Annotated in this window: 53 protein-coding genes and 3 pseudogenes (2 of these 56 running past the window's edge); 13 read left to right on the forward strand and 43 right to left on the reverse strand. The window is 60.2% G+C overall.

Annotated elements, in window-relative coordinates:
- The 3 genes from MMS95_RS03780 to arsC form a co-directional block, all read left to right on the forward strand.
- On the forward strand, positions 1–112 hold the end of the coding sequence (locus tag MMS95_RS03780; protein WP_004935082.1) for a metalloregulator ArsR/SmtB family transcription factor. The gene continues 215 nt to the left of window position 1, outside the view; the window shows 112 of its 327 coding nt (coding positions 216–327); the start codon falls outside the window, past its left edge; it ends in the stop codon at positions 110–112.
- Between the two features lie 69 nt (positions 113–181).
- Positions 182–1,471: an arsenic transporter gene (locus MMS95_RS03785; protein ID WP_176325783.1), complete on the forward strand. Its 1,290-nt coding sequence runs from the start codon at positions 182–184 to the stop codon at positions 1,469–1,471.
- Positions 1,472–1,485: 14 nt separating this feature from the next.
- Positions 1,486–1,914: an arsenate reductase (glutaredoxin) gene (gene arsC, locus MMS95_RS03790; RefSeq protein ID WP_118891915.1), complete on the forward strand. Its 429-nt coding sequence runs from the start codon at positions 1,486–1,488 to the stop codon at positions 1,912–1,914.
- A gap of 16 nt (positions 1,915–1,930) precedes the next feature.
- Here the strand turns inward: arsC and benD are convergent, their stop codons facing one another.
- From benD to MMS95_RS03845, 11 genes are all read right to left on the reverse strand, one after another.
- A complete protein-coding gene (benD, locus tag MMS95_RS03795) occupies positions 1,931–2,713 on the reverse strand; it encodes a benzoate diol dehydrogenase BenD (protein ID WP_176325784.1) in 783 nt (260 codons plus the stop codon).
- Positions 2,714–2,715: 2 nt separating this feature from the next.
- Positions 2,716–3,741 carry a benzoate 1,2-dioxygenase electron transfer component BenC gene (gene benC / locus MMS95_RS03800; protein ID WP_031300652.1) on the reverse strand — a complete coding sequence of 342 codons (1,026 nt, stop codon included), beginning with the start codon at positions 3,739–3,741 and terminating at the stop codon, positions 2,716–2,718.
- Between the two features lie 15 nt (positions 3,742–3,756).
- A complete protein-coding gene (gene benB, locus MMS95_RS03805) occupies positions 3,757–4,254 on the reverse strand; it encodes a benzoate 1,2-dioxygenase small subunit (RefSeq protein WP_033632703.1) in 498 nt (165 codons plus the stop codon).
- Positions 4,251–5,615 carry a Rieske 2Fe-2S domain-containing protein gene (locus MMS95_RS03810; RefSeq protein WP_232733413.1) on the reverse strand — a complete coding sequence of 455 codons (1,365 nt, stop codon included), beginning with the start codon at positions 5,613–5,615 and terminating at the stop codon, positions 4,251–4,253. The genes benB and MMS95_RS03810 overlap by 4 nt, the downstream gene beginning before the upstream one ends.
- A gap of 107 nt (positions 5,616–5,722) precedes the next feature.
- Positions 5,723–6,652, reverse strand: a complete 930-nt coding sequence (gene catA / locus MMS95_RS03815) for a catechol 1,2-dioxygenase (protein ID WP_021505768.1) — start codon at positions 6,650–6,652, stop codon at positions 5,723–5,725.
- Between the two features lie 83 nt (positions 6,653–6,735).
- Positions 6,736–7,026, reverse strand: coding sequence for a muconolactone Delta-isomerase (catC, locus tag MMS95_RS03820; RefSeq protein WP_015378320.1), 291 nt, complete (start codon positions 7,024–7,026; stop codon positions 6,736–6,738).
- Positions 7,027–7,043: 17 nt separating this feature from the next.
- Positions 7,044–8,159, reverse strand: a complete 1,116-nt coding sequence (locus MMS95_RS03825; RefSeq protein WP_015378319.1) for a muconate cycloisomerase family protein — start codon at positions 8,157–8,159, stop codon at positions 7,044–7,046.
- A 3-nt stretch (positions 8,160–8,162) separates the two neighbouring features.
- The gene (gene pcaD, locus MMS95_RS03830; RefSeq protein WP_085336712.1) at positions 8,163–8,924 is read right to left on the reverse strand and encodes a 3-oxoadipate enol-lactonase; all 762 of its coding nucleotides are present in this window, start codon (positions 8,922–8,924) and stop codon (positions 8,163–8,165) included.
- Positions 8,925–8,932: 8 nt separating this feature from the next.
- The gene (gene pcaF / locus MMS95_RS03835) at positions 8,933–10,135 is read right to left on the reverse strand and encodes a 3-oxoadipyl-CoA thiolase (protein WP_085058739.1); all 1,203 of its coding nucleotides are present in this window, start codon (positions 10,133–10,135) and stop codon (positions 8,933–8,935) included.
- Positions 10,113–10,793 (reverse strand): 3-oxoacid CoA-transferase subunit B, encoded by a 681-nt coding sequence (locus MMS95_RS03840; protein WP_033632707.1) that lies wholly within the window; start codon positions 10,791–10,793, stop codon positions 10,113–10,115. Before MMS95_RS03840 ends, pcaF begins: the two co-directional genes overlap by 23 nt.
- Before the next feature lie 10 nt (positions 10,794–10,803).
- Complete coding sequence (locus tag MMS95_RS03845) at positions 10,804–11,490, reverse strand: 3-oxoacid CoA-transferase subunit A (protein WP_085058738.1); 687 nt, start codon at positions 11,488–11,490, stop codon at positions 10,804–10,806.
- Positions 11,491–11,733: 243 nt separating this feature from the next.
- Between MMS95_RS03845 and MMS95_RS03850 the strand changes: the two genes are divergently transcribed.
- Positions 11,734–12,567 (forward strand): IclR family transcriptional regulator C-terminal domain-containing protein, encoded by an 834-nt coding sequence (locus tag MMS95_RS03850; RefSeq protein WP_033632708.1) that lies wholly within the window; start codon positions 11,734–11,736, stop codon positions 12,565–12,567.
- A 10-nt stretch (positions 12,568–12,577) separates the two neighbouring features.
- Here MMS95_RS03850 and MMS95_RS03855 read toward each other — a convergent pair whose 3' ends face one another.
- From MMS95_RS03855 to fdhD, 3 genes and pseudogenes are all read right to left on the reverse strand, one after another.
- Positions 12,578–13,540: a Dyp-type peroxidase gene (locus tag MMS95_RS03855; RefSeq protein ID WP_033632709.1), complete on the reverse strand. Its 963-nt coding sequence runs from the start codon at positions 13,538–13,540 to the stop codon at positions 12,578–12,580.
- A gap of 34 nt (positions 13,541–13,574) precedes the next feature.
- On the reverse strand, positions 13,575–14,492 hold the full coding sequence (locus MMS95_RS03860; protein WP_242141398.1) for a bestrophin family ion channel: 918 nt from the start codon (positions 14,490–14,492) through the stop codon (positions 13,575–13,577).
- A gap of 58 nt (positions 14,493–14,550) precedes the next feature.
- Positions 14,551–15,321: pseudogene (fdhD, locus tag MMS95_RS03865) on the reverse strand (formate dehydrogenase accessory sulfurtransferase FdhD); the annotation flags it as partial.
- Positions 15,322–15,688: 367 nt separating this feature from the next.
- Between fdhD and MMS95_RS03870 the strand changes: the two are divergent.
- The 3 genes and pseudogenes from MMS95_RS03870 to MMS95_RS03880 all read left to right on the forward strand — a co-directional run.
- Positions 15,689–15,880, forward strand: a pseudogene (locus tag MMS95_RS03870) (DNA polymerase V); the annotation flags it as partial.
- Entirely contained in the window at positions 15,881–16,018 is a 138-nt protein-coding gene (locus MMS95_RS03875) for a helix-turn-helix domain-containing protein (protein ID WP_175606842.1), read from the forward strand.
- A gap of 75 nt (positions 16,019–16,093) precedes the next feature.
- Entirely contained in the window at positions 16,094–16,465 is a 372-nt protein-coding gene (locus MMS95_RS03880; protein WP_126171699.1) for a hypothetical protein, read from the forward strand.
- 58 nt (positions 16,466–16,523) lie between these two features.
- On the opposite strand, the pseudogene MMS95_RS03885 reads toward MMS95_RS03880, so the two are convergent.
- Positions 16,524–16,757, reverse strand: a pseudogene (locus tag MMS95_RS03885) (resolvase); the annotation flags it as partial.
- 389 nt (positions 16,758–17,146) lie between these two features.
- On the opposite strand from MMS95_RS03885, the gene umuD reads away from it, so the two are divergent.
- Positions 17,147–17,581 carry a translesion error-prone DNA polymerase V autoproteolytic subunit gene (gene umuD, locus MMS95_RS03890; protein ID WP_015378308.1) on the forward strand — a complete coding sequence of 145 codons (435 nt, stop codon included), beginning with the start codon at positions 17,147–17,149 and terminating at the stop codon, positions 17,579–17,581.
- 2 nt (positions 17,582–17,583) lie between these two features.
- Positions 17,584–18,900, forward strand: a complete 1,317-nt coding sequence (umuC, locus tag MMS95_RS03895) for a translesion error-prone DNA polymerase V subunit UmuC (protein WP_242141399.1) — start codon at positions 17,584–17,586, stop codon at positions 18,898–18,900.
- A 27-nt stretch (positions 18,901–18,927) separates the two neighbouring features.
- On the opposite strand, the gene aceE is transcribed toward umuC, so the two are convergent.
- Entirely contained in the window at positions 18,928–21,603 is a 2,676-nt protein-coding gene (gene aceE / locus MMS95_RS03900) for a pyruvate dehydrogenase (acetyl-transferring), homodimeric type (protein ID WP_021505758.1), read from the reverse strand.
- Between the two features lie 154 nt (positions 21,604–21,757).
- Between aceE and MMS95_RS03905 the strand changes: the two genes are divergently transcribed.
- Complete coding sequence (locus tag MMS95_RS03905; protein WP_015378305.1) at positions 21,758–22,195, forward strand: MarR family transcriptional regulator; 438 nt, start codon at positions 21,758–21,760, stop codon at positions 22,193–22,195.
- Here the strand turns inward: MMS95_RS03905 and MMS95_RS03910 are convergent, their stop codons facing one another.
- Positions 22,196–23,275, reverse strand: coding sequence for a hypothetical protein (locus tag MMS95_RS03910; protein ID WP_015378304.1), 1,080 nt, complete (start codon positions 23,273–23,275; stop codon positions 22,196–22,198).
- Between the two features lie 305 nt (positions 23,276–23,580).
- Here MMS95_RS03910 and MMS95_RS24220 point away from each other — a divergent pair, with 305 nt between their 5' ends.
- A complete protein-coding gene (locus MMS95_RS24220) occupies positions 23,581–24,930 on the forward strand; it encodes a colicin-like pore-forming protein (protein ID WP_118891927.1) in 1,350 nt (449 codons plus the stop codon).
- A 52-nt stretch (positions 24,931–24,982) separates the two neighbouring features.
- Here MMS95_RS24220 and MMS95_RS03925 read toward each other — a convergent pair whose 3' ends face one another.
- The 4 genes from MMS95_RS03925 to MMS95_RS03940 all read right to left on the reverse strand — a co-directional run bounded on the left by MMS95_RS03925 (position 24,983) and on the right by MMS95_RS03940 (position 28,778).
- Positions 24,983–25,399: an RbsD/FucU domain-containing protein gene (locus tag MMS95_RS03925; protein ID WP_076740719.1), complete on the reverse strand. Its 417-nt coding sequence runs from the start codon at positions 25,397–25,399 to the stop codon at positions 24,983–24,985.
- 49 nt (positions 25,400–25,448) lie between these two features.
- Positions 25,449–26,213 (reverse strand): SDR family NAD(P)-dependent oxidoreductase, encoded by a 765-nt coding sequence (locus MMS95_RS03930; protein WP_021505753.1) that lies wholly within the window; start codon positions 26,211–26,213, stop codon positions 25,449–25,451.
- 21 nt (positions 26,214–26,234) lie between these two features.
- Complete coding sequence (locus MMS95_RS03935) at positions 26,235–27,470, reverse strand: MFS transporter (protein WP_021505752.1); 1,236 nt, start codon at positions 27,468–27,470, stop codon at positions 26,235–26,237.
- A 270-nt stretch (positions 27,471–27,740) separates the two neighbouring features.
- On the reverse strand, positions 27,741–28,778 hold the full coding sequence (locus MMS95_RS03940) for a LacI family DNA-binding transcriptional regulator (RefSeq protein ID WP_075684524.1): 1,038 nt from the start codon (positions 28,776–28,778) through the stop codon (positions 27,741–27,743).
- Between the two features lie 296 nt (positions 28,779–29,074).
- Between MMS95_RS03940 and kynA the strand changes: the two genes are divergently transcribed.
- Both kynA and sbmC read left to right on the forward strand, forming a co-directional pair.
- Positions 29,075–29,917 carry a tryptophan 2,3-dioxygenase gene (gene kynA / locus MMS95_RS03945; RefSeq protein WP_004935005.1) on the forward strand — a complete coding sequence of 281 codons (843 nt, stop codon included), beginning with the start codon at positions 29,075–29,077 and terminating at the stop codon, positions 29,915–29,917.
- A 22-nt stretch (positions 29,918–29,939) separates the two neighbouring features.
- Complete coding sequence (gene sbmC, locus MMS95_RS03950) at positions 29,940–30,407, forward strand: DNA gyrase inhibitor SbmC (RefSeq protein ID WP_085336706.1); 468 nt, start codon at positions 29,940–29,942, stop codon at positions 30,405–30,407.
- A gap of 188 nt (positions 30,408–30,595) precedes the next feature.
- Here sbmC and tssI read toward each other — a convergent pair whose 3' ends face one another.
- The 22 genes from tssI to MMS95_RS04060 form a co-directional block, all read right to left on the reverse strand.
- Positions 30,596–32,524, reverse strand: a complete 1,929-nt coding sequence (tssI, locus tag MMS95_RS03955) for a type VI secretion system tip protein TssI/VgrG (protein ID WP_242141400.1) — start codon at positions 32,522–32,524, stop codon at positions 30,596–30,598.
- 142 nt (positions 32,525–32,666) lie between these two features.
- Positions 32,667–34,112, reverse strand: a complete 1,446-nt coding sequence (locus tag MMS95_RS03960; RefSeq protein WP_075684521.1) for a serine/threonine-protein kinase — start codon at positions 34,110–34,112, stop codon at positions 32,667–32,669.
- 49 nt (positions 34,113–34,161) lie between these two features.
- Positions 34,162–36,819 (reverse strand): type VI secretion system ATPase TssH, encoded by a 2,658-nt coding sequence (tssH, locus tag MMS95_RS03965; RefSeq protein WP_242141401.1) that lies wholly within the window; start codon positions 36,817–36,819, stop codon positions 34,162–34,164.
- 56 nt (positions 36,820–36,875) lie between these two features.
- Complete coding sequence (gene tssG, locus MMS95_RS03970; protein WP_076740722.1) at positions 36,876–37,946, reverse strand: type VI secretion system baseplate subunit TssG; 1,071 nt, start codon at positions 37,944–37,946, stop codon at positions 36,876–36,878.
- Positions 37,943–39,829 (reverse strand): type VI secretion system baseplate subunit TssF, encoded by a 1,887-nt coding sequence (gene tssF / locus MMS95_RS03975; protein ID WP_049188373.1) that lies wholly within the window; start codon positions 39,827–39,829, stop codon positions 37,943–37,945. Before tssF ends, tssG begins: the two co-directional genes overlap by 4 nt.
- Positions 39,830–39,833: 4 nt before the next feature.
- A complete protein-coding gene (locus MMS95_RS03980) occupies positions 39,834–40,409 on the reverse strand; it encodes a GPW/gp25 family protein (RefSeq protein WP_004934985.1) in 576 nt (191 codons plus the stop codon).
- Positions 40,410–40,411: 2 nt separating this feature from the next.
- The gene (locus MMS95_RS03985) at positions 40,412–41,233 is read right to left on the reverse strand and encodes a type VI secretion system accessory protein TagJ (RefSeq protein ID WP_322192905.1); all 822 of its coding nucleotides are present in this window, start codon (positions 41,231–41,233) and stop codon (positions 40,412–40,414) included.
- Between the two features lie 15 nt (positions 41,234–41,248).
- A complete protein-coding gene (locus MMS95_RS03990) occupies positions 41,249–42,235 on the reverse strand; it encodes a type VI secretion system-associated protein (protein ID WP_242141402.1) in 987 nt (328 codons plus the stop codon).
- 28 nt (positions 42,236–42,263) lie between these two features.
- The gene (locus tag MMS95_RS03995) at positions 42,264–43,037 is read right to left on the reverse strand and encodes a protein phosphatase 2C domain-containing protein (RefSeq protein WP_015378289.1); all 774 of its coding nucleotides are present in this window, start codon (positions 43,035–43,037) and stop codon (positions 42,264–42,266) included.
- Entirely contained in the window at positions 43,037–44,770 is a 1,734-nt protein-coding gene (gene tagH / locus MMS95_RS04000) for a type VI secretion system-associated FHA domain protein TagH (protein ID WP_242141403.1), read from the reverse strand. The genes MMS95_RS03995 and tagH overlap by 1 nt, the downstream gene beginning before the upstream one ends.
- Positions 44,771–45,299: 529 nt before the next feature.
- Positions 45,300–45,824: a DUF4225 domain-containing protein gene (locus tag MMS95_RS04005; protein WP_242141404.1), complete on the reverse strand. Its 525-nt coding sequence runs from the start codon at positions 45,822–45,824 to the stop codon at positions 45,300–45,302.
- 62 nt (positions 45,825–45,886) lie between these two features.
- Entirely contained in the window at positions 45,887–46,240 is a 354-nt protein-coding gene (locus MMS95_RS04010) for a T6SS amidase immunity protein Tai4 family protein (RefSeq protein ID WP_046896722.1), read from the reverse strand.
- A gap of 12 nt (positions 46,241–46,252) precedes the next feature.
- Positions 46,253–46,711 (reverse strand): T6SS amidase immunity protein Tai4 family protein, encoded by a 459-nt coding sequence (locus MMS95_RS04015; protein ID WP_031299756.1) that lies wholly within the window; start codon positions 46,709–46,711, stop codon positions 46,253–46,255.
- A 159-nt stretch (positions 46,712–46,870) separates the two neighbouring features.
- The gene (locus tag MMS95_RS04020) at positions 46,871–47,230 is read right to left on the reverse strand and encodes a T6SS amidase immunity protein Tai4 family protein (protein ID WP_033643555.1); all 360 of its coding nucleotides are present in this window, start codon (positions 47,228–47,230) and stop codon (positions 46,871–46,873) included.
- Positions 47,227–47,712 carry a type VI secretion system amidase effector protein Tae4 gene (locus MMS95_RS04025; protein WP_071796739.1) on the reverse strand — a complete coding sequence of 162 codons (486 nt, stop codon included), beginning with the start codon at positions 47,710–47,712 and terminating at the stop codon, positions 47,227–47,229. Before MMS95_RS04025 ends, MMS95_RS04020 begins: the two co-directional genes overlap by 4 nt.
- Before the next feature lie 58 nt (positions 47,713–47,770).
- Positions 47,771–48,253: a type VI secretion system tube protein Hcp gene (locus tag MMS95_RS04030; RefSeq protein ID WP_004934962.1), complete on the reverse strand. Its 483-nt coding sequence runs from the start codon at positions 48,251–48,253 to the stop codon at positions 47,771–47,773.
- A gap of 304 nt (positions 48,254–48,557) precedes the next feature.
- Positions 48,558–50,063 (reverse strand): type VI secretion system contractile sheath large subunit, encoded by a 1,506-nt coding sequence (gene tssC / locus MMS95_RS04035; RefSeq protein ID WP_004934958.1) that lies wholly within the window; start codon positions 50,061–50,063, stop codon positions 48,558–48,560.
- A 3-nt stretch (positions 50,064–50,066) separates the two neighbouring features.
- The gene (gene tssB, locus MMS95_RS04040) at positions 50,067–50,603 is read right to left on the reverse strand and encodes a type VI secretion system contractile sheath small subunit (RefSeq protein ID WP_015378282.1); all 537 of its coding nucleotides are present in this window, start codon (positions 50,601–50,603) and stop codon (positions 50,067–50,069) included.
- A 122-nt stretch (positions 50,604–50,725) separates the two neighbouring features.
- On the reverse strand, positions 50,726–51,757 hold the full coding sequence (gene tssA, locus MMS95_RS04045) for a type VI secretion system protein TssA (RefSeq protein WP_033632729.1): 1,032 nt from the start codon (positions 51,755–51,757) through the stop codon (positions 50,726–50,728).
- A 23-nt stretch (positions 51,758–51,780) separates the two neighbouring features.
- A complete protein-coding gene (gene tagF / locus MMS95_RS04050) occupies positions 51,781–52,500 on the reverse strand; it encodes a type VI secretion system-associated protein TagF (RefSeq protein WP_004934950.1) in 720 nt (239 codons plus the stop codon).
- A gap of 18 nt (positions 52,501–52,518) precedes the next feature.
- Complete coding sequence (gene tssM / locus MMS95_RS04055) at positions 52,519–56,154, reverse strand: type VI secretion system membrane subunit TssM (RefSeq protein WP_033632730.1); 3,636 nt, start codon at positions 56,152–56,154, stop codon at positions 52,519–52,521.
- Positions 56,154–56,508: the 3' portion of a DotU family type VI secretion system protein gene (locus MMS95_RS04060; RefSeq protein WP_004934945.1), read on the reverse strand. It continues 848 nt past the right edge of the window; only the last 355 of its 1,203 coding nucleotides appear in the window; its start codon lies beyond the right edge, outside the window; its stop codon occupies positions 56,154–56,156. Before MMS95_RS04060 ends, tssM begins: the two co-directional genes overlap by 1 nt.

Below are 56,508 nucleotides of genomic sequence, written 5' to 3' on the forward strand. Positions count from 1 at the left end.
CCTGTCGCCGCATATGCCGGCCTGGGCGGCGGCGATTATTGAGCAGGCTTATCAGTGCCGGCCAGAACAGATGACGGAGTTAGCGCAACGCGTGGCGAAAGGTTGCCCGTAACTGTAAAAAATTTACGCAAACACATATGAAAAATCGAATATGTAAACTTAAAGGGGCGGAAGGACAGCGATGATAGTGGCAGGGGCGATCTTTATTCTGACGTTGATCTTGGTCATCTGGCAACCGAAGGGGCTGGGTATTGGCTGGAGTGCGTCGATCGGGGCGGGATTGGCATTATTGAGCGGCGTGGTGCACGTCGGCGACATCCCCGTGGTATGGCAGATAGTCTGGAATGCGACTGCGACCTTTATCGCCGTCATCATCATCAGCCTGTTGCTGGATGAAAGCGGCTTTTTTGCCTGGGCCGCCTTGCACGTCGCGCGCTGGGGCAACGGCAAGGGCCGCTGGCTGTTTACCTATATGCTCCTGTTGGGCGCGGCGGTGGCGGCGCTGTTCGCCAATGACGGCGCCGCGTTAATCCTCACGCCGATCGTGATCGCCATGCTGTCGGCGCTCGGTTTTCGTCCTGCGGCGGTGCTGGCTTTCGTCATGGCGGCGGGCTTTATCGCCGATACCGCCAGCCTGCCGCTGGTGGTGTCCAACCTGGTGAATATCGTTTCGGCGGATTTCTTCCACTTGGGCTTTACGGAGTATGCGGCGGTGATGGTGCCGGTCAACCTCGTTGCCGTGGCGGCGACGCTGGTGATGTTGCATTTGTTCTTCCGCAAGGATATTCCGCCGGGCTACGCGTTGACGCGTTTACCGGTACCGCGGGAAGCGATCCGCGATCGCGCGACGTTTCGAGCCGGTTGGGCGGTATTGGCGCTGTTGCTGATCGGCTTTTTCGCCCTGGAACCGCTCGGCGTGCCGGTGAGTTTGGTCGCCGCCTGCGGCGCGCTGGTGCTGCTGGCGGTAGCGAAACGCGGGCGGGCGATCGATACCGGCAAAGTGCTGCGCGGGGCGCCCTGGCAGATCGTGATTTTCTCGCTGGGCATGTATCTGGTGGTCTATGGGCTGCGCAATGCCGGCTTGACCGATCTGCTGTCCGGCGTGCTGGATGCGCTGGCGCGGCAGGGGCTGTGGGCGGCGACGCTCGGCACCGGCTTCCTGAGCGCGTTTCTCTCTTCCGTCATGAATAACATGCCGACGGTGTTGGTAGGGGCGCTGTCGATCGACGGCAGCAGCGCGGAAGGCGTCATCAGGAAGGCGATGATTTACGCTAACGTCATCGGCAGCGATCTCGGCCCCAAAATCACCCCGATCGGCAGCCTGGCCACGTTGCTGTGGCTGCATGTGTTGGCAAGGAAAAACATCGTCATTACCTGGGGCTATTATTTCCGCGTGGGACTGGTGATGACGCTGCCAATTCTGTTCGTCACCCTGGCCGCGCTGGTGCTGCGGCTGTCCGTTTTGCCATAACCGGAGCAACTGACATGAGCGACATCAAAATTTATCACAACCCGGCCTGCGGCACGTCGCGCAATACGTTGGCGCTGATCCGCAACAGCGGCGCTGAGCCGGAGGTGATTCTGTATCTGGAAACGCCCCCCAGCCGCGAACGGTTGATTGCGTTGCTGGCCGACATGAACATGACGCCGCGCGCGTTGTTGCGTAAAAACGTCGAGCCTTATACCGAGCTGCGGCTGGATGAAGCCGGCTGGAGCGACGATCAACTGATCGACTTCATGGTGCAACAGCCGATCCTGATCAATCGCCCCATCGTGGTGACGCCGCTTGGCACGCGCCTGTGCCGTCCGTCGGAGGCGGTGTTGGAGATTCTGCCGGCTCCGCAGCGCGGCGCCTTCAGCAAAGAGGACGGGGAGCCGGTGATTGATGCGCAGGGCCGGCGGATCGTACGCTGATCCCCCGGCGCCTGTTTTACCCCAAATCGCCGCCGGCGACCGGCAGCACCGTTCCGTTAATGTAACTGGCTTCGGCGCTGGCGAGGAACAGAATAGCGGCGGCTTGTTCATCGACGCTGCCGTAGCGGTGCATCAGACTGCTGTCGAGCGTTTGCTCAACCACCTGCCGATACCAACGTTCCTCCTGCTGCGTCGGGGATTCGCGGTTGCGTGGCGTCAGCCGCGGCGGCGCTTCGGTGCCGCCCGGCGCCGTCGCGTTGATGCGAATGCCGGCTCCAGCGTATTCAAAGGCCAGTGACTGGGTCAGGGCATTGACGCCGCCTTTGGCTGCGGAGTAGGGAACGCGATTGACGCCGCGCGTGGCGACCGAAGAAACGTTGACGATCACTCCGCTCCCTTGCGCCAGCATATGCGGCAACACGGCGCGGCAACCCCATAGCGTCGGGAACAGCGAACGCCGAATCTCCGCCTCAATCTGTTGCGGCGCATAGTCGGCAAATGGTCGCGCCCAGATGGTGCCGCCCACATTGTTCACCATAATATCCACGCGCCCAAAGTGCTGTTGCACCTGATCCAGCGCCTCGCGTGCTTCTTCCCAGTGCTCCAAATCGGCCTGCAGGGCGATGATATCGGTGCCGCGCTCGCGTAAAACGGCTACGACCTCCTCCAGATAGGGGGAGCGATCGATCAGCGCCAAACTCGCCCCTTCCCGAGCCGCGCGTTCGGCCACCGCTTTGCCGATGCCTTGAGCGGCACCGGTTATCGCCATTACCTGGCCGCTGAAACGTGACTTATCCATGGTCAACTCCTCTGATCGGCCTGGCTGGGGGCGAACTTCTCATAATGGAAGCTATTCGGGATAAAGGCGCGTCGCTGGAAATCGCCAAGCACCGCTTCCACCATCGGCGGCGGCCCGCACAGGTACACGTCCAGGTCACCCTTATTGAGCAGGCTTTCGTCGAGATGCTGGGTGACATAGCCTTTATGCGGCGACAGCGACACCTCACTGGCTACACAGCTCAGATAGCTGAAATTCGGCAGGCGCCGGCGATATGTCTCCAGCTGTTCCAGCTTGACCAGATCGTGGTCATGGGTGACGCCGTAGATCAGATGCACCGGCTGTTTGCTGCCGCCGAGCGCCAGATGTTCCAGCATGGAAAGGAACGGCGCCAGCCCGGTGCCGCCGGCCAGAAATAACATTGGCCGCACCGGCGTGCGCAAATAGAAACTGCCCTGCGGGCCGCGCAGACGGATCGCGTCGCCGGGTCTCGCCTGTTCAGTCAGATAACGGCTCATTATGCCGCCGGGCACGTTACGCAGCAGAAAAGAGAGTTGCCGGCTGCCGGGCGGCGAACTGAACGAATAGGCGCGGCTGACCACGCTACCGGGAACGTCGATATTCACATATTGTCCCGGCAGGAACGCGATGCCCCGCTCATCATCCAGCGTCAGGCAGAACTCGATGGCGCTGTCCGACAGGGCGGTGGCGGAGGTGACGGTGGCGGTAAACATTTCGCTGGCGGTTTTACACATCGTCGAGGGCATCGGCACCTCAATGACGCAGTCCGAGAGCGGCACCATCTGACAGGTCAATACCCGCCGCTGTGCGGCTTCCTGCTCTGACAGCGCCTCTTCCAGGTAGTCATCGCCCAACTGATACTCTCCTTGCTCACAGTGGCATTTACAGGTGCCGCATACGCCGTCCGAGCAGTCCATCGGCAGGTTGATCTTTTGTCGGTAGGCGGCGTCGAGTACTCTTTCATTCGGATTGCATTGAATAAAGCGGCTGACACCGTCTTCAAAATTAAGGGCAACGGTAAAAGACATACCTCACCTCCTACATTAAAGATGATAAATATCAATAACATGATTGATATAGTCATTATCCAGACGAATTTTTTTGCGCTTAATTTGCAGCGCATCCCCGGTAAGATCTATCCACAAACGGGTTGAGCCGAAATAAGTGTCCGTGTGGTTGTAGCGGTGATAGAAGGTGGCCCAGTGGTAGTTCACCTCGGCCTGTTCCGCGCCGGAGGATAACAGCTCCACGTTGCTGATAAGATGCACCGTACGCGGCTCCGGCATGCTGCTGGCGGCTGAGCGTTCGGTTTTTATGCGGTAAACGCGATCTTCCAGGCCTTCGCGATTGGCGTAATAAATCAGCGAAATCTCGCTGTGGGGATCCGTCGTCTGGCGATCGTCGTCAGCCCAGGCCGGCATCCAATATTCGACCTGCGGATGGTAGCAGGCCAGCCAGTCATCCCACTGCCGGTCATCCAGCAGGCGAGCTTCGCGGTACAGAAATTGTTCCACCCGCTGTTGCAGGTTACATGTACTCATTGCGCCACCTCGTCGTTTCGTTGCTGGCGCTCCAGCTGGCGCAGCAGAATGTTTTGCCAATGATGATGCTGACTGAGATACAGGGCTTCATCTTCCGGGCGGGGGCCGGTCATGTGAGGCACGATCCCCAGCGCTTTGGCGTTGTCGTCAGCCTGGCCCTCCAGCCAGCGGGTAGCGCCGCGGCTCAGATCGCTCCAGGGCATGTTGCCGGCGTTGAACCCCAGCTGGCAGGCGCGGAATTCCTCCAGGTCGTCCGGCGTACCCATGCCGCTGACGTTGAAGAAATCCTCATACTGACGAATGCGCAAGGCTCGCTCGTCGGCGTTTTCGCCCTTCGGCGCAAAGCAGAATACGGTCACTTCGGTTTTATTGACGGCAATCGGGCGCACTACGCGCAACTGGCTGGAAAGCTGGTCCATGATGTACAGATTGGGGTAAAGGCACAGGTTGCGGGTTTGGTTCACCATCAGGTCGGCACGGTGTGCGCCGAACGCATCGTTCAAACGGGTGAAGTGCCGATAAATGGGGCGCGACTCCGGGTTCAGCACCCGGGTCCACAACAGCAGATGACCATTCTTGAAGCCGTAGGCTCCGCCGTCGTTTTTTGACGACCAGCAGTTGGCGTCCATGGTTTGGGTGCCGCTGGCGGCATCCCTATGCGCCATGGTGGAGACATAGTTCCAGTGCACCACGCTGACGTGGTAACCGTCCGCACCGTTCTCCATCTGCAGTTTCCAGTTGCCGTCGAAGGTGTAGGAGGATGAGCCGCGCAGAACTTCCAGCCCGCTCTCAGCCTGATCGATGATGAGATCGAGGATCTGCCGCGTTTCGCCCAAATAGTCCTCCAGCGGTTGCACCTCATCACTCAGGCTGCCGAACAGAAATCCGCGATAAGACTCAAAACGCGGCAGCTGCTTCACATCATGTGAGCCGTCCTGCTTGAAACAGGGAGGATAAGCGCCGGTTTTCTCGTCCTTGGCTTTCAGCAGGTGGCCGGCGTTATTGAAGGTCCAGCCGTGGAAGGGGCAGGTGAAGGTACTTTTATTGCCGGCCTTGCGGCTGGCCAACATCGCGCCACGGTGCGAGCAACTATTGATCATGGCATGCAGCCGCATGTCTTTGTCGCGCGTGATGATCACCGGCTGACGCCCAATGGTGAGCGTGTAATAATCGCCTGAGTTGGCGATTTGGCTTTCATGCGCCAGATAAATCCAATTGCCTTCGAAAATGGCTTTCATTTCGAGTTCAAACAGCGCCTCATCGGTAAAAATACCGCGATTGCACTGATATATGCCATTTTCTTTATCAATAATTAAAGCGTGATTTATTTTTTCTTTCAGCTTGGATATTGTCGGATTCAATAATGAATGCATATTCATGACCTCATAGAAAATGGATAGACGGGGCGGTGGGCAATCAATAACCGATTGCCCGTTATTAGCGTCGCTATTCTTTTGTGCGAAAAATATTAATCTTGCAGCGCGCGAGGGCGATTTATTCTGTTCTGTTCGATGCGGTCCGCCGCGGCATAAAGCGTAAAATCAAACTGCACTTCGGTATGCGGGCCGGGCAGATCGCGTTTTGCCGCCAGCGCCGGATCGGTGATTTTCACCGGGTTGGCGATCAGCTCATCGCGGGTAGCGAAAGCGAAGTCATCCCACAGATAACGGTCGCCATTGAGATTGATCTGCGTCGTCAGGTGTTTATGCGCCGGTGCGGAGACGAAGAAATGAATATGCGCCGGACGGTTGCCGTGGCGCCCCAGTCGATTGAGCAAAGCCTGGGTGGGCCCGTCGGGTGGACAGCCGTAGCCCGACGGCACGATGCTGCGCGCCGCGTAGCGGCCATCTGCGTCGGTGGTTATCCGCCGGCGCAGGTTGAAGCCGCTCTGCGATTTATCGAAGAAAGAGTAGTTGCCCAACGTGTTGGCGTGCCAAATATCAACCACCGCCCCCGCCAGCGGCTTGCCGTCGGCGCCTTTGACCTGGCCGTGCAGCCACATCACCTCGCCGTCGTCGTCGCCGTCATCCATCCGCGCGAAGCCGGCGCTCACTGGCGCATTGGCCACATACAGCGGCCCCTCGATGGTGCGTGGCGTACCGCCGCTCAGCCCTTGTTGGCGCTCGCGCTCGTCGTCGCGCAGATCGAGGTAGTGTTCCAGCCCCAAGCCGGCGGCCAGGAGCGCCGCCTCTTGACGTTCGCCCAAGACGTGCAGATAGTTGATCGCCTGCCAGAATTCTTCAGGGGAAATATCATAGCGATCGATGAGCTGACAAATATCGCCCAGCAGATGATGCATGATTTTTTTGAAACGCGGATCACCGTTGTCATTAGTAAAACCGCTGCTGATTTCCAGCAATTTGATAATGTCTTGACGTTGATTGAAGGATATAGACATTGCGAATTCCTCATTGCTTATAATGTAGGTTATACAGAGAACAGGAATTAACAGCTAACCTTGCGGGTTATTATCCCGGTATTTTATTTGTCATCGTCGCGGATCGATGACGGGTGTCGGCATAACGCCGTTACGCGAATTTTCATATAAGGGTAAAGCGGCAGGGCGAATAACAGCTCGTGCAGCTCGGCATTGCTTTCCACATCGAAAATGCTGACATTGGCGTAGCTACCGGCTACGCGCCAAAGATGTCGCCATTTTCCGCTCGCCTGCAGGGTTTGCGAATATGCTTTTTCGCGCGTTTTTATTTCGTCGGCGAGCGCTTTAGGCATATCGAGCGGTAATTTCACGACCATTTCAACTTTGAATAGCATGGCGTAGTCCCTCGTGGTTATTTGCGTCGATAAAAGCGCAGTTTGTCTTCATCGATATCGACCCCCAGGCCCGGGCCTGACGGCAGACTGACGTGACCGTTGGCGAAACGCAGCGGCGTGGTGACCACGTCGTCTTTCAGCAACAGCGGGCCGAACATCTCGCTGCCCCAGTCCAGCTTCAGCGTCGACCAGGCGTGCAGCGAGGCGACGGTGCCCAGCGTGCCTTCCAGCATGGTGCCGCCATAGACGCCGACTCCGGCGGCCTGTGCGACCTGCGCCAGTTTCAGCGCCTGCGCCGGGCCGCCGGCCTTGGCTATCTTCAGCGCGTAGGCGCCGGTAAAGCCGCCCGCAGCCAATGCATAACCGTCGTGAGCGTCGGCCACCGCTTCGTCGGCCAGGATCGGCAGAGTGAAGCGCTGACTGAGCCGGATTAACGCCGTGCGATCCCATTGCGGCACCGGCTGTTCGACCAGATCGATGCCGATCTGCTGCAGCGCCGCCATTCCGCGTACGGCGGTGGCGGCATCCCAGGCCTGGTTAACATCGACGCGAATGCTGATCTCCGGCCCCAGCGCTTGCTTGATAGCCTGGGTGTGGCGCAGATCTTCCTCCAGCGGCCGGGCGCCTATCTTCAACTTGAAGGCGCGATGACGGTCTTCCGCCAACAGGCGTTGCCCTTCGATGATGTCTTGCTGCGTATCGCCGCTGGCCAACGTCCACAGCACCGGCAGGGTGTTGCTGAGCGCGCCGCCGAGCAGGGTGCTGACCGGCAGGCCGAGGCGTTTGCCCTGGGCATCGAGAAAGGCGGTTTCCAGCGCCGACTTGGCAAAGGTATTGCCCTGGACCTGGCCATTCATCAACGCAACCAACGGCGCCAGACCGCTGAAGCTTTTGCCGCTCAGCAGCGGCGCGAGGTAGCCGTCGATCGCCGACTTGATCCCCTCCGGGCTTTGCGGGCCGTAGCTCAGCCCGCCGATGGTGGTGGCTTCCCCCCAGCCGATCAGACCGTCGGCGCAGGTCATGCGCACCAGCGTCAGCGTTTGGCAGCCCATCGTGGCCATCGACAATTTGTGTGGCCGAATAGTGGGAATATCCACCAGCCAGCTGTCGATGCGTTCAATGCGAAGTTCCATGCTTCATTCCTTTTCAGTAAGAAACTCGACAACGCAGCGGTTGAAGAGATCCGGACAGGCGATGTTGGAAATATGCGATGTCGGCAACCGCCGCAGATCGGCGAGTGGCGCATTGGCGACTAAAAACTCGGCGTCCGCCACCGTCGTGACCGGATCTTGCTCACCGGCAATCACCCGCATCGGCCGCGTCATCAAGGCAACCTCGGCGCGCAGGTCGGCCCGCGCCAGCGCCTCGCAGCAGGCGGCGTATCCCTGCGGATTACCGGCCGCCAGGGCCGCCACCAGCGCAGCCACCTGCTCGGGGTGGCGCTGCGCGAATGCCGCGCAGAACCAGCGCGCGGGTGAGGCGGCGGCGATCGGCGCCAACCCGTGTTCCCGTACCTGCTGCGCGCGTTGTCGCCAGCCTTCGGCGTCGCCGATGCGGGCGGCGGTATTGGCGACCACCAGCCGTCCGATGCGCTCGGGGTGATAACGACTGAGCCAGAGCCCGGTCAATCCTCCCATCGAAATGCCGCAAAAATGGGCGTTCGGCGCATCCAAATGGTCGAGCAGGGCGATGACGTCTTCAGCCAACTGCTGCAGTTGCAGCGGCGCTTTCGCCAACGGGGTGGCTCCGTGGCCGCGCTGGTTGTAGCGCAATAGGCGAAAGCGTTCGGTCAGCGCCGCCAACTGCGGTTGCCACATCTCGAAGGTGGTGCCCAGCGAGTTGGACAGCACCAGTAGCGGTGCGTCGGCCGGGCCGTCGAGGCGATATTCAATATCCATGATTGACCTCATACCCGTTCGATAATCAGTGCAATGCCCTGGCCGACGCCGATGCACATGGTGCACAGCCCGTAGCGCCCGCGCGTTTTTCGCAGTTGCCAGGCGGCGTTCATCACCAGCCGGCCACCGGAGGCGCCCAGAGGATGGCCGAGCGCAATCGCGCCGCCGTTCGGGTTCACCTGCGGCGCATCGTCGCGCAGTCCCAGCTCGCGGGTCACCGCCAGCGCTTGCGCGGCGAAGGCTTCGTTCAGTTCGATCACGTCCATCTGTTCGAGGGTCAGGCCGGCAATATGCAACACTTTGCGCACCGCCGCCGCCGGTGCAAAGCCCATGATCGCCGGTTCGATGCCGGTGACGGCGCTGGCAACGATGCGTGCCATTGGCCGCAGGCCATGGCGAGCCACGCTGCGCTCGCCGGCCAGCAGCAGCGCGCAGGCGCCGTCGTTCAGGCCGGATGCGTTGCCGGCCGTAATGCTGCCCTGCGGGGCGACCACCGGCCTGAGTTTTTCCAGTGCGGCTAAGGTGGTGGCGCGCGGATGTTCGTCCTGGTTGAAGGTCAGCGGCTCGCCTTTCTTCTGCGGGATAAGCACCTCGATCAGTTGGTCGCTGTAAAAGCCGTTTTCCTGTGCGGCGGCGGTGCGTTGCTGGCTGCGCAGGGCGAAGGCGTCCTGATCGCGACGGCTGATACCGAATTGCGACGCCACGTTTTCGGCGGTCTGCGGCATCGTGTCCACGCCGTACAGCGCCTGCATCTGTGGGTTGATAAAACGCCAGCCCATGGTGGTGTCTTCAATCTTCATCGTGCGGCTGAAGGCGCTTTCCGCCTTGCCCATCACATAAGGCGCCCGCGACATGCTTTCCACGCCGCCGGCGATCATCAGCTCGCTCTCGCCGGTTCTGATGGCGCGCGCCGCAGCTGCTACCGCATCCAGGCTGGATCCGCACAGGCGATTGATGGTGCAGCCGGGCACCTGCACCGGCAGGCCGGCGAGCAGCAGCGCCATGCGCGCGACATTGCGGTTGTCTTCCCCCGCCTGATTGGCGCAGCCGAACAACACGTCGTCCACCTGGCTCCAGTCGAGCGTCGGATGGCGTGCCTGCAGCGCTTTCAATGGCAGAGCGGCCAAGTCGTCGGCGCGTATGCCGGCCAGGCTCCCATTGAGGCGACCGAAGGGCGTGCGGACGGCGTCACACAGATAAGCTGGATTCATGGCGCGGTTCCCCGTGTTGAAGGGTGAAAGTCAGTTCGACCGGGGTGACGTCCTGCAGTTGTTGCGGGGTCAGGCCGGCAAATATTTCACGCACCACCAGTCCCTGGGGAGTGACGTCCATCACCGCCAGATCGCTGTAGATGCGGTCGATGCAGCCGACGCCGGTTAACGGATAGCTGCATTGGCGAACGATTTTGCATTCACCCGTTTTGGTCAGGTGTTCGGTCATCACAAACACCTGGCGTGCGCCGATCGCCAGATCCATCGCGCCGCCGACCGCCGGAATCGCCCCCGGTGCGCCAGTGCTCCAGTTCGCCAGATCGCCGCGTTCGGAGACCTGATAGGCGCCCAGCACGCAAATATCCAGGTGGCCGCCGCGCATCATGGCGAAAGAGTCGCCGTGGTGGAAAAAGCAGCCGCCTTTCAGCAGCGTAACCGGTTGTTTGCCGGCATTGATCAATTCCGGGTCCTCTTCGCCCGGCGTTGGCGCCGGGCCCATGCCGAGAATGCCGTTTTCGCTGTGCAGGAAGATCTCTTTATCGGCCGGCAGATAGTTGGCGATCTGGGTTGGAATGCCGATACCGAGATTGACGTAGGCGCCTTCGGGAATATCGCGCGCGATGCGCTCAGCCAGCTGTTGATGGGTCAGTTTGCTCATGATGCGTTCCTTAAGCCGAAAGCTGGGCTGCACGGGGAGAAGAGGGCACCAGACGCTGCACGAAGATGCCGGGCGTGATGATGTTTTCCGGATCCAGTTCGCCCAACGGCACCATATGGTTGACTTCGACGATGGTGCAGTTGGCGGCCATCGCCATAATCGGCCCGAAGTTGCGCCCGGTTTTGTCATAGCGGAGGTTGCCCCAACGGTCGGCTTGTTCTGCCTTGATCAGCGCGAAGTCGGCCTTCAGCGGCAGTTCGAAAACATATCGGCGGCCGTCGATCTCGCGGGTTTCCTTTCCTTCCGCCAATTGGGTGCCATAGCCGGTCGGGGTATAGAAACCGCCGAGCCCGGCGCCGGCGGCCTGGATGCGCGCCGCCAGATTGCCTTGCGGAACCAGCTCCAGCTCCAACTCGCCACGGCGGTAGAGGTCGTCAAACACCCAAGAATCTGCCTGCCGTGGGAAAGAACACACCACTTTGCGCACACAGCCGGCTTTCAGCAGAGCCGCCAGGCCAAAATCGCCGTTACCGGCATTGTTGCTGATCAGCGTAAGCGCGCGTGGCCGGCGACGGATCAGCGCATCCAGCAGTGCGTAGGGCTGCCCGGCCGGACCGAATCCTCCGACCATAAGGGTGGCGCCATCCGGAATATCTGCGACGGCGGCGTCTGCGGACGCCATGCTTTTATCGATCATCAGTTCTCCTCAAGGCTCGGTTAGGACGTTGCGCCAACAACCAGCGGGTTTGAAATTAACCTAGAGGATGAAAAAAGCATCAGCAAGTGCGAATATCAGAACATTGTGCGATTATCGGTGCATTGAGGTTTTAGGTCTGCATTTTGTGATGCAGGCGGCTAAATTGGCATCGGATGCGATACGCAGGACTTTGCTGCCGTATTGAGCGTGTAAATTGAGAGCAGATACTAATGGGAGGCCTGAATGAGTGAAGTTCCTGAATTTGGCACCGAAGAACTGCGTCGGCTGCAGGAGATCGGTGATTTAAGCAACGACCAGTACAAGGGCGATCCTAATTTTATGGCCTCGCTGGCCAGAGGGCTGGAGGTGTTGCAGGCCTTCAAGCCACAGTATTCGCAGATGTCGGTGTCAGAGATCAGTCAACAAACCGGCATTCCGCGCGCAGCGGTGCGCCGTTGTTTGTATACCCTACGAGCGCTGGGATTCGTGCATTGTCCCGATGGGCGCCACTATCGCTTGCTGCCGCGTGTGCTAACTATCGGTCACGCTTATCTTTCCTCTTCCGAGCTGGCGAAGGCGGCGCAAAACTCGCTGGACTATCTCAGCAAATTGCTTAATGAATCCTGCTCGGTGGCGACGCTGGATGGCGATAACATTTTGTATATCGCCCGGGCCTCGGTTAAACGCATCATGACTATCGATCTGGGGCGCGGCAGCCGTCTGCCGGCCTATGCGACGTCGATGGGGCTGGTGTTGCTCAGCGCGCTGGACGAGGGAGAGCTGGAGGATTATCTGTCGCGGGTCACTTTCGAACCGCTGACCGAGTTTACCGTCACCTGTGCGGAGCAGCTGCAGGAACAGTTGGCCAGGGTACGCAGGCAGGGGTATGCCATCAACGATCAACAGCTGGAGATCGGCCTGCGTTCCATTGCGGTGCCGATGCATTCACGCAAAGGCGGGGTTGTGGCGGCAATGAACGTTGGCGTCAATGCGTCGCAGATCTCGGCGGCGGAGCTGCGCGAACGAGTGCTGCCGCAGCTGCAGCGCACGGCGATGGAGCTGGCGCTGCTGCTGTAGGGCGAGCGGATTAATGCAGTTCGGCGCCGCTGCGGTCGGCCAGCGCTTCCAGCAGCGGGGCGGAAGGCACGAAGAACAGAGTGCCGGTCACCGCGCGGCTGAAATCGAGCAGCCGATCGTAGTTGCCGGCCGGGCGGCCGATAAACATGTTTTCCAGCATCTGCTCGATCGGCTGCGGAGAGCGCGCGTAGCCGATAAAGTAGGTGCCGAACTCGCGCAGGCCGGGGCGGCCGAACGGCATGTTGTCGCGCAGAATTTTCACCTCGTTGCCTTGCTCGTCGGTGATGGTGGTCAGCGAACTGTGCGATGACGACGGTTTGACCGCTTCATCCAGCTCGATGTTGGACTGCTTATGGCGGCCGATGATCTTCTCCTGCGTTTCCACGCTGAGCGAATTCCAGCCCTGCATGTCGTGCAGGTATTTCTGCACCAGCACATAGCTGCCGCCGCTGAACGCCGCGTCTTCGTCGCCGATCACCGTGTAATCGAAGGCTTCATGCCCTTCCGGGTTCTCCGTGCCGTCGACGAAGCCGATCATGGCGCGCTGATCGAAGTAACGGAAGCCGTGCACCTCCTCGATCACCGTCACGGCGTCGCCTAGCTTGCCGATCAGCTGAGAGGCCAGTTCAAAACACAGATCCATTTCATCGGCGCGGATATGCAGCAGGATATCGCCGGGCGTGGCAACGGCGACGCGTTCCCCGCTGCCGATCGGGCTGAACGGATGCAGCTGGCGGGGGCGCGGCGCGCCGAACAGCGTATCCCAGGCCTCGGAGCCGAAGCCGCAGACGCAGGTGAGGTTGCCCGCCGGCGCGCGTTTGCCGACCGAACGCACCACGGCGGCGATGTCGCCGCACCAGGCGCGAACCGCCGCCAGATGGGCGGGAACGGGCGACAGGGTGGCGACGATAAAGATGGCATGGCGCGTCACCGGCGTGAATACGGCTTGCGGCAGGGGGGTATTTGCATTCATTGCATTCGGCTCCAGTGTGTTCGGGTGAAATAGCTCAGATCAAATTAAAGTGCTCGTCGGGTTTCATCGGCGGTGGCAGCGGGCTTTGGTCATTCATTTCCAGCAGGTTGCGCTCAATGGTGTTGCAAATGGCGTTTAACGGCAGATGGTTGGCCGACACGCCGAACGGATCCTCCAGCTCTTCGGCCAGTGAGTCCCAGGATAAGAAGGTATAGGAAATGAACACCGAAACAAACGGTGTCATGTAATGCAGATCGGTCACCAGGGCAAAAGGCAACAGGCTGCAGAACAGGTAAACGGTGCGCTGGAGGATCAGGGTATAGGCGAACGGCACCGGGGTGCTGACGAGCCGTTCGCAGCCGCCGAGGGCGTGGGACAGCTCGCTCAGCTTGTTGTCGAGCAGCTCGAAAGTGATGTCGCTCAATAGCCCCCGTCGGCGCAGCTTGCCGATCTCCTGGCCCAGCATCAGCAGGATGCGGTTGGTCGGCATCGGGCTGGCGATCACTTCGGCCAGCTCTTTGCTGCTGAGATTGTGGTACAGATCGGCGGTGGGATCGGTGGCGCGCAGCTGATGCTTCAGGCTCCAGCTGAAGGCGATCAGCAGCTTGGCGACCTTTTGCTGCACCGCCGGTTCGTCCGGCAGCAGGCTTTTGATCTGGCGCAGCAGGGATCGCTCGGTAATCAGCAGCGAGCCCCACAGGTTGCGCGCCTCGACAAAGCGGCTGTAGCCGGCATTATTGCGAAAGCCGAGAAAAATCGCGATGGCGATGCCCAGCAGGCTGAACGGCGCGATGGTCAAATGCACGCCGAGCTGTTCGTACCATTGGTAGCTGATCACCGCCACTATCGACATCAGCACGTTCAGCGACAGGCGAAAGGTGATCTTTGACAGCACGGAACCGTGCCAGGCGAACAGGCGAAAAAACCAGTTCTGGTGCGGGCGGATTATCATAACGTGGGCGCTTCCTGGTGTCCTGCTATTGAGAATAGTCGATTCTTATCCGGCGGGGTTAGGCCGCCGTTGTCGATTGCCAGAGCCGCTGCGGGTGCGTATAGACGGTGGCGCGCCCCGGCTTGCTGAAGCCCACCAGCGTCAGGTTGCTGCGCTCGGCCACCTCCACCGCCAGGCGGGTGGCGGCGGAAACGGCGAACAGGATCTCGACGCCGCACATGGCGGATTTTTGCACCATTTCGTAGCTGGCGCGGCTCGACACCAGCGCAGCCCCTTGCAACCACGCCTGTTGGCTGCGATAACCCAGCAGTTTGTCGAGCGCCACATGGCGGCCGACGTCTTCACATCCGCCGTTGAGCGCGCCGTCCGGCTGGATCCAGGCCGCCGCGTGGGTGCAGCCGGTCAGTTTCCCCACCGTTTGCACTTCCTGCAGCTGCGCCAACGCCCGATCGAGCAGCGCCAAATCGAAACGCTGCGTGAAAGGCAGCGGCGCGATGGGCTGAGCGACCTCCTGCAGTTGCTCGACCCCGCAGACGCCGCAGCCGGTGCGGCCGGCCAGGCTGCGGCGCTTCTCTTTCAGCTGCATAAAGCGGCGGCTCGAGAGTTCCACATGCACTTCAATGCCATTGCAGGCCGGTTGCTGGCGGATGTCGTAGATATCGTCGGGGGAGGCGATGATGCCTTCGGACAGCGAAAAACCGATGGCGAAGGCCGCCAGGTCTTTCGGCGTCGCCATCATCACCACGTGGGAAATGCCGTTGTACACCAGGGCAACCGGCACTTCTTCCGCCAGCCAATCTTGTTGCGCCTGAGCCAGATCGTTGCGCTGCCAGACCGCATGGCGAGACAGGCAGGCCTGTTCGATGTCGTCGGTTTCTGCGAGGAGTAGGTGCTTGTTCATAACGTTCTCGTGACCGTCGGTGACGAGGCGCCGACGGGGATGAATGCTTATTGAGCAGGTGTGGGCATTATACAGGATTCTGATCCCGCTCGCGTAGGGAATCACGCCCTGCAGGTTATCCACAGTTTTAGTGGATAACGTGTGCGCAAGGCAGAGTGAAACCGTTAGCAGGCGTAAAAAAAAATCGCTCAGAAAATTATTATATTACGCGTCAAACTGTGTTCTGACGGGGGATAGGGGGGTTCACGCGTTCGCGTTTTGTTTATGCTTTACTGTATAAATATACAGTTTGGTTATGAATATGCTGAGCACTTCAAGGTTGTATGCTTTTTCACCAGGTGAGCCCCTGACGTTACCGCTGTTTGCCGATCGTGTGGCCTGCGGTTTTCCTTCACCGGCGCAGGACTATGTCGAGAGCCGGCTGGATATCGGCAAGCTGCTGGTGCGCCATCCTAATGCCACTTATTTCGTGCGCGCCAGCGGTGAGATGGAGCGAGCAGGATGGATCAGGCACTACCGACAGATTAAGAAACTGAGCATCCGAGAAACAGCAGACGCGACAGGCTGCAGTACTTCCCAAGTTTGTCGCATTCAGGCCTTCTATAAAGAAGTTGAGACTGATTAAAAAGCAGCCTTAATGTACAATAATTTTCTATATCCAAACTGACCCCATGAACAATCAATGAGTTAGAGGTGAAAGATGATTTCATACAAAAAAACCATACCTGCTCTTGTCATATTCGCTTTATCTAATGCTGTGGCATATGCGAATGATTTCGACAAATCAAATGAAGCGATGGCAATTTCAGCAATAGGTTTTTCTGGCTCAAATGCTCGTGTTGCACATGATGTTTGTGGGGCAACCAATGAGAAGATTGATAAATATAAAAAACAAATAAAAGACTCATTAACTAGAACATTAAAGTATGAACAGTCAGGATTCGATACGCATTGGGATAATGGTTGGAAAAATGCTGATTTTTTGGTTAAGTCATTAAGTAATGATGAAGCCTATAAAAAAGAATATTGCCGAGAGGTTTTAGATGGAATTAATAATCCTGAAATGAATTAAGGATTATTCCTTATTCGGGGTTCTACGCCGGAACCCCAGATTTTTCCGTCCGCTAAAATTATCCCCGGTTGAGCAGCTTTATACCGTCAGCTCGCAGTGGACCATCAGGGGAAATGTGGCGGTACAGCGTTTGTCGGGTTATCCCAAGCTCCTGGCATAACGTACTGACTTTCGTCTCTGGCCGTCCCATTGATGCCATTGCCAGTTGCAATTTTATTGGCGTCATTTTGTAAGGCCGTCCGCCGTTCCTCCCGCGGGCTCTTGCTGAGGCAAGGCCTGCCGCTGTTCTTTGCGGCGCTGTAAGCAGCAGAGACCGACGGCCGCGCGCGACTGGCTCGACACCCGCTTAGTCCCGCCCTCTGGTCAAATGCAGGCTGACGTGTACAGCCTGCAGGCAGAGGATTTCGTCTGGCAACCGGTATCGCCCGCCGTCGGCGCCGTTCGCAATGACAATCCCTCACTCATCCTGCCCATCGATACGCCAACGGTCTGAGTGCCGCATTATCCACAGTTTTGGTGGGTATCATGTGTGCAAACACACGTGAAGAACGCCAAAAGCTGTAGGAAAAATCACTCAGAAAATTATTATATTACGCGGGAAAGCGCGATCCGCAGGGGGATTTGGGGTTGCGCGCGTTCGCGTTTTGTTTATGCTTTACTGTATAAATATACAGTTTGGTTATGATTATGCTGAGCAATTCAAGATTGTATGCTTTTTCACCAGGTGAGTCTCTGACGTTACCGCTGTTTGCCGATCGCGTGGCCTGCGGCTTTCCTTCCCCGGCGCAGGACTATGTCGAGAGCCGGCTGGATATCGGCAAGCTGCTGGTGCGGCATCCCAACGCCACCTACTTTGTACGCGCCAGCGGCGAGTCGATGATCGACGGCAATATTCAGGACGGCGATCTGCTGATCGTCGACAGCGCCCTGACGCCGGAACACGGCAATATCGTGATCGCCGCCGTGGACGGTGAATTCACCGTCAAAAAACTGCAGCGCTATCCCGACGTGCGGCTGTTGCCGATGAACCCCGCCTATGCGCCGATCGTGTTCAACGACGAGGCGCAGCTGGAGATCTTCGGCGTGGTGACCTTTATCGTCTACGCGGCGCTGTAACCATGTTTGCCCTGGTAGACGTCAACAGCTTCTACGCCTCCTGCGAAACCATCTTTCGGCCCGACCTGCGGGGGCGGCCGGTGATCGTGCTGTCCAACAACGACGGCTGCGTGATCGCCCGCAGCGCCGAGGCGAAGGCGTTGGGCGTGCCGATGGGCGCGCCTTATTTCAAAATCAAAGAGGAGATGCGCCGCCGCAACGTCGCGGTGTTTTCCTCCAACTACGCGCTGTACGCCGACATGTCCCGCCGGGTGATGGACACGCTGGAGGAGATGGCGCCGGCGGTGGAGATTTATTCGCTGGACGAAGCCTTTCTGCGGCTGGACGGCGTGGCGCACTGCGAAGCGCTGGAACCGTTCGGCCGACGGGTGCGCGATCGCATCCGGCGCGAGCTGCATTTGACGGTCGGGGTCGGCATTGCACCGAGTAAAACGCTGGCCAAGTTGGCTAACTTTGCCTCCAAGAAATGGCGGGGGACCGGCGGCGTGGTGGACTTGTCCGATCCGGCGCGCCAGCGCAAGCTGCTGGCGTTAATCCCGGTGGAGGAGGTGTGGGGCGTGGGCCGCCGCCTGACCCGTCAGCTGCAGGCGATGGGCATTCACACCGCGCTGCAGCTGGCGGACTGCGATACCCGGCTGGCGCGTAAAACCTTCAGCGTGGTGCTGGAGCGCACGATACGAGAGCTGCGCGGCGAGTCATGCCTGCAATGGGAGGATGAAGCGGCGGCCAAAGAGCAGATCATCTGTTCCCGTTCGTTCGGCCAGCGCCTGACGCATTACCCGCACATGCGCGAGGCGATCTGCAGCTACGCCGAACGCGCCGCCGAGAAGCTGCGGCAGGAAAAGCGCTACTGTCGCAATGTGTCGGTGTTTATCAAAACCAGCCCGCATTCGGCGGGCGAAGGGTATTACAGCAATATGGGCACCGCCCGGCTGCAAACGCCGAGCAACGACAGCCGCGACATTATCGCCATGGCGGTGCGCGCGCTGGAGAGCATCTGGCAGGAAGGGCGACGTTACCTGAAGGGCGGCGTGGTGCTGGGGGATTTCAGCGCCGCCGCCATGGCGCAGATCGATCTGTTCGACGACTGCCCGCCGCGCCGCAACAGCGAGCGGCTGATGGCGACCCTCGATCGCCTGAATCAGGAAGGGCGCGGGCGCGTATGGTTCGCCGGGCAGGGGATCGTCAAGCCGTGGCAAATGAAGCGCGAAATGCTGTCGCCGGCTTACACCACCCGGCTGGCGGATATCCCGCTGGTGCGGCTGGGGGAGCGGGAGCCGCGCGCCGCCGAGCCGAAGGAGGAAAAACGCCGCGGGTGACAGCCGGCGGCGTGGGTAGGCTATGCGTTACTTCACCGCTGCCGGGTCCGGCTTATCGGGGGTGATGCCATACAGCACCATGGCGCGGTTGACCTCGCTGCGGGCGATACGGCCTTCGTCAGCCAGCAGTTTCAACGCGGCGATCGCGATGAAATGGCGGTTGACCTCGAAGAACTCACGTAGCGCCTCGCGGGTGTCCGAGCGGCCAAAGCCGTCGGTGCCCAAGGTGATAAAGGCGCGGTCCGGCAAGAACGGTTTGATCTGATCGCCGACGATCTTCATATAGTCCGTCGCCACCACCACCGGGCCAGGATGCGCCGCCAGCAGACTCTGTATATAAGGGACTTTCGGCGGGTCTTCCGGGTGCAGCAGGTTCCAGCGTTCGGCCGCCATGCCGTTACGGCGCAGTTCGCTCAGGCTGGTGGCACTCCAGATATCGCTGGCAACGCCAAAGTCCTCGGCCAACAGCGCCGCCGCCGCCAGCGCCTCGCGCATGATGGCGCCGCTGGCGATCAGCTGAGCGCGCGGGCTCTCTTGGTTTGCCGTTTCGTTCTGTTTGAGCAAATAGGCGCCCTGGATAATCCCGTCCTCCACGCCCGCCGGCATCGGCGGCTGCGGGTATCCTTCGTTGAGCAAGGTGATGTAGTAGTAAATATCCTCTTGTTCAACGAACATCCTGCGCATGCCGCTCTGAACGATCACTGCGAGTTCATAGGCATAGGTCGGATCGTAGGAGACGCAGCTGGGAATGACGGAAGACAGCACGTGGCTGTGGCCGTCGTCATGCTGCAAGCCTTCGCCCATCAGAGTGGTTCTGCCGGAGGTGGCGCCGAGCAGGAAGCCCTTGGTGCGCGCGTCTGCCGCTGCCCAGGCGAGATCGCCCACCCGCTGCAGCCCGAACATGGAGTAAAAGATATAGAACGGGATTGTCGCGACATCGTGGTTGCTGTAGGCGGTGCCGGCGGCGATCCAGGTCGATATCGCGCCGGATTCGTTGATGCCTTCCTGCAAAATCTGGCCGTCTTTGGCCTCTTTGTAGTAGCTGAGCTGCCCGGCGTCTTGCGGGGTATACAGCTGGCCGAGCCAGGAATGGATGCCAATCTGGCGGAACAGGCCTTCCATGCCGAACGTGCGCGATTCGTCCGGCACGATGGGCACAATCAGTTTGCCGATGTTGGCGTCTTTGAGCAGCGTGCCGAGGATATTGACGAAAGCCATGGTGGTCGACATGTTGCGTTCGCCGCTGCCCTTCAGCAGGCCGTCGAAGCGCGATAGTTCCGGTATCGCCAGCGGAGCGGATTGGCCGAAGCGGGCAGGGATGTAGCCGCCCAGCGCAGTGCGCGTCGCGGTGATGTACTTCGCCGCCGCGCTGTCGGGTTCAGGCTTCAGGTAAGGGATCTCTGCCAGTTGGGCGTCGGAGATTGTCAGCCCTAAACGGTCGCGGAAGGCTTTCACCGCATCCTGGCTCATTTTTTTCAGCTGGTGGTTGATGTTCTGCCCTTCACCGGCTTCCCCCATGCCAAACCCTTTGACGGTTTTGGCCAGCACCACCGTCGGTCTGCCCGTGGTATGCACCGCCTGATGGTAGGCGGCGTACACCTTTTGCGGATCGTGGCCGCCACGGTGCAGCGCCCAGATCTCATCGTCGCTCAGGTCGGCGACCAGCTCGAGCAATTCCGGGTACTTGCCGAAGAAATGCTCCCGCACATAGGCGCCGCTTTGCGATTTGAAGGTCTGGTAATCGCCGTCGACGCACTCCATCATCCGCTGCATCAGCAGTCCGGAGCGGTCTTTTTGCAGCAGTTTGTCCCAGCCGCTGCCCCAGATCACCTTGATTACCTGCCAGCCGGCGGCTTTGAAGGTGCCCTCCAGTTCCTGAATGATCTTGCCGTTGCCGCGCACGGGGCCATCCAGCCGCTGCAGGTTACAGTTCACGACGAAGATCAGGTTATCGAGTTTTTCTCGCCCGCCCAGCGCAATCGCCGCCAGCGATTCCGGTTGATCCATCTCGCCGTCGCCGAGGAACGCCCACACCTTTCTTCCCTGGTGAGGTTTCAGCTCGCGGTATTCCAGATAACGCATGTAGCGCGCCTGGTAGGCGGCGGTCAGCGGCCCCAGCCCCATCGAAACGGTGGGATATTGCCAGAAATCCGGCATCAGCCGCGGGTGCGGGTAGGAGGAGAGGCCACGGCGCGCGGATTCGCGACGAAAGTTGTCGAGCAGCTCCTCGTCGATGCGGCCTTCGAGATAGGCACGGCCATAAATACCGGGGGCGGAGTGGCCCTGGATATACACCATGTCGCCGGCGAAATCATCGGTGCGCCCACGGAAGAAGTGCGTGAATCCCACATCGTAAAGCACTGCGGCCGACTGGTAGGTGGCGATATGCCCGCCAACGTTGGAATGTTTGCCGGCGCGCAGCACCATCGCCATGGCGTTCCAGCGAATAAACGCATTGATGCGCGCTTCAGCGGCCAGATCGCCGGGATACGTCGGCTGCTTATAAGCCGGAATGGTGTTCACGTAGGGCGTGGTGACCAGGCTGAAGAAATCGCCGTGTTTTCGCTGATCGGCTTCGGCCATTTTCTCCAGTAAAAAATGCGCGCGCTCACGGCCGTCGATATCGGTGACGCCTTCAAATGCCTCAAGCCATTCAGCCGTCTCTTGCGGGTCAAGATCTGCTTTAACCACGGGTTGGTTCATAAAAGCTCCAAATGTACTTACCTGATAAGGCGCTGAGCGATACAGGGATTTATTGAATTGCAAGTGCAAGAGTTGCAAATGCAATAATGGCGAAAGCCACTCTATCCCTTTACAATTGCAATTGCAACTCACAGCTTTTGACGAGAAAAATGACATGACAGATAAACAACCTGACCTGTGGTTCTCCTTTGTGCGCGCGCATCGGGCGATGATCAGAAAGATAGAGGCGAAGTTGTCGGAAGCGGGGCTGCCGGTTTACGCCTGGTATGACGTGTTATGGGGATTGGAAAGCGGGGAAAACGGCACACGCCGCATGCATGAGCTGGCGGACGTGTTGGTGATTGAGCGTTACAACCTGACCCGCCTGATGGATCGCCTGGAAAAAGAGCGGCTGGTCACGCGTTTTCGATCGGATGACGATCGCCGGGCCTCCTTCGCGACTATCACCGAGGAAGGCAAGGCCCTGCGGAAAAAGATGTGGGAGATCTACCGCACGGTGGTCAACACCCATTTTCTCAACCAGTTCAGCGAAGAAGAGATCGCACGCTTCTCCGACGCGTTGGACAACGCGATGCAGCTGGCCAGAGAGTGATCAGGCATCGGGTGTGATGTGCAGAACGCGCAGCGCATCGGCGATCAGCGCCGAAGGGATTTTCTGCTCGTCGGCCAGCAGTTTGAGGGCGCAGAGCGCAATCCATTCCGCCTGCGGGTAGTGGATTTCGCCGCGCACCCGTGAATCTGAGCCCACCGCGGCAAAGCGTGCGGGAATGAATCGCTTGAGCTGATTGGCAATCAGGTGCGAATAGTCGGTGACGGCGACGACGGGGGCATTCCCGGCACCCAGGCACGTTTTCAGATGGCATTTGCCGCCGCTGTCCTGGCGCTGCATGTCGGCGAGTTCGGCGTCCTGCGCCAACCGCGTGTAGCTGGGGCAGCTCCAGATTTCAGACGCAATCCCCCAGTTTTTCAATACCTCGGCCGCCTGCTGAACGCGGGCGAGCGCACGGCCGGCGCCGCACAGACGAACCTGCAACGGTGAGTCTGCCGCGGTGGCGACGCGATACATTCCCCTGAACGCCTGTTCTGCGACAAACGGCTCCCCTGAAGAGAGGGGGCCATTGTCTGCGTTGGTCGCGAGATACACCATCTTTCTCGTTCCCTCCAGATAGAGCGCGCGCAGGGCGTGATGGAGTATCGCGCCGGTTTCTCTGGCATTGGCCGGATCGAAAGGCAACCAGCCCGGCATGGCCGTGAGCTGAAGCGGGAACCAGGCCTGAACGCCTTTCGGCAAATCGGCACTGCCGGTATCTGCATCGCTGATGAAAATCCCCTTGCGATTGGTTTCCGGCTCAAGCCCGCGGAGCATGTCCACCGAGGGCGTGTTGACGAAGTAAAACAGCGGCTTCTCATAACGCTCTGATTGATGGCCAAACCAGAGCGGCCAGGCGGTGGCGTAGCGGGAAATCGGCGGCTCGGCGCGCCTTCTGCCGTCGATAAGCCAGATGTCGCCGCTGGCGTTGAGTTCGCCCAGAGTTTGTGCCGTCCAGGCGCTGGCAGAAGGGCGCGAAGCGCCGGCTTTTTGGCTGGCGGAGGTCATCTTGCGGATACAGGCTTCGGCCAGGGTTTGGGTTCTGGCCGAGGCGGCGGGCAGTGTTATACGTTGAGGCGACATGCGGAGCATTCTCTTTAAGTTGCAAGTGCGATGATTGTAATTGCAATTCATGGCGTGTGCCAATGACTTCTGAACAGGTCGCAGCCATCCAGGTGTGTCCCGCGGCGATATATTCAGGTTCTGCAGACGCGATCCTATTTGTTTCACCGACCAGACAGCCGCCATCCGTTGTCCTTATTTCTGCAGTTTTTTATAAATGACGGGCAGCTAAAAACGGTTTGCCGATAGGGATAATGCGTGTGTCAATCCGCGTTAAACGAGAATATCGGCATCTTAAAAATAAAACGAAATAAGGATGAAAGCATATGCCTGGATTTAATTATGGCGGTAAAGGAGATGGGACTAACTGGAGTTCTGAACGCGGTACGGGCCCTGAGCCGGGGGGCGGCGATAAAGGCCATTCCGGCGATCGCGATCGCGGCGGCGCCGGCGTTGGCAACAGCCCGGAACAGCAACAGATAGCGGCGATCCAAAACGATCCGGCGCTGCGCATGAAGCTGGAGGCGGTGATTAAGGCGGCGCGCAGAATTAACCCGGATGCGAAATTGCATATTGAAAGCGTCAGCCCATCCGGCACGCTGAGCCTTTCCGCCACCGGTTTGACGGCCGAGCAGGCGAAGCACATTGGCCTGGGGGGGCTGGTGATGGGGGTCAACGCCAAGGGGGTGACAGTGGCGCTCGGGGATATCGAAACCGGCCATGCGCGCAAGCCCTCAACTCCTGGCAAAGGCGGCAACAATGGCCTGAATGCCGGGCAGATCGGCGCCTCTTCGTTAGGCAGTTTCGTGACAGACTCGCATCGCGATCGGCCCGTCAGCGGCTGGCATGGCAACGGCAAAACCGGCGAATTCTCGACGACCCGCACGACCGGGAGTTACTACGGTTTTCATCATTTGAAGGTGGAAAAGCAAGACGGAGTGGCGACCTACAACCTCTACTATAAGGCCAATAAGAACCGGCCCGCGTTTATCGCCGTGGTGAGAGGGGATAACCTGAATGCCATGGAGGTGAAATATGCCAACGGCAAACCGGTAAAATCGCCCGGCTCGGTAAAAACGATCGTTAAGGAATTCGTCGAATATCAAAATGCGGAATTAAAAGCCATCAAGGATGGCGTCAGCCTGGCCGCAGGTATCAATAAAGATATCGCGGAAAAGATCGGCGCGAAATACGCCAAACTCGCCAAGGATTTGGAGGCGGGAATTCAAGGAAAATATATTCGCAACGTGCAAGATGCGGAGAAAACCTACGAGCAATTGACGAAGGGCCTGAACAAAAAGCTTAAGGCGCAGGACAAAGCGGCGATTGTCACCTGGCTGAAAATGATCGATGCGGAACAGTATGCCCGCAATGCGCGGGTATTAGGCAAGGTCTTCACCGGGGTGGATTGGGCGATCAAAGGCGCGGATCTGGTAAACGCCGCGATTGAAGGTTTCTCAACCGGCAACTGGAAAGCGTTCCGCAACCAGCTCGAAGCGCTCGGGTTGTCAATCGGCGCAGGGTATACGCTCTCCGCTATCGCCGCGTTTTTCGCGCCGACGCTGGTGTCGTCGACGGTGGGCATTTTCGCCTTCGCTTACCTGTTTGGCTGGGCCACCAGCTATATCGATGCGGAACGTGCGGGGGAGCTGGAGAAGTGGGTCGCTGACCTGTAACGGCATGAGGGGGCTGGCCCCCTCATTTTACCCCTCACACCCTCTACCTCTTTCACACCACCGGCGCCACCGTCAGCAGCAGATTGGCGAAACGGCGCTGTTCGCCGGAGGCGATCACCAGCAGCGTTTGATCCGATTTGACCGCGGCGTAAAACGCCTCGCGCGGCAGGTGTTCGACCGGGCAATGTGCCGGCAGCAACTGCCGGTATTCGGCTTCGATAGTGTTGGTGAAGTCCGGCGGGCAGGCCATCAGCGCCGCGCTTTCCACGTTGATGCAGGCCAGCAGTTTTTCCAGGATCGGCGGGGCGGCGAGCGTGCCGGGCGCCAGGTTCAGATAGACCACGGTGGCGTCTTTCGGCGCATGCGTCATGCAGGCGTAGTTGCCGTCGGCGATCAACACCTGGGTTTTATGCCCGCATTGCGCCAGTGCGGCGAGCAGCGGCGGGTGAGTGATGGCGGATTTGATCATAAAGCGATTCCTGAATGGGCGGGCGGCAAGCGCGCCGCCCGCAGCTGAATTACATGCGGTAGATGCCGCCGTTGATGTCGAGAGTCGCGCCGGAGATAAAGCCGTCGTATTCCGCCGCCAGGAAGGCGATGGCGCGCGCCACGTCGTCCGGTGTGCCTGCGCGGCCCAGCGGGATGGCGCGAACGGTTTCCTCCGCCGATGCCTGGGTGGTGTGGCGATTGTGGAAACGGGTGCCGAGGATCAGGCCGGGCGCCACCGCATTCACCCGGATGCCGTGCTCGCCGAGCTCCGCCGCCAGCGAGCGCGTCCAGGTGAGTACCGCGCCCTTGGTGGCGGAATAGACCAGCGAGCCGGCGTGCCCGCCGGCGCGGCCCGCCTGTGAGGCCAGGTTAACGATGCTGGCGCCGTCCGGCGCCGCTTTCAGGTGCGGCAGCGCGCTCTGGGTAACGTTCAGCATGGTGGTCATGTTCACGTCGATCACGGTTTGCCAGAAGGCGCGGTCGATCTCGCCCAGCCATTTGCGCCCGACGATGCCGCCGACGTTATTGATCAGGATATCGATGCCGCCGAGCAACTCGGCGCCGGCCGAGACGCAGCGCAGCGTTTCGTCGGTATCGATGAGATCGGCGTAGCCGTAGGCGGCCTTTTGCCCCAATGAATGGGCCAGCGCCACCAGCGCTTTGGGGCCGCTTTCGTCGCTGTGATAGTGAAAATAGATGTCGCAACCGGCCTTGATCAGCCGCTCCGCGGTGGCGCGGCCGATGCCCTGTTCCGCCCCGGTGATAAAGACCTTTTTGCCCGCAAGATCGCCCATGATTGACTCCTTATTGGTTCGTTAAGAATTGATGACGCCTTCACGCTGTTTGGCGCAGTAGAAAATGCAGATCAACCCGGTGGCCAGCAGGCACGAAGCCAGGAAAAACAGCCCCGGTGCGCTGCTGCCGGTCAGATCGTTCAGCACGCCCACCGCATAGGGGGCGACGAAACCGCCGATATTGCCGATGCAGCTCACCACCGCCAGCCCGGCTGCTGCGGCCGCGCCGGTGGATATGTTGGCGGGCATGGATAGGAACGGCGGCACGGCGGTATAGATGCCGATGGCGGCGATGCACAGGAATGACAGCGCGACGAACGGGTCGTATTTAAAAAATGTCACCGCGCCCATCAGGCCGATGGCGGCGATCACCATGCTGAGGCCGGCGAACACGCCGAGTTTTTTGGTTTTGCTGGCCCACAGACTCCACGGATAGACCAGCAGCGCGGCCAGGCCGTAGGGAATGAGCGCCAGCAGGCTGACGCGGAAGATATCGCCGCCGGAAATGGCGCTGATGATCGACGGCAGCCAGGTGCCGAAGCCGTAAATGCCGCACACCATGCCGAAGTTGAGCAGCGCGTAGAGCAGGTATTTCTTGTTTTTAATGCCCTTGAGGAAGTCGCCCAGCGTGATTTTAGAGCCGGATTTGGAGCGGCCGGCGTTGCTCATCAGCCAGGCTTTTTCCTCCACGTTCAGATAGCCGACGTCCTTGGGCGAGTTCTTGATCAGGAAGGGGATCAGCAGGCCGATGACGATCGGCGGCAGCCCTTCGAGGATGAACAGCAGCTGCCAGGGGGCGAACCCGAACCAGTCATGCTGAATATTGAGAATAAAGCCGGAAATCGGCGAGCCGACCGCGTTGGACAGCGGCTGGACGATGATGAACATGCCGAGAATTTTAGTGCGGTACTTTTCCGGGAAGAACACCGTGAAGTAATACACCACCGAGGGAAAGAAACCGGCTTCGCACACGCCCAGCATAAAACGGCAAATATACAGCTCCATCGGCGTGCGCACAAAACCGAGCAGGGTCGCGAAGATGCCCCAGGAAATTAATATTCTGGCGAACCAGATGCGCGGGCCGAATTTAATGGTGCCGGCGTTGCTGGGTATTTCAAACAGGAAATAGCCGATAAAGAAAATCCCGGAAGCGAAGCCGAAAGCCGAGGCGGTCAATCCCAGGTTATCTTCCAGCGCTTTGGCGGCGTAGGCCATATTGTTGCGGTCGAGAAAGGCCAGGAAATACAACAATATCATGAGGGGCACAATATGCAGCGTCAATTTCCTGATGGCGCTGCGTTCAATATCCTTTGGCATTATTTTTTTCATCATGGTTTTTCCCATGTGGTTAATCGGAATAATAGCGGCCCGACCCAAAGCAATGAGCGGAGAGCTGAATAACGACGTTGCGTGCATAAAAGCGTCGCGCCGTTTATTTATTGCGACGATTCTATTTCTCTGATTTTGGCTGCGCCGAGCCGAACGATGCCCGGCTGCACATCGTTTGGTAAAGCCGTTTTTACTCTATTAACCGGCGGTTTTGACCGAGCGCCGGCTGATGACCGTCGGCGGGAAGAGAAACTCGCCGGGCGGTTGCGAATCATTGTTGATGCGGCCGATCAGGCGTTCGACCATCAGCTGCGCCATCTCCGCCAGCGGCGGCCGCACGGACGTCAGCCCCGGTTCGGCCAGGCCGGCCAGCGCGATATTGTCGATGCCGATCACTGAGATGTCTGCGGGCACCTGGACGCCGGCGGCGCGCAGGCCCACCATCAGCCCGATGCCTAACGCATCGTTAATCGCCACGATGCCGTCCGGGCGCGGCGCCAACGCGAGAACGCGCGGCGCCAGCGTCAGCCCCAATTCGAACATTTCCGTGTCGCCGTAGGCGCTGGTGGCCTTGCCTTCGATCACCCGTTGGCGTTCACTCAGGCTGTGCCCCAGGGCGCTCAGAAAACCGTCGATCTTGTGGCTGCGCCCCACGGTCAGCGTCGCTTCGGTGGCGAACACGATGTGTCGGCAGCCGCGTTCGAGCAGGTGCTGTGCGGCCAGGCGCCCGGCGGCGATATTGTCCATCGACACGCTGTCGAACAGCCGGCTATCGGTGGCCATCTGCTCGGCAAACGGGCTGTCGTAGCTGACAATCTTCATGCCTCGCTCGGCGGCCCGAACAAAATGGGTCTGGCGAATGTCGCTCGCCGCCACGATGATGCCGCGCACGCCATGCAGGAACATATCGTCGATAAACGCGGCCTCCTCCTGCTCCTGGCGGTAGGCGTTGCCGAGCAAGACCCGGTAACGGTGAGCCCGCGCCGCGCCGTCGACCGCATGCGCCAGCGCCGAAAAGCTCGGGTTAACGATCGACGGCAGCAGCAGGCCGATGATTTTCGCCTGCGGCGTGGGTGCCGTCGCCGATTGAGCCGGCCGGTAGCCCAGGGTCGCCATCGCCCGTTCGATGCGCTCACGGGTCTGCGCGCTCATCTGGTGACTGCGATTATTCAGCAGGTTCGACACGCTGCTGATGGACACGCCGGCCAACCGCGCCACATCACGAATATTTGCCATTTGCCGATACCTTGCTGCCTGCCGTTAGCCTGCAATCTATAAGGGAAGCCGGCCGCAGGCAAGCTGCAACCGGGGCGCCGCGTGCATGGGATCGCGCATTTGTGAGAGTCGTCAGGCGGCAGCCGTGTTGTTTACTAAACAACAGCGGGGGTGGGGGCACTGTGTTAACGCAGATGAGTGAGATCTGCGAAGCATCTCTCGTTTATCGCCCTTCGGGGCGGCGGGTTCTGTACTATTGTTTTCTCTTTGCGGCACGTTCCAGGCCGATGGGGCGCTGGGCGCAACGGAGATCACAGATGAACAAACGGGAATTAGAAAGCGCGATTGTCACCGATTTTTCCAAACGCATGAGCTATGGCGACTACCTGTGCCTGGACCAACTGCTGGACTGCCAGCACCCGCTCTCCAACCCGCCGCATCATGACGAAATGCTGTTCGTGATACAGCATCAAACCTCCGAACTGTGGATGAAGCTGATGCTGCACGAGCTGCAGGCGGCGCTGCGGCTGGTGCAGCAGGACAAACTCAGCCACTGTTTCAAAATCCTCGCGCGCGTCAAACAGATCCAGCGGCTGCTGTTCGAACAGTGGGCGGTGCTGGAAACGCTGACGCCGTCAGAATACGTCGAGTTTCGCGACGTGCTGGGCAGTTCGTCGGGCTTCCAGTCGCACCAGTACCGGTCGATCGAATTCCTGCTCGGCAACAAGAACGCCGCCATGCTGGCGGTGTTCAGCAACGACGCGGAAAGGCACGCCGCGCTGAAGGCGATCCTCGAAGCGCCGAGCCTGTACGACGAATACTTGCTGTATCTGGCGCGCCACGGCTTGCCGATCCCGCAGGAGTGTCTCGAGCGCGACTGGACGCAGCCCTACCAGCGCAACCCGGATCTGCTGCCGGCGTTTAAAGTGATCTACGACAACCCGCAAACCTACTGGGAAGCCTATGAAATGGCGGAGAAGCTGGTGGATATCGAAGAGAGTTTCCATCTGTGGCGTTTCCGCCATATGAAAACGGTGGAGCGGATCATCGGCTTTAAGTCGGGCACCGGCGGCTCCAGCGGCGTCAGCTTCCTGAAAAAGGCGTTGGATCTGACCTTTTTCCCCGAGTTGCTGGACGTGCGTACCGAAATCGGTGCCTGAGACATTGTGAGGGGGAAGGGCGATGAGCGTGAGGATTATCGATAAGGCGGCGGAGAAGGTGGTGGGAGTGAGAGTCGTGGGGCCGTATCCGCAGACCATCCCGCAGGGCTCGCAGCAACTGCTGGCATGGCGGCAGCGCCACGACGTGCCGTTCGGCAAATGGCTGGTGCTGTATTGGGACGATCCGGCGGAAGTGGCGCCGGAAAAGCTGCGCGCCGACGTGGTGATGAGCGTGGCGGACGATTTCGCGCTGCCGGCGGGCAGCGCGGGCGTCACCGTGCAGACGCTGCCCGCCGGGCAGTATGCGGTCTACCACGTGCGCATCAGCGATGGCGATTTCGAGCGGGTGTGGGGCGAGTTCTATCAGAAGCTGCTGCCGGCCAGCGGCTACCAGCCGGTTGAGGGGGTGAGCTATGAACACTATCTCAACGACTGCGAGGCCGACGGCTATTTCGACCTCGAGATTTACCAGACGGTGAAGAAGTGGTGAGGGGGAAATGATAAAGAGGGCTGAATCGATGGGCGGTACAGATTCAGCCCGTTGTGTTGGCTTAATGTCGGTGATTTTGCCGCCAGCCTATTCATCTCCTTGCCAAAAGGGGTTACAGCGGACGGCGTTTTTGCCGGTACTGCCGCCCGAGGGGCGGCGTTAACCGGCTTTCCCGGCGTACCAATTACCTACTCTTTAGGGAACAGCTGATCGACGGCGCTCTGGATCGCCGCCTGATGGCCGCCGCCCGGTGCGGCGGTGCGTGCGACGCCGCCGGGCTGGTTGAGATCCAGCTGGCCGCCGGTATTGATCGCGCCATCCTCTTTCACCGTGATATTGAAACTGGTGCCGGTGATGTTGATTTGGCCGTCCGCCAGCAGTTCGATCACGCTTTCGCCGCATTCGAGCCGCAGCGATTCGCCGGAGCCGAGGGTAAAGGCGTTGACTACGGCGTCGCTGCGCGTTTTGCCGGTCAGCGCGGAGGATTCACCTTTGACACCGGTCGCCTGATTGAGCACTACCCGTTTGATCTGGTTACCGCCCACCAGGTGGGTGTGGTCGTTAGCGATGGTGTGGCTCTCATCGTTTTTCACCTGGGTGTCCATGTTGCGTTCCGCCTGGATCCACACCTGTTCGGCGCCGGCCTTGTCTTCGAAGCGCAGGGCGTTGGCGTTGTCGGCGGTGCCGTCCTTGGTGCGGCTCATAAAGCCCATCTGGGTAGCGGCGGCCGGCAGCGCCCAGGGCGGCATGCTGGCTTCGTTATAGACGCGCCCGGTGACGATCGGCCGATCCGGATCGCCGTTGATAAAGTCCACCACCACTTCGTCGTTGACGCGCGGGATCTGCACGCCGCCGTAGCCCTGGCCGGCCCAGGCGCTGGAGACGCGCACCCAGCAGGAGCTGCCGTCGTCTTTTGGCCCGAAGCGATCCCAGTGGAACTTCACCTTGATACGGCCGTATTTGTCGGTCCAAATCGATTCGCCGGCCGGGCCGACCACCCGGGCGGTCTGCGGTCCGTGGGTTTTCGGCCAGGTAGCCTGCTGCGGCGGGTGCCAGGGCACGTCCGCCGGCAGCACGGTGAAGTCGATGCGGTGTTCGCTGCTCTGATCGTCGCCGCTGGCGTAGCGGTTCTCTTTCAGATGGTAGTTGGCCTGCAGCGTCAGATATTCGCGGTTGTCGTCGGCGTGCGGGGCGTTATACAACGTAAAGGTGCTGCCGGGGGCGATGCCCAACGCGGTGGCGGAGCCCCGAATTTGCTGATGCTCGGCCTGCCAGGCCTCCTGGCGCACGCGGGCGTAGAACTCGCCCTGCTGATGCTCGGTGTAGCGGCCCGGCCAGTCGTAAACGTCGATCTGCCCCGGCGTGGGTGAGACCGGGTTTTGCCGCGCTTGGAACAGCCAGGCGTTCGGCTTGCGAAAATCGTAGTCGTCCAGGCTGTAGATGCCCGGCGTGACGCGATCGGACAACGTCCACTGGCTGATGCCTTCCTCGCTGGTGCTGCCGCCAGACGGTGTCAGGTGGTAGGGGATCATCTCGTAGCCGGGATAGGGCTGGTGGTGGTGGGGCGCATCCCCGAGCACCAGCGTGTGTTTGCCCATCTCGTGTTTGAAATAGTAATAGATGCCCTCCAGCTCCATCAGGCGGCTGATGAAGTTGAAGCTGCTTTCGTTGTACTGCACGCAGTAGCCCCACAGGCGATAGTCGCCGGTCAGCTGATCTTCCAGCTGCACGTTGTGCTCCGCCAGCAGGGTCTTGACGATCTGCGGAACCGTCTGTTCCTGGAAGATGCGGAAGTTGCGGTCTTTGGTCATCGGCCACAGATCCGGCTGCACGTGCAGGTTATACACCGCGTAGCGCGTGCCGCCGATCTCTTCGCTGCTGACGGCGATGGCGGTGATCTTGCCGTTCAGGTAGCGCGGGGCGCTGAGAAAGCCCTGGGTCGGGATCTCCAGCGTCAGCGGTTGGCCGAGCAGCGCTTTGCGATCGAGCCGCGCGTCGGTGCTCAGCAATTCAATAGAGAAGTCGAAAGGAGTGGAAAGCGCTTCGATGCCGTCCAGCGAGCGGAACAGCAGTTGCTCCTGGCCCAGCGGCGTGTGCGCAATAATGCGATCCAACATGAGAACATCCTCTGTGATTGACGTCATCCCCTGCATACTCCGGCCGTTGCAGCGGCTTTGCCGCGCGGCCAATGAGGGGGCGGTGGTGCGTCAGTCTCATGAAATAGGGAAAACCCCGCCGCGGCGGAGTTTCAGAACGGGATTAACCGGCGGTGGCCGGGTTGACCAGCCAGGTGCCGGCGGTGTCGATGCTGAGCTGTTGGCGGCGCAGCCGATCGTTGTGGCGGATCTCCAACTGATAACGGCCTGGCGCCAGGTTCAGGCTGGCGAAGCCGTTTTCGCCCGGCGTCACCTGCTGCGGCTTGCCGTCGAGGCTGACCTGCTCACCCGGTTGCAGTTTGAAGTACACCAACGCCACCGGTTGCGCCGGCGGCGCCGCTTTTTCAGGTTCCGCCGCCGCAGGCTGCGCGGTTTGCGGTGCGCTCGGCTGCTGCGTCAGGGTTTTCTGCGCCGGTGACGCCTCGCTGTTTTGAGCGACGGCCTGGGCATCGTCCTTGCCGCCGCTCAGCCAGGCGATCGCGCCGATCACCAGCAGCGCGGCGACCCCGGCGCCGGCCATCATCGGGCGTGAGAATTGGGTGCCGCGCGCGGTAACGGCGCCGGCGGCGGCCGCAGCGGCGGCCGGGTTGGCGGCGACCAGCAAGTTCTCCGGCGCGGCGGCCGGGGTGCTGATGATTTCGTTTTCATCGGCGATCGGCAGGTGCAACAGCTCGGCCATTTCGTCGATGGTCTGCGGGCGGTCTTCCGGCTTCAGCGCCAGCGCGCGATCGACGGTGCGCAACAGCTCCGGCGAGTAGCCGGCGGGGCGGCGCTCGGTCAGCGGCTGGTAGCTGTCTTCGATGCTGCGCACCACGCTGACCGGCGGCGGCGAACCGACGATCAGCGTGTGCAGCACGGCGCCCAGCGCGTAGATATCGGTCCACGGCCCCTGTTCGCCGTCGCTGTTCTCGGTGTACTGCTCGATCGGCGCGAAGCCCGGTTTGAGCATGATCTCCGTTTCGTCCGACAGGTTGCCGATCTCTTTGCGCGCTGACCCGAAGTCCAGCAGCACCGGCAGCTGGCTCTCCTGGATCTGGATATTATCCAGCGAAATGTCGCGGTGCAGATAACCTTCCTGATGGATGGTGTTGATGGCGCTGAACAGCGGCGGCAGCAGCCGACGGATCCACGCCTCGTCGATTTTCTCCGGCTGCTGCGCCTGCAGGTTTTTCAGCGTGGTGCCGCTGTAAAACTGGGTGCCCATATAGGCGGTGCCGTTCTCTTCCCAGAAGCGCAACACGTGCAGCAGGCCGGGGTGCGAGAAGCGCGCCAGCAGACGCGCCTCCTGAATAAAGCTGTTCAGCCCGGCCTGGAAAGTTTTGCCGAAGCGCTCGCCGCGTAGCCCGATACTGAGATCGTCGTTGCGTTTCGCCAGCGAGGTTGGCATGTACTCCTTGATGGCGATGGTGCGTTCCAGTTGGTGATCGTAGGCGCGGTAGACGATGCCGAAGCCGCCTTCGCCGATCGCTTCCTGGATCTCGAATTCATTGAATCGATAGCCGCTCGGCAGGCTGTTCGAATTCGGTTTGGTTATCCCGGTTCCCGACATAGTGATGACTCTCTGTGTTCAAAGGGCCGCCGTCTCGGCGGCCGCGGCGTTATGCCTGAAATTGACAAATGAATTCGTGGTTCTGCAGCGCGATATGCAGTTGGCGATAGCGCTGGTCGTTGGCGCTGCCGGTCAGCAGGGTGTGGCTGATCTGCGGCAGCAGGGTGTTGGTCAGGATGGCGTCGACCATGCGGCCGCCGGACTCCACCTCGGTGCAGCGGCTGACGATCTGATCGATGACCGCATTGTCGAAGGTGCAGACGATGTCGTGATTCTCCGCCAGGCGGCGCTGAATGCGGCCCAGTTGCAGGCGCACGATGTTGCCCAGCGTGGCGTCGGTCAGCGGGTAATACGGCACCACCAGCAGGCGGCCGAGCAAGGCGGCCGGGAACACCGACAGCAGCGGCTGGCGCAGCGCGCCGCTCAGCGCCTCCGGCTCCGGCAGCAGCTCCGGATCGCTGCACAACCCGGCGATCAGATCGGTGCCGACGTTGGAGGTCAGGATGATGATGGTGTTGCGGAAATCGATATGGCGGCCTTCGCCGTCCTCCATCCAGCCCTTGTCGAACACCTGGAAGAAGATTTCATGTACGTCCGGGTGCGCTTTCTCGATCTCGTCCAACAGCACCACGCTGTAAGGACGGCGGCGCACCGCCTCGGTCAGCACGCCGCCTTCGCCGTAGCCGACATAGCCGGGCGGCGCGCCTTTCAGCGTCGAAACGGTGTGCGACTCCTGGAATTCGCTCATGTTGATGGTGATGACGTTCTGCTCGCCGCCGTACAGGGTTTCCGCCAGCGCCAGCGCGGTTTCGGTTTTGCCGACGCCGGAGGGCCCGGCCAGCAGGAACACCCCGACCGGCTTGTTCGGATCGTCCAGCCGCGCCCGTGAGGTGCGCACCCGGCGGGCGATCAGATCCAGCGCATGGCGTTGGCCGATCACGCGCTGGTTCAGGGTGGCGGAGAGTTGCAGCACCGCTTCAATCTCGTTTTTCACCATGCGGCCCAGCGGGATGCCGGTCCAGTCGGCCACCACCGCCGCCACGATGTTGGCGTCGACGGCGGCGAAGATCAGCGGCGCTTCGCCCTGCAGCGCGCTCAGTTGCTGCTGCAGCTCGCCCAGTTGGGCGCGCAGCGCGTCGGCGTCAGGGCCCGCCTCCGTTTCTTCGCCGGCAGGCTCCTCCGCTTCCTGCCGGTGCAGCTGGGCGCGCAGTGTGATGATCTCTTGGATCAGCGTCAGCTCTTGCTGCCAGCGCTCGGTCAGCTGTTTGAGCTCCAGGCGCAGCTCGGTCAGCTGAGCTTCAATCTCCTGCGGGCGCAGGGGATCGCCGATGCCGACCTTGGCCTCGCGGCGGGCGATATCCAATTCGATCTGCAGCGCATCGATGCGATGGCGGCAGTCTTCAACCTGGGCGGGCTCGGCGTGTTGGCTGACCGCAACGCGCGCGCAGGCGGTATCCAGCAGCGCCACCGCCTTGTCCGGCAACTGGCGGGCCGGAATATAGCGATGGGACAGCCGCACCGCGGCGTCCACCGCTTCATCCAGCAGCAGCACGCGGTGGTGTTGCTCCAGCGGGCTGACGGTGCTGCGCAGCATCAGCAGCGCCTTGTCTTCGCTCGGCTCGTGCACCTGCACCACCTGGAAACGGCGGGTGAGCGCCGGGTCTTTCTCAATGTATTTCTTGTATTCCGACCAGGTGGTGGCGCCAATGGTGCGCAGTTGGCCGCGCGCCAGCGCCGGCTTCAGCAGGTTGGCGGCGTCGCCGGTGCCCTGGGCGCCGCCGGCGCCGATCAGGGTGTGAATTTCGTCGATAAACAGGATGATTGGCGTCGGGCTGGACTGCACTTCGTCGATCACCGCCTGCAGCCGTTTTTCAAACTCGCCCTTAACGCCGGCGCCGGCCTGCAGCATGCCGATGTCCAGCAGGCACAGTTTCACGTCGCGCAGCTGTGGTGGCACATCGCCGGCCACGATACGCAGCGCCAGGCCTTCCACCACCGCGGTTTTCCCGACGCCGGCCTCACCGGTCAGCAGCGGGTTGTTCTGGCGGCGGCGCATCAGGATATCGATGATTTGCCGGATCTCTTCATCGCGGCCGGCCACCGGGTCGATCTCGCCGCCGCGCGCTCTGGCGGTCAGATCCTGGGCATACTGCGCCAGCACGCTTTCACCGCTGCGCGCCGCGCCGGATGCGTTCTCGGCGCGGCTTTCCGCCGGCGCATCCTGGGCGTTTTCCGCCGAGTGAGCGGTAATGGCGGCGAACTGCTCCATCAACAGATCGGCGTTGATGCGCTCGAACTGCGGGGAAATGGCCTTCAGCAGATGGCGCAGGCTGTAGGTTTTCAGAATGCCGAGCAGCAGGTGGCCGCCGCGGATGCGCGCCGCGCCGAATTTCAATGAGCCATAGACCCAGGCGCGTTCTACCGCGCTGTCGATGTGCTCGGACAGATCGGAGATGGCGCTGGCGCCGCGGGGCAGGCGATCGAGCGCCTCGACGATGTCGCGCGCCAGCTGCGCCTCGTCCAACGCGAAGTGGCGGACGATCTGCTGCAGATCGCCGTCCGGCGATTGCATCAGCTGATGCAGCCAGTGCGCCAGTTCGACGTAGGGGTTACCGCGCAGCTTGCAAAACGCCGTCGCACTTTCCAGAGAGGTGAATAACAGGCTATCCAGTTTGCCAAATAATACCGAGCGGCTGATTTCAGACATGGTTTTCCTCAGGTCTCAGGGTGGCCTGGCGCCGCAGGGCGCCGGCCGAAATAGGGTCAGAACGGGTTTTCCAGCGGTTCAGGGCTGAAGATCAGATCGTCGAGATCGCGCTGTCGCCGATGGTCGGCCAGCCAACTGCTCAGGCCCAATCGCTGCGCGCCGCCGAGCTGGATGCCGTGCGCCTGTTCCTTCGCCAGGATCAGGCGCACTTCCCAGACGAACTCGATGCCCAGGTATTGGCGCACCCAGTCGCGCAGTTGCCGGCACAGCTCGGCGCCCGGCAGGAAGCGGTCATAGTCCTGCTGCGGCATCGGCCCCAGCTCGATGCGGAACTTGTGCTGGATATCGCGCACCGCGATGCCGAGAAAGGCCGACTCGCCGAGCCGCGGCGCACCGCGCCCGGCCTTGAGCCGCGCCTGCTCGCGCGGTTCTACCCGCAGCCAGTGCGGCACGTTTTCGACGATGCGCACCGGCACCTTGAAATACTGCTGCAAAATCTTGCTCAGGCCTTCCGGATCGCGGCTGTGGCGAATCAGATGACCGGCCATAAAATGCTTGGCGTGGGCGTTGATGCTGTCGCGTTCCTGCTGCGCCGGCTGGCCGATGCCGATCAGGCTCGACAGGTACTCGTCGAAGCGCCGGTTGTCCTGGCGATCCAGCGATACCGTCGGCTGCGCGTCGGCCCAGGCGCGGTAAAACAGCAGCGTCAACCGGTGATGGAACAGATTGGTGAACGCCAGCAGGGTGGTGTCCTGATGGTGATACACCCGTTCGCGCACGTATTCGGTCAGGTGCAGCGGCAGCGGCCCGTTGGGGCCGAACAGGCCGAAGCTGAAGATCGAAACGTCGTGCAGCGGGCTGTTGGCGCGTGGCGCCACCTGCGCCAGCGTGGAGGGCGCGAACGACAGCGACGGCTCCTGGCCCAGGCGCAGCATCTCGTGGCGCGGCAGCGGCGCTCGCCCCAGCAGATAGGGCTGGCCGCCCTGGGCGTCGATGCGTCGCAGCAGTTGAAACAGATCGTGCTTGTAAGGCGCACTGCGCAGCCGCGGCCAGAAGTCGTCCGGCAGCCGATACAGCGCATTGATCTGCGGCGGCGCCAGTTCGGTGGCGATCATCTCCGCGCTCATATCAGCGTCCTTTTGCCCATGCGCGCCTGCCAGTGGGCGATTTCGCCGCGCTGCTGGCTGGAGAGCGTCATCTCGGTGAAGGTGTTCATCGCCACCAGGCGCGAGAACAGGCGCTCCAGCACGCTGCCGAGCAGGTAAGGGCTGTTGCCGGAGAACGCCTGCTCATCGACCGTCAGATCGATGGCGATACCGCGCGCGAACACGATCGGGCCCGGCTCCGGCACACGCCGATAGACCGGCCGCAGGTTGCAGTGGCGCACGCCCTGGATCTGTTTGGCGATCGCCGGCTCGCTCAGGTTGCCGTACAGCCCCAGCAGCTGGCGCAGGCTGGCGGCGCCCTGTTCCGGATCGCCGTCCATCATGCTGAGGTAGTTCAGCTGCAACTGGCTGATCAGCCGCCAGGTGATCATCCCTTCGGCCAGCGCCGGGCGTGGCGGGGTGGGGCCTTTGCGCAGCGAGACCTGCTTGATCGGGATCGAATCGGGCATCACGAAGTTGCCCTGATCCTGTTGCAACAGCATCAACGGCAGATCGCGGCTGGTGCACAGCACGTCGGCGGTGAGGTATTTCAGATCGCTGTGCCACGGCGATTGCCGTTCGTCCACCAGCGACACGAACACTTCCGAACCGGCGTAGCCGGTGCGGGTGCCGTAGCGGCGGGCGTGCTCCGACAGCGTGCGCTGTTCGCGCCGCAGCGAAAAGTAGGCGCCATAGTTGCCGTCGTCCGCGCTCAGGGTGCTGTAAAACGGCCGAAACTCTTGCTCGTAGCGTTTTTCGCTGGCGCTGCCGCCGAGCCGCTGCACCGAAAACACTTCGTAATCCAGCGGCCGGATATTGTCGACCACCAGATGGTATTCGTGGTTCTTTTCGTTGATCGCGATGCGTTCGGCCACTTTCGGAAACAGGTTGATCACCGGCGTGCAGTGCAGCGCCAGGTGGGCGGCGTCGACCACCCGTTCCAGCGCGGCATCATGCCGATCCAGCAGTACCACGATTTCGAACTGGCGCAGCCCCTTTTTCCCTTCGCGCACGCTCTGCAGCAGCGGACGCAGGCCGTTGACGCTGAAGAACTGGAAGCGCGCCGGGAAGGCGAAATACTCCTGCAGCAGCCGGTAGCCTTCGAAGTTGCGCAGATCGTTGGGCAGCAGCGCCTGATCGGCGGCGAAGCCCTCCTGTCGCAGCCCGTCCAACGCCAGCGCCCGCCGCTGCGGCTGAGCCTCCACCGTTTGGCAGACAAGCCCGACGCTGTGCTGCATCAGCAACTCCAGCAGCTGCTGCGCCTGCATGTCCGGCCCGGCCAGGTAAAACATCAATTGATCCAGCTGCAGGTTGTTGAGCGTCACACTTTCGTAGCACTCAAGACGAATGCGCAGCGCGCTGACGCAGCCGCTGTGCTGCAGCCCCAGCGAGGCCAGCGGGATATCGGCCGGAATGCCGCCCAGCTCGACGCCGGCGATGCGCACCGGCTGCAGCGTGACGTCATGCGCCGTGGTGTAACTGCAGGTGATGCCGCTTTTCTTCAGCGTCTGGCTGTCCATCATGGTGCCGCGCGGCACCACGAAGCCGTTGCTGATGTCGCCTTTGCTGCTGTCCGGCTGCAGCTCGGCGATCGCCATCGACGGCGTCGGCGACAGGTAGTTGGGGTAGATGATCTCCAGCAAGCGCTGAGAAAAGCGCGGGAACTCGGCGTCCATTTTCAGCTGCACGCGCGAGGTGAGGAAGGCAAAGCCTTCCATCAGGCGCTCGATATAAGGGTCCGCCACGTCGATGCCGCGCATGCCGAGGCGGCCCGCGACCTTCGGGTACTGTTCGGCGAACTCGGCGCCCATCTCACGCAGATAGGCCAGCTCGCGGTTGTAATAATCTAACAGTTTACTGTCCATCGCCTTACCCTATGTCTTTCAGATCGAAGTGGCCGTTTTCCAGATCCACGTCGGTACGGAACAGAAACTCCAGCGGATAGGGCACGCACCACAGGCGGCCCTTGATTTCGATCGACAGCACGTTGTGCAGCTCCAGCGAGCCGGTATCCGAGATGCAGCGCACCTGCAGCCCCTCGGGCAAAATGCGCGGCTCGAAATGGAGAATGGATTCGGTCAGCGCGCGCTGAATGTCGAGCCATTCGATGTCCGACATGCGCTTGCCCGCCAGCGAGGCGATGCCGTAATTCAGGGTGGAGCGCCGCACCTGCGGAAAATCGCCGAGATCCAGATTGGATTCGCTGTTGACGCAGTTGAACAGCCACTGCAGATCGCGCAATACCCGGCGGCGCAGCTCGCTGTGCGACACCAGGTTGCGCACCTGCGCCTCCTGCTTTTTCTGCGGTTCGTCGTCGGTCAGCATATCGAGCAGCACCGGCTGCATTTTGTCGCGCGAGGTCAGGCGTTCGCTGTCCTGACGATAGCGATAGCCCTGGTGGCGCAGATCGCCGCCGTCGTAGTGGGGTGGGCGCTTATCGTTCATGGTCAGGCGCTCGCGTCGAAGCTCAGCTGCCGCAGGCTGTGCAGTGGGAATTCATCGCTTTCGCTGAGCCAGGTTTTCAGGCCCAGCCCCGCATAGTGGGTGCCGTCGCCCAGCGGTTGCCATTCGGTGCGCTTGCCGAGCAGCAGCGCGTCGTCGCTGCCTTCGGCCAGCGGATAACGGGCGGGCAGTTGGCATACCTGTTCGCGGCCATCGGTCAGGCGCACCAGCGCATGGCTCCACACCAGGTCGATGGCGCTCTGCGGCGCCTGGAACTGGATCGCGGCGATGTCGGCAAACGGCAGCCAGTAGTAAACGCCGTTCAGCGCCAGTTCGCATACCGGCCCGAGGCGGCCGTCACCGTCGGTCAGCCAGTCGAAACGCAGCTGCCGTTCTTGTTCGCCTTCGGCCAGCGTTAACCGCCCGGCGCCGGCCGGAGCGGCCTCCAGCGCTTCATCACGCAGCGCCTGGGCCTGTTCGGCCACCCCTTGCGCATCCTGATGCAGCGCCTGCACCATCAGTTTCAGCCAAGGCTGATCCTGCCGCAGCAGCGCCGGCGCGGCCGTGCCGGCAAACACCGCCTGGCGTTGCAGCTCGGCGTTGACTGACTGCATCAGCAGCAGCGTGGTCGGTTGGGCGATAGGTTTCAGCGCCTGCCAGGATTTCAGCTGCGCGTTGGCGCGCGTCCAGTTGCCGCTCAGACACAGCAGTTGCACCAGCGCGGCGCGCAGGTCGGCATCCGCCGGTTTCGCCTTGATATCGTTTTCGACGGCGGTGATGGCCGCGGCGATCGACTGGCCTTGCAGCATGCTTGCTAATGATTTCACAGGCTTTCCTTATAATCAGTGAGTGGCGCCGTTGACCGACAGGTAGCTGCCGCTGGCGGGATCGACCCGGTCTGCGGCCAGCTTTTCCACCAGTTTAAAAGTCAGCGGGGCGGGGGCGCTCAGCAGCGGCTGCCAGGCGGTTTGCGCCTGCTGCACGCGCTGTTTGATCTTGTTCTCGTCGGCGGCGTCGACGCGCGGCATTTCAACGATCGCTTCACCGTTGAACGCCCAGGCGTGCAGCTTCGGTTCGAAGTTCAGCAGCAGGAAGCTGCCCGGCGCCTGCGGGTTGCCGCCCAAAATGAGCCGTTGGGCGTTGGCGCTGACGACGGTCAGCGCGCGATCGCCGCCGTTAACCTGCGCCAGCGGGTAACCTTGCAGGAACCACAGCGTCGGCGAGAGGGTTTGGCCGCCCTGTTGCAGCGTGACCGCGCCGTTGCCCTGCAGCCAGCCGTCCTCGCCGCAGCGCAGCGCGGCGCCGGCGGGAATGAACAGCGAGCCGCCGTTGGCCTCGTCACGCCAGAAGGTGCGGAAGTGGCAGCCCTGCGGCAGGCTGAAACGCTGAGCCGGCGCGCTGTCCGCCTGCGGAGAAGTCACGGCCACCGCCGCAGGGATCGCCGGTTGCGGCGGGGTTTCCGGCGGCTCGGAGGCCTCTTGTTTGACCACCGGTTTCCAGCCGCGCGCTTTGGCGGCTTCGCCGCTGGCCAGTTTCTCTCCGCGCTTGTCGGTCAGCGTCCAGGGCAGGTGGCCGGCTTTCGGGCACTGCTTTTCCAGCAGATTGCCGACGCGGGGCAGAAAGTCGTTCAGCACCGTCGGATCCTGGCTTTGCGCCGAGACGATACGCAGCGGGATGCTTTTGCCGCACCAGCTTGCCGGATTGCTGTTTTTGACGTCATCGATAAACACTTCCAGCTTCTGGCTGGGGGAGTAAACCAGGCGATAGTTCATCGCCTGCGCGGTCGGCACCGCCATCAGGGCGACGAGCCCCGGCATCCAATATTTCATAGTAAACCTTGCTGTGAATGTGCGCTGCTCAGTCGCGGCTCAGAAACCGCTCCGCATCCGCCAGCGAATGCAGCAGGGTGGTTTCCTGCGGTGAGCCAATCCAGACGGCGATAGCGCTGTAGTTATCGCTGTTATTGTTTTTCTTCCATGCCTGCTGCATCAGGGCGATCCACTCGCTGGGGGAGTTGACCATGTGCAGCGACTGTTCCAGTTCGGCCTGGCTGAAGCTGTGCCAGAATCCGTCGGTGCACAGCAGGAAAACGTCGCCGTCTTCCAGCTGCAGCACGTCGCTGTAGGTGGCGTCGCGCTCTTCGTTGAGCCCCAGCGCGAAATACAGCAGGTTGCTGTTGATGCCGTTGGTCTGATAACCGGCGTCCTGCATCTGTTGGATCAGGCTGTGGTCGGTGGTGACGGCATGCAGGTAGCCGCGGCGGAACAGGTACAGGCGGCTGTCGCCGGCGTGCGCCCAGTAGGCCAGCTGGTAATCGCGATCGATAAACAGACTGACCAGCGTGGTGCCCATCTTGCTGTATTCGTCCGACTGCCGCTGTTGCTGGTGGATGGCGGCATTGGCGCGCGTAATGTGCTGACGAATGCTCTGGGCGTTCAGGTGCTTTTCGCCGTCGAAGTTTTGCAAAATGGTGTCGCGCGCCAGTTTGGCGGCGATATCGCCGCCCGGAAAACCGGCGATGCCGTCGCACACCACGAAGCAGGCGGCGCGGTTGCCGAGCACTTCGCCGGTCTGATCCTGGTTGGAGGCGCGGCCGCCCTGGTTGGAGGTAGAGGCTATGGTGATATTCATTACGCGTCCGGTTTGGTCTGTGAGTCTTTGTATTGATTCACTTCAACGTCATAGGCGTGCAGGAAGGCTTCGCCGAACAGGGTGTGGAAATCGTCCTCGATTTCGCCGGAGGTTTGCTGATAGTTCTTCACGAAGTAGTCCCACAGCGCGGCCTTGCGGTTGGCGGGCAGCGACAGACGCGGCGCCACGCCTTCCTTGCGCGCTTCTTCTTCGAGACGTTCCGGGTTAAACGACTGCAGCATGGCGGCGATGATGGCGCGAATGCCGGCGATCATCCCCAGCTGGTGCGCCTGCAGGTCGATCAGCGCATCGCGCACCGCCTGTTCCGGCGGCATAAAGCCCGGCATCTGGCTGCCGAACATCTGCATCAGCACCGTTTTGCCCGAAGGCAGCAGCTTGAACGGGTTGTTGGCCTCGTCGAGGATCATGGTCATCTCCGCCTTCACGCCGCGCTTGAGGATCGAGCGGGATGAGAGCAGGGCGACGGTGCCTTGCGAGAACAGGCTCAGCAGGCGGCCGGCCTGGCGGATCTGTTGTTCGTCGAAATGCGGCTGCGGCTGCAGATCGTCGAGACCGATGCCTTGCAACAGCGCCGTCAGCAGCGGCCCCTCCAAGGTGTCGCCATTCGGCGCGGCGGCGTGCTGCCGCTGGGCGGACTGGTAGGCAACCGGATCGATGCCCAGGCGGTTGCCCTGGCGCGGACGCGGCGGCTGCGCAGGCGGCTCCTGCGGGCTGAACTGCGGCGCGGGTTGGGGTTGCGGCTCGGGCATCTGCACGGGCGGCGGCGTCGGCTGAGGGCGCGGCGCTACCGGCTGGGCGGCGATCGGCGCCGGTGGTGGGGACGGCGGCTGTACCGCTTCCTCCGGCTGAGCCAGCGGCACGGCGCCGCCCATCAGCAGCCCCAGCGGATCGTTGCTGTTCAGCGTCTCTGGCGAAGCGGGCGCGGATGAGCCGCCGAACAGCGCCAGCGGATCCAGCTCTTGTTCCGGTTGCTGCGCATTCTGGACGGGGGGAGCCGGGCGCGGCGGCGCAGCCTGCTCCGCCAGCAGCGCGCTGGGGGTGGTATCGGCCAGGATATGCTCACGCTCAAAAGTGGAGTCGGTGTTGAATAAGGCGGCCGGATCGGTTTGCTGTTGCTGCAGTTGGCGCAGATCGACATCGCCCGCCAGCTGCGCCAGCGGATCGGCCGGGTTCAGCTCGCGAGCGGGGGTATCCAGCAGCGGATGATTGTCCGGATTGGCGATCGGCGGCGGTGTGACGGCGGCCGGCGCGTTCGGCGTAAATTCTTCCACCAGGCTGTCCCAGATTTCGTTGGGGATCGGCGCGGCGGATTTTTCTTTGGCGGCGGCTGCAGGGGCCGCAGCAGCGGCAACGGCAACGGCCTTGGCCACCGGTTGAGCCTGCGGCGCGGCGTGCTGTTGCAGCGCGCTGACTTCAATCTGGTAATCGTCGATGCCGAGCACGTCGCCATCCTGCAGTTCAACCTGGCGGCCTCGTTCCAGCGGAATATCGTTCAGCAGCACGCGGGTGACGTTGCCGCGATTGGTGATGCGGCATTCGCCGTCAGAGGAAATGTGTACGATCGCCTGCAGACGGGAAATGGCGCGCTCTTCGTCCGGCAGCACCAGGTTGTTGTCCACGCTGCGGCCGATGGTGCCGCCCGGCGGCAGAAAATCGCAACTGCTCTGCGGCGGAACCTGGCCGCTTTTATTTTTTACAATGGAAAATCGCATAAGGCATTCCTGCTGATTAGATCTTATGGCCAGACAGTGGAACTCGATAACTGGATGAGTTTGACTTAATTTCTTTCCTAAGAGAGATCTTTGAATGTGAGTGACTAATTTTTTGGGTTAACGCATTATATGGTCGAAAACTTCAATATAATAACGTGAGGCTGTATATGTCAGGTGATGTCATTGCTATTATTCGCATTATTCTTAGCCTTTCTTTTGTAATAGAGATTAGTTGGTAATTGAGACAGGTAAGTAAGGGCGAATATAATACTGGCGTACCACACCTCATCATAGTCTTGAAATTTTATATTGAGCATTGGATCCAGTATCTCAGAACCATAGTTAAACACTAAACCCTGGATGATGCTTGCAAATAAATTCACTATGGTAGCCATCACAAAAAGGGAATAGGATTTTTTATTGTTGGTTTTTTATTTTAGGTGATAAAGCCCGACAAATACTAAGACTGACAGGAAAAAGTATAAAAACACAAATGAGTAAGAGTAGGTGGAAAGCGTGACGTCATCGATCACTGTTTTGTTTCCTCGTAGTGGTATGCCTCTCTTATACTGCCAATCTTATCTTTTCTGAAAAGTAAATAATAGCCACTTTCGTAAACATTATTTGCTCCTTGAGCCATTAACGGTACGCCAACGCCCCCGCAGGCCATGCCTGCAGAAAGTGCACAGGTTCCGATTCCGGCAAATATCTGAGAGCCGCCGCTGACAAAACCAACTTGTTTCATCACCAGGTTTGAAAATCTTTCTCTTTTTTCTTTTTTTATTGCGACAAAGAGCTTGGCTTTACCTGTATTAATGTTGAATTCTTGTTGTTTGAGGTTGTTGATTTCCTCTTCAATTATACTGATTGCTCCAGAGTAGGATGTGCAGTGTATACTGATATCCCTTTGTGCAAACTGAATAAGTTGGTCTATTTCCAGTGAGAAATTAGCTCTTGATTCGTTGGTGTATAGATACTGTCGTGAAAACGCTCTTGATAGTTTTTTGAGTTCATCGACAGATCTATCCAGATCTGCTTTTGTTTTGTATTGCATCAGGATTCCTTTCCTATTTTTCTAAACTAACATTTATTATATGTAAGGATGCGTATTTATTATCAGTTGTCGTCTTTCCCTTGGTACTTCTTGATGATGGCTTGTAACGCTTGGCTATGTACAAGATCAATGTACTTGGCCATCGTCATCGGCTCCCCAGACATGCTGTCATAGGGCTTTGCCAGAAATTCTTTTGCCAGCGCCCTGACGGCGGTATGCGCCTCCAGAGAATAATCGCCGAACTCCATGTAACCCCGAGCGGCGGCGGCGGCATCGTTTTTGACTTCTTTTGCTGAGTACCCCTCGGCGATACAAACGCTAAGCGCGTAGTTTTTGAGGTACTCGGCAGGGGAATAGTCAATTTCTGTCGCTGCATTGACGTTCAACGTTGCGGCGATGGCCACAGTCAGTGAGATTTTTTTCACTGATTATTTCCGAGGAGGATTTTCATTTACTCTGTCCGGATTGTCTTTCACCCAATTATCATTAGGGCGCTGTACATAATCTTTCGCAAGTTTATCAAGCTCTTCACTATGGTACATATCCATGCACTTCATTAAGTCTAAGCGGCTTTTCCCATCCTTAGCATTGTAATTCTTTTGCAAATACTGCTTTGTCAGCTTGATGATAGGGGATTCTTCATCACGAATTGCATAGTATGACCAAGCATCGATACCATTCGATGAGGCAATTGCATCTTTGCTAGCCTCTGGTGATGTCTTATAAGCGACGGAAATGCAGTAGGTTAGAGCAATATCCTTGTAGTTTTGCAAATAGCTTCTGTATGCCGCTTGCGGCGGCCAATTTTCAATCGACTCTTCTTGATTTTTCTGCGCTATAGCACAAGTGGCATATAGACAAAAAAAGGAGATAAGGATTTTTTTCATCTCAACACTCCAAAATCCGTATGGTTTGTGCAGAGTAATACATAACCAGCGCATGAGTATCTCAATGCTTGATGGCGAATACCCAGTGAAAATAATTAATAAAACTCTAATTTTCTTAAGTTGATGGTTTTATAAAATTGCAACTTACAATATTAATTCTTAATTAGAGTAACGTTCGAAGATGGCTTTAGCCTCACTGGAACTCTGCAGCGAAAGGCAATCTAAAGTATGATAACTTCCTTTAACTGAGCCTTGACTATTTTTATTTGCGTACTGTTCAGCCAGTTTTTCGCCTTGTTCGAATGCATCCATGGGGAGTTTACTGAATTCTAAATAGGCGGAAGCGGAACGGAAGGCATCTTGCTTGGTTTTTTCTGAGTCAGTAGATTTCCCAATACAGCGGCTAATCAGCCAATTTTCATAAATTTCGCTTTGAGGTAAGTTTTCTATTTTTATATCTTCCGCCAGCAACATAGGAGAAACGAGAAGAAGAGCAAGGGCGATGTGGGTAGTCTTCATTTTAATATCCAAAGTGATGCTACTTCAGGAACAAAAGATCCATTCTCAGGATCCCCCATGAAATGACAAGAGTCAGAGCAAATGTCACCGTTCCATAATGTGACATGTCCTCTGGCATTTCGCCAGCCATTTCCTTGTATAACCATTATCCCTTTTTTACCTGAGAATTTAGCTGGGGTAGGGGATTTCACCGTGATATCAGGCTTGCCGAAGTTCTTTTCTAAAAAGAGAATCATATCGTTAACACGATAAAGATACCATTTTTTATCTTTACCAGACACAGTCGCATAACCGGAGTTAGAGGGAATTGGTATGCCTGTATAGTTGAGTACATAACTCATTCGTATAGGACAAGCATTTTCAAAAATACCGTTTTCAATATTGCTTTCTACTTTTCCACCAATCAATGCACCCACTTTTTTTACATTGATATTGACTTCAGAAAAACGAATCCATGCGGGTCCAAATAGAGGTTTTTTCATCCTGACTCTCCATTGTATCCATGTTATGAACCCCCGGCCGTAGCCGGGGGCAGACAAATTAAGCTTCGCGGTTTTCCTTGATGTTCCAACCTGCGCTGCTTTCGGCGCCTTTGCCGCCTTTGTCGCTCTGCTCCCAGTACTGCTGTTTCACTTTCGCCGCCTGGAAGGAGTAGGTGACGCCCACGGTGTCTTCGCCGCCTGCACCGGTGTACTGCACGGCGGTGACCAGCACGTCTTCCAGAGTGATTTTTGCGTATTCAACCTGGGTGCCGCCCGCCTTGCAAACCGACAGCTCAATCTTGGTCAGGTGTTTGCCGCTTGAGCAGTGTTTCAGCAAGGCCGGGGTTGACTTGTCGATCAGCGCGTTGACGTGCAGATCGTTGAAGCACACTTTACCGGCGCCACCGCCGCCGCCAACGCCCATATTGCCCGGTTGAGAAGCGCCCCAGGAGAAAGAAGTAATGTCGGTCCAGCCTTTGTGATTCGAATCTTTGGATTCGCCGCTGGCACCTTCAACTTTCAGGAACATATCAATAGCCATAGTTTCTTCACTCTTTATTAAGGGTTAACAGTAGTATTAACGTTACGTTGAAAAACTCAGGTAATAGCAGCAGGAATTGCAAGTGTGGTAATGCATTACCAATTTATATCCTTGTGCCATGCACCTTCTTAAATACCGAAAACTATCGGTACGGGTTACCGAGCCACTATTAAGTGCTAATGGCTCAATGCTTAATTATTTCGCGTTATCTTGGTTCCACATGCGATCCGGGTTTTCTGCGATAGGCTGACGATGAGGTTGATACATCAGCCAGGCCGCGCGATCGCGGCCTGACTTCAGTCCATCAGGACGCGTCGTTTTGTTTCAGCGAAGGCAGCTTCGACACCAGGCGCAGGGAGACGGTCAGGCCTTCCAGCTGGTAGTGCGGGCGCAGGAAGAACTTGGCGCTGTAATAGCCCGGGTTGTCTTCAATCTCTTCCACCTGCACTTCCGCCGCGGCCAGCGGTTTGCGCGACTTGGTTTCCTGCGAGGAGTTGGCCGGATCGCCGTCCACGTAGTTCATGATCCAGTCGTTCAGCCAGCGCTCCATGTCGTCGCGCTCGCGGAAGGAGCCAATTTTGTCGCGCACGATGCACTTCAGGTAATGCGCGAAGCGGCAGCAGGCGAACAGGTACGGCAGGCGCGCGGAAAGCTGGGCGTTGGCGGAGGCGTCGGCGTCGTAGTATTCCGCCGGCTTCTGCAGCGACTGCGCGCCGATAAAGGCGGCGAAGTCGGAGTTTTTGCGGTGCACCAGCGGCATAAAGCCGTTTTTGGCCAGCTCGGCTTCGCGACGATCGCTGATGGCGATCTCGGTCGGGCACTTCATGTCCACGCCGCCGTCGTCGCTCGGGAAGGTGTGGCACGGCAGGTTTTCCACCGCGCCGCCGGATTCCACCCCGCGAATGGCGGTGCACCAGCCGAACTCTTTGAACGAACGGTTGATGTTGGCGGCCATGGCGTAGGCGGCGTTGGTCCAGGTGTAGTTGCCGTGGGTCGCGCCGTCGGTATCTTCTTCGAAGTCAAACTCGTCCACCGGATTGGTGCGGATGCCATACGGCAGGCGCGCCAGGAAGCGCGGCATCACCAGGCCCAGGTAGCGCGCGTCTTCCGATTCGCGCAGGCTGCGCCAGGCGGCGTATTCGGTGTTCTGGAAAATCTTGGTCAGATCGCGTGGGTTGGAGAGCTCCTGCCAGGACTCCATCTGCATCACGCTCGGTGCGGTGCCGGCGATGAACGGGCAGTGCGAGGCGGCGCCGATCTTGGCCATTTCGCCCAGCAGCTCCACGTCCTGCGGGCTGTGATCGAAGTAGTAGTCGCCCACCAGGCAGCCGAACGGCTCGCCGCCGAACTGGCCATATTCTTCTTCGTAGATTTTCTTGAAGATCGGGCTCTGATCCCAGCCCACGCCTTTATAACGCTTCAGCGTGCGGCCCAGCTCCTGCTTGGAAATGCTCATGAAGCGGATCTTCAGCATCTCGTCGGTTTCAGAGTTGTTGACCAGGTAGTGCAGGCCGTGCCACGCGCCTTCCAGCTTCTGGAAATCGTCGTGGTGAATGATCTGGTTGATCTGCTGCGACAGCTTTTCGTCGATTTCCGCGATCAGCGCCTGGATGGTGCGATAGGCGTCGGAAGAAACGGTGACGGTATTTTCCAGCGCCTGCTGCGCCAGCGTTTTCACCGCGTTCTCGACCGCTTCTTTGGCCTGATCGGTCTTCGGCCGGAACTCTTTGTTCAACAGCGCGCTGAACTCATCGCTGGAAAAAGTCTCGGTGGTTTGCAACGCATTTTGTTGCTGAGGCGAGTTGCTCATCGATTAATCCTCACGCTCGTTGTTGTCATCGTTAACCGCCGGCTTCGGCGCGTCGGTCAGGGATTTCAGCAGCGCCGGGTTTTGCAGGATCTTGGAGATCAGCTCCTCGGCGCCGTTCTTGCCGTCCATGTAGGACAGCAGGTTGGAAAGCTGGGTGCGGGCATCCAGCAGATTGTCCAGCGCGTCGACCTTGCGGGCGATAGCGGCGGGGGAGAAGTCTTCCATGCTTTCGAAGGTCAGATCGATGTTCAGCTTGCCTTCGCCGGTCAGGGTATTGTCAACCTGGTAAGCGACGCGCGGCTTCAGCGATTTCATGCGCTCGTCGAAGTTGTCGACGTCGATTTCCATGAACTTGCGCTCTTCCACGCTGGCTTGCGGATCGACCGCTTTCCCCACCAGATCCGCCATCACGCCCATCACGAACGGCAGCTGGATTTTGCGCTCTGCGCCATAAATTTCGACATCGTATTCAATCTGTACGCGCGGCGCGCGGTTGCGGGCGATGAATTTCTGCCCGCTGCGGGATTTCGAGTTTGACATGATTTACTCCATCTAATGGCGATTGGGAACGCGCCTCGTCCGGCTGGGAGAGTCAGGTTCTGATTCGGGTCTGCGCAGGGGCAGACGGTATCGGGTGTCGTCAAGAGAACAAAAGTCGGCGGCTAGCTGTTCTCCTCGTGGTCGGGGCGACCGAGAATGGTCTCCAGTTGGTTAAGCCCATCGGGCGCCAAATCGCGGACGATTTGCATAAAGTCCAGCGCAATCAGCCGCTGGACCCGATCGATCATCAGCGGCGCCGGGTGGCTTGGCTCATGAAGACGAAAATAGTTTTTCACCTTGTCCAGCATCAGCTGGGCGTCGTCGCGCGACTGGATCTGCGCGCTGCGCCAGTTGAGTGGGGCAGAGGCGCTCTGCACGGCGGCCGGTGGTTGCTCAGCGGCGGTTTCCTGTGTGGCGTCCGCTTCGGTGGCGGCCGGGGCCTCGCTCTGGCCGGCGAGCGCCACCAGCGAAAAGACCTTGGTCAGCGCGCTCATTTCCGGCAGCGCGCTTTCACCCAGATGGCGGGTCACTTCGCTGCGGATGGCGGCCAGGGTGTTGGCGATGTGCATCACCAGCGCGCCTTCGGGGCGATCCTGCTGCGCCAGTTCATCCTGCAGCCGCGCACGGCCGCCGGGAAAGTTGGGGCACTCTTGCTTGCTGCCGTCGAGCAGGGCGCCCGCATCGCGCAGCGAGATTTCACCGGCGGCGCTTTTCAGCAGCGGCGCGGCGCGCACGCTGGCGGCCAGCGCGGCCTTGTCGCCAAGGTCGGCCAGCGCGTTGATGCGAAACAGCGGGTCGGCCTCGCCGTCGAACTCCAGCGGCGGCTGCAGAGCATCCCAGTAGCGGAGTATCGCCTGGTGGATCAGCGTCAGCCCGTCGGCATAGCCCGGCAATCCGCGCAGCTGGGTCCAGGCGCGGGTGAGATACAGCATGACGCGCAGGTCTTTGGTACGCGCCAGCAGCGAGCTTGCGAGGCGCTCGACCTGCACCCAGTCCGGCGCCTCTTCCGGAATGATGGTGCTGCCGAACTGTTGTTCGGCCTTGCCGGTGGCGGCGCGCGCCATGGCCAGAAAGTCGGCGTCGTATTCCAGGTTGTCGCCGCAGGGTGTGTCCGCGTCAACCGGGGCCAGCAGGGTATCGGTGTCGATAGCCATAAAATTTCCTTCAACGAGCGATGTTAATCAAACATTTGCGGGTACTGGCCGCCGCGGCCGGGGCGCGCCCAGCCGTTGGGCTCGAACAGCAGTGAAAACAGCTGCACGGTGAGGTTGCCGCTGTGCACGTGGGTGTAGAGCGGGTGTCCGTCGGCCTGGTTGGTCCACCAGAAGCTGGTGTACTGCGCCGGATCGAAACAGTCGGCGGCCTGTTGCCAGCCGAGGCCCGGTACGTCCGGATGCTGGAACCCGATAATCGACAATATCTCGGAGTCCGCTTCCGCCGGCGGGCTGGGCAGCGCCGGGATCGCCTGCAGCGTGCGGTCGATCTGTTCGGCGGAGAAGCCGTTGCGCACACCGTTCAGCAGGGTATGGCCGAGCTGTTGGTACCAGCTCGCCGCCATGTTCAGCTGTTGCGGGCGCCAATCCTGTTGGCTGAACAGGCGCAGCGCGCAGATGGGGTAACGCCGCCCGACGCGGTCGCGCGCCGGCAACAGGCAGCCCATCTGCACGTACTGGCTGCCGAGCGTGGCGGGGATCACGAAGTTCCACACCGGCGCGTTGCTGAACGGGTGATCGTTTGGCCCCTGCGCATCGCGCTGCAAATTCACCAGCCCGTTATGGAACCAGTGGGCCCAGTTGTTGATCACCGGGTCAGGCAAACGGCGTTGCAGGAAGTCACCGGCGGAAGGAAGTTTGCCGTACCAGCCGATGCTCGTCGGGGCGCTTGAATCAGTGCTCATGGTCATGTCCTTTCGGGGCTACGGGCACGAGAAGGCCGGCAGTTGGAACGGATTGCGAATGCTGTTGGGCGTGAACTCCAGCGTGACGCGGTGGCCGTCGAGATTGAACGTCGCCTGACGGCCGAGGCCGCCGGTGCCCGAAGACTGCGCCATATCCACCAGGCGGTTCAGCGCCCACGGCCCGCTGGTCACCAGGCTGGCGGTGGTGCCGTTGGCCAGCGCCAGCTGCAGATGCACCTGGTTGGTATTGCGGGTGCCCGGCCAGCTGACCACCAGCGGCACCTGCGGGCCGTGGCTGTATTTGAACAGCTGCCCGTCGATATCCAGCGTCAGGTTGAGGATGTCGTTATCCATCCGCACCGGCCGCACGGTCACGCGGTACGAGGGCGTCGCGGTACCGTTGGCGAAGAAGGCGTCGCGGATGCGCTGCGCCTGCTGGAACGAACGCAGGATGCCTTCGCCGCCGGGCAGCGTCTTGCCGTCCACTCCGGGGGTAAAGCGCCAGTTGGCGCGGGTAGTGTCGACCTTGCCCTGCAGGTTGTCGCGGAAGAAGCTGTCCATCAGCCCGCTGTTCGGCGCGAACATGCGCGCCAAATCGTCCGGCGTCACTTCCTGGCGCGCCCGGGCCACCAGCGGATAACGCCCGGCGATCGCCTGGCGGCAGAAGCTGCCGACCTCGAAGCTGATGCGCTTTTTCACGTTCTCCATCTCTTTGCGCTGGGTGTCGCTGCTGGCGCCGATCGCCAGTGACAGCAGCATCTGTTTGAACGGCACCGGCAAGCGGCCGGACTCGGCCTGCAGGCGCGGGATGATGTCGCTCGGCGGCGCCGACATGCCGCTGTTGGCCGCGCCTTGCACCGCCGTCAGGTAGCTGTACAGCTCATCGACCTGTTTCAGCACGCTGTCGAAAGGGATCGCCTTATTGCCTTCGCCCTGGCTTTGCGCCAGCTCCAGCAGCGGCGCGAAGTGCGCCATCACCAGCTGTTCCGGCTGGGCCGACACGTCGCCGTCGGCGTTGGCCGGCCGGTTGGTGAACAGCGCCTCCAGCGTGCGGTTGGCGTTTTGATTCAGCCTGTCTTCGGTTTTGGCCAGCAGCGAGCGGGAATCGGCGTCGCTTTTCTCGTCGCGCAGGGTGACGTTTTTGCTGACGTTGACCAGCAGGTTGCGCATCGGCGACGGGTTGCCTGACAGCAGGCGCGCGCTGCTGATGCGCTGGGTCAGGTTGCCGATGTTGGCCAGTTGGATATCCCCCAGCAGCTCATCCCAGGCGCTGATGAAATCCTGCATGTACAGCTGGCGGATGGTCTTGGTCAAATCGGCGCTCTTCTGCTCCGGCGTCTGGCTGTTCAACACCCAGACGTCTTCCTTGCGCAGGGTATCGGTCACCGGATCGATGTTGTCGTTGAACGCTTTCCAGTACCCTTGCGAGGTGAACAGGCCCGGCACGCCGTCGGTGACCGGTTTGCCGCTTTTGCGGCTGAACGCCAGCTCGGTCTGCGGGCCGGCCAAATCGACCAGGCTGACCGGCTTGATGTCGGTCTGTTTCAGCAGCAAGCGCTTGAGGCGGCCATAGACGCGCTGCGACAGCGGCGCCCGATTGATGGCGGCCTGCGCCTGCGCCACCAGCTGTTCATCTTTGGCGTAGGGCGAGGCCTGGATCTGCGCATCCAGCAGTTGGCTCAGGTGCCATTCGATCTGTTGCAGCTGTTTTTGGGTGCTGCCCTGCGGCAGGTTGCGCTGCAGGTTGAGCATCACCCAGGCGCGCAGGAATTTGCCGTCGTACTGCTTCGGCAGGTACAGCATCTGGTAGGCCTTCAAAGCTTCATAGCTGAAGTCCGCGTCGCCGTGGTTGTCGTTGCGCAGCGTGGTGGCGATCTGTTGCGCCACCTGCGGCAGCAGCAGCTCTTTCAGCGCTTTTTGGTACAGGGCATTGCCGGCGTCACCGACCTGATCGCCGCGGAACAGCCCCATGCGGTAAGTGAACGGCGGATCGTCCAGCGAAAAGTTCTGGCTGTCCGGCAGGTGCAGCAGGCTGTTGAGGAACGGCAGCAGCGAGAACATGTCGCCGTTGCCCACCTGCGTCAGGTTTTGCCCCTGGCGCTCGACGCCGGGCACCTTGGCGGCCACTTCCGCCAGGTAGGCCTTGTTGTTGCCGTAGCTGGTGAACCAGAGCATCGCCAGCACCGCCAGGATCACCGCCAGCGCGATGTAACCCGCCCAGTGCAGGGCGCGGTTGCGGTATTCCCACCAGCGGTTGCTGCCCGCCAGCCCGGACTCCTGGAAGATCACCGATTCCAGCGTCTCTTTCAGGAAGAAGCTCTGGCCCTTGGCCGCCGGGATCGGCGTTTCCTGGCCCACGCTGTCCCAGGCCGCGTTGGCCTGCGCCCCTGAGTTGGCCGTCGGCAGCTGCAGGTAGCGGTTCAGTTCGCCCATCACCCGGTCGAACGGCAGCCCCTCTTGGGTGCCGCTGGTGAAATAGATGCCGCGCGGGGTAAAGCGGGTTTCAAAACTGGAGGTGGCGAACACCTGTTCCAGATAGTGGCCGAGCAGCGGGCGCAGCGCGGCGAATTCCTGCGGGAACAGATAGCTTTCGGCGCGTTGGCGCGCGTCGTGCTCCATCAGCAGCGTATCCGGCAGCGCCGCATCCAACCGTTGTTGCAGCAGGGCGTATTGCTGTTCGAAGGCGGCGTTCAGGTTGAAGTCCGGCTGCCGCGAGCGTTCGTAAGGGAAGGTGAATCCCCAGATCTGGTCGCGCTGCGCTTTGTCGAAGCTGCCGAAATAGGCCATAAAGCCGTTGAGCAGGTCGGTTTTGGTCACCAGCACATAGACCGGGAAGTGAATGCCCAGCTGTTCGTGCAGTTCGATCAGGCGTTTGCGCAGCGCGCTGGCCTGGGCGGCGCGCGCTTCGGCGCTGTCGCTCAGCAGATCGGCGACGCTGATGGTGACCATCACGCCGTTGATTGGCTGGCGGGTGCGATATTTTTTCAGCAGCGCGACGAAGCTTTGCCATTCGCCGGCGTCTTCTTCGCGCTGGCTTTCCTGGGTGGTGTAGCGGCCGGCGGTGTCGAGCAACACGGCGTCGTTGGTAAACCACCAGTCGCAGTTGCGGGTGCCGCCCACGCCGCGCAGCGCGGATTTGCCGAAGCGATCCGCCAGCGGGAAGTGCAGGCCGGAATTGACCAGCGCGGTGGTCTTGCCGGCGCCGGGCGCGCCGATGATCACATACCACGGCAGTTGGTACAGGTATTGGCGGCTAAAGCGGGTCATCCAGCGGTGTTTGCCGTCGCCCTGGCCCGGTGCGAAGCGCGCCTTTTTCAGCAGCTGCGCCGCTTCGTCGAAGCGCTGCGCCAGCTGATCGTCTTGTTTAACCTCTGGCTTGCCGTCTTCCGCCGGCACCGTTTCGGCGGCGCGCAGGTTGCTCAGCAGGCGGCTGTTGAACCAGGCGCTGTAGAGGCGCGGGATCAGGCGGCACAGGAACCAGATCAGGTAGATGACGCCAATGGCGATCTGGCGGTTAAGTTCCGGCTCCAGCGGGCGATAGTCGCCGATGGCCACCAGCGGGCCGATCATCCAGATGATGAACGCCAGCGCGGTAATGCCGACAAAGCCCCACAGCAGGCGGCTGGTGATGATGGAGAATAACGTACTGAGCATTACTTTCCGGTTCCTTGCGGCAAGCCGTTGATTTCCGCCTGGGTGTTTTCCGGGGCGACCAACAGCGTAATTTCTACCCGGCGGTTCAACGCGCGGTTCACTTTGTTATCGTTCGGCGCGACGGGGTTGCTCTCGCCGCGGCCCTCGGCCTTGACCCGTTGCGGGTTGGCGAGGTGTTTTTGCAAGCGGGCGCTGACCGCTTCGGCGCGCGCCAGCGACAGCTCCCAGTTGGAGGCGAAACGGGCGCTGCGGATCGGCAGGTTGTCGCTGTAGCCGGTGACCAGGATCTTGCCGCTGACGCCGTTCATGGCGGCGGCGATGCGGTCGATGACCGGGATATAGTTGGCGCGCACC

It is taken from the genome of Serratia sp. PGPR-27 (assembly GCF_022678525.1).
GTDB classification, from domain to species: domain Bacteria; phylum Pseudomonadota; class Gammaproteobacteria; order Enterobacterales; family Enterobacteriaceae; genus Serratia; species Serratia nematodiphila.

Coding starts and splice junctions, on each gene's coding strand:
- MMS95_RS03785 (WP_176325783.1), top strand. CDS start 182: ATGATAGTGGCAGGGGCGATCTTTATTCTGACGTTGATCTTGGTCATC.
- arsC (WP_118891915.1), top strand. CDS start 1,486: ATGAGCGACATCAAAATTTATCACAACCCGGCCTGCGGCACGTCGCGC.
- benD (WP_176325784.1), bottom strand. CDS start 2,713: ATGGATAAGTCACGTTTCAGCGGCCAGGTAATGGCGATAACCGGTGCC.
- benC (WP_031300652.1), bottom strand. CDS start 3,741: ATGTCTTTTACCGTTGCCCTTAATTTTGAAGACGGTGTCAGCCGCTTT.
- benB (WP_033632703.1), bottom strand. CDS start 4,254: ATGAGTACATGTAACCTGCAACAGCGGGTGGAACAATTTCTGTACCGC.
- catA (WP_021505768.1), bottom strand. CDS start 6,652: ATGTCTATATCCTTCAATCAACGTCAAGACATTATCAAATTGCTGGAA.
- catC (WP_015378320.1), bottom strand. CDS start 7,026: ATGCTATTCAAAGTTGAAATGGTCGTGAAATTACCGCTCGATATGCCT.
- MMS95_RS03825 (WP_015378319.1), bottom strand. CDS start 8,159: ATGGAACTTCGCATTGAACGCATCGACAGCTGGCTGGTGGATATTCCC.
- pcaD (WP_085336712.1), bottom strand. CDS start 8,924: ATGGATATTGAATATCGCCTCGACGGCCCGGCCGACGCACCGCTACTG.
- pcaF (WP_085058739.1), bottom strand. CDS start 10,135: ATGAATCCAGCTTATCTGTGTGACGCCGTCCGCACGCCCTTCGGTCGC.
- MMS95_RS03840 (WP_033632707.1), bottom strand. CDS start 10,793: ATGAGCAAACTGACCCATCAACAGCTGGCTGAGCGCATCGCGCGCGAT.
- MMS95_RS03845 (WP_085058738.1), bottom strand. CDS start 11,490: ATGATCGATAAAAGCATGGCGTCCGCAGACGCCGCCGTCGCAGATATT.
- MMS95_RS03850 (WP_033632708.1), top strand. CDS start 11,734: ATGAGTGAAGTTCCTGAATTTGGCACCGAAGAACTGCGTCGGCTGCAG.
- MMS95_RS03855 (WP_033632709.1), bottom strand. CDS start 13,540: ATGAATGCAAATACCCCCCTGCCGCAAGCCGTATTCACGCCGGTGACG.
- MMS95_RS03860 (WP_242141398.1), bottom strand. CDS start 14,492: ATGATAATCCGCCCGCACCAGAACTGGTTTTTTCGCCTGTTCGCCTGG.
- MMS95_RS03875 (WP_175606842.1), top strand. CDS start 15,881: ATGGAGCGAGCAGGATGGATCAGGCACTACCGACAGATTAAGAAACTG.
- MMS95_RS03880 (WP_126171699.1), top strand. CDS start 16,094: ATGATTTCATACAAAAAAACCATACCTGCTCTTGTCATATTCGCTTTA.
- umuD (WP_015378308.1), top strand. CDS start 17,147: ATGATTATGCTGAGCAATTCAAGATTGTATGCTTTTTCACCAGGTGAG.
- umuC (WP_242141399.1), top strand. CDS start 17,584: ATGTTTGCCCTGGTAGACGTCAACAGCTTCTACGCCTCCTGCGAAACC.
- aceE (WP_021505758.1), bottom strand. CDS start 21,603: ATGAACCAACCCGTGGTTAAAGCAGATCTTGACCCGCAAGAGACGGCT.
- MMS95_RS03905 (WP_015378305.1), top strand. CDS start 21,758: ATGACAGATAAACAACCTGACCTGTGGTTCTCCTTTGTGCGCGCGCAT.
- MMS95_RS03910 (WP_015378304.1), bottom strand. CDS start 23,275: ATGTCGCCTCAACGTATAACACTGCCCGCCGCCTCGGCCAGAACCCAA.
- MMS95_RS24220 (WP_118891927.1), top strand. CDS start 23,581: ATGCCTGGATTTAATTATGGCGGTAAAGGAGATGGGACTAACTGGAGT.
- MMS95_RS03925 (WP_076740719.1), bottom strand. CDS start 25,399: ATGATCAAATCCGCCATCACTCACCCGCCGCTGCTCGCCGCACTGGCG.
- MMS95_RS03930 (WP_021505753.1), bottom strand. CDS start 26,213: ATGGGCGATCTTGCGGGCAAAAAGGTCTTTATCACCGGGGCGGAACAG.
- MMS95_RS03935 (WP_021505752.1), bottom strand. CDS start 27,470: ATGATATTGTTGTATTTCCTGGCCTTTCTCGACCGCAACAATATGGCC.
- MMS95_RS03940 (WP_075684524.1), bottom strand. CDS start 28,778: ATGGCAAATATTCGTGATGTGGCGCGGTTGGCCGGCGTGTCCATCAGC.
- kynA (WP_004935005.1), top strand. CDS start 29,075: ATGAACAAACGGGAATTAGAAAGCGCGATTGTCACCGATTTTTCCAAA.
- sbmC (WP_085336706.1), top strand. CDS start 29,940: ATGAGCGTGAGGATTATCGATAAGGCGGCGGAGAAGGTGGTGGGAGTG.
- tssI (WP_242141400.1), bottom strand. CDS start 32,524: ATGTTGGATCGCATTATTGCGCACACGCCGCTGGGCCAGGAGCAACTG.
- MMS95_RS03960 (WP_075684521.1), bottom strand. CDS start 34,112: ATGTCGGGAACCGGGATAACCAAACCGAATTCGAACAGCCTGCCGAGC.
- tssH (WP_242141401.1), bottom strand. CDS start 36,819: ATGTCTGAAATCAGCCGCTCGGTATTATTTGGCAAACTGGATAGCCTG.
- tssG (WP_076740722.1), bottom strand. CDS start 37,946: ATGAGCGCGGAGATGATCGCCACCGAACTGGCGCCGCCGCAGATCAAT.
- tssF (WP_049188373.1), bottom strand. CDS start 39,829: ATGGACAGTAAACTGTTAGATTATTACAACCGCGAGCTGGCCTATCTG.
- MMS95_RS03980 (WP_004934985.1), bottom strand. CDS start 40,409: ATGAACGATAAGCGCCCACCCCACTACGACGGCGGCGATCTGCGCCAC.
- MMS95_RS03990 (WP_242141402.1), bottom strand. CDS start 42,235: ATGAAATATTGGATGCCGGGGCTCGTCGCCCTGATGGCGGTGCCGACC.
- MMS95_RS03995 (WP_015378289.1), bottom strand. CDS start 43,037: ATGAATATCACCATAGCCTCTACCTCCAACCAGGGCGGCCGCGCCTCC.
- tagH (WP_242141403.1), bottom strand. CDS start 44,770: ATGCGATTTTCCATTGTAAAAAATAAAAGCGGCCAGGTTCCGCCGCAG.
- MMS95_RS04005 (WP_242141404.1), bottom strand. CDS start 45,824: ATGCAATACAAAACAAAAGCAGATCTGGATAGATCTGTCGATGAACTC.
- MMS95_RS04015 (WP_031299756.1), bottom strand. CDS start 46,711: ATGAAAAAAATCCTTATCTCCTTTTTTTGTCTATATGCCACTTGTGCT.
- MMS95_RS04020 (WP_033643555.1), bottom strand. CDS start 47,230: ATGAAGACTACCCACATCGCCCTTGCTCTTCTTCTCGTTTCTCCTATG.
- MMS95_RS04025 (WP_071796739.1), bottom strand. CDS start 47,712: ATGAAAAAACCTCTATTTGGACCCGCATGGATTCGTTTTTCTGAAGTC.
- MMS95_RS04030 (WP_004934962.1), bottom strand. CDS start 48,253: ATGGCTATTGATATGTTCCTGAAAGTTGAAGGTGCCAGCGGCGAATCC.
- tssC (WP_004934958.1), bottom strand. CDS start 50,063: ATGAGCAACTCGCCTCAGCAACAAAATGCGTTGCAAACCACCGAGACT.
- tssB (WP_015378282.1), bottom strand. CDS start 50,603: ATGTCAAACTCGAAATCCCGCAGCGGGCAGAAATTCATCGCCCGCAAC.
- tssA (WP_033632729.1), bottom strand. CDS start 51,757: ATGGCTATCGACACCGATACCCTGCTGGCCCCGGTTGACGCGGACACA.
- tagF (WP_004934950.1), bottom strand. CDS start 52,500: ATGAGCACTGATTCAAGCGCCCCGACGAGCATCGGCTGGTACGGCAAA.
- tssM (WP_033632730.1), bottom strand. CDS start 56,154: ATGCTCAGTACGTTATTCTCCATCATCACCAGCCGCCTGCTGTGGGGC.